49 protein-coding genes (2 of these 49 running past the window's edge) are annotated in these 56,285 nt (G+C 68.4%); 22 read left to right on the top strand and 27 right to left on the bottom strand.

The genetic code is table 11. From position 1 onward, the window contains the following. Positions 1-598 carry the 3' portion of a hypothetical protein gene (locus IEV64_RS16655; protein WP_167321015.1) on the top strand. 338 nt of this gene lie to the left of the window's left edge, so only the last 598 of its 936 coding nucleotides appear in the window; the start codon falls outside the window, past its left edge; the stop codon is at positions 596-598. A 102-nt stretch (positions 599-700) separates the two neighbouring features. Here IEV64_RS16655 and IEV64_RS16650 read toward each other — a convergent pair whose 3' ends face one another. The 6 genes from IEV64_RS16650 to IEV64_RS16625 all read right to left on the bottom strand — a co-directional run bounded on the left by IEV64_RS16650 (position 701) and on the right by IEV64_RS16625 (position 10,006). Beyond that, on the bottom strand, positions 701-2,308 hold the full coding sequence (locus tag IEV64_RS16650; protein WP_188424561.1) for a hydantoinase B/oxoprolinase family protein: 1,608 nt from the start codon (positions 2,306-2,308) through the stop codon (positions 701-703). Continuing rightward, complete coding sequence (locus tag IEV64_RS16645) at positions 2,305-4,320, bottom strand: hydantoinase/oxoprolinase family protein (RefSeq protein ID WP_188424559.1); 2,016 nt, start codon at positions 4,318-4,320, stop codon at positions 2,305-2,307. The genes IEV64_RS16650 and IEV64_RS16645 overlap by 4 nt, the downstream gene beginning before the upstream one ends. Next, entirely contained in the window at positions 4,320-5,537 is a 1,218-nt protein-coding gene (locus IEV64_RS16640; RefSeq protein WP_049920681.1) for an Nramp family divalent metal transporter, read from the bottom strand. The genes IEV64_RS16645 and IEV64_RS16640 overlap by 1 nt, the downstream gene beginning before the upstream one ends. A gap of 131 nt (positions 5,538-5,668) precedes the next feature. Further along, positions 5,669-6,214, bottom strand: coding sequence for a ribbon-helix-helix protein, CopG family (locus IEV64_RS16635; protein ID WP_007276299.1), 546 nt, complete (start codon positions 6,212-6,214; stop codon positions 5,669-5,671). A 130-nt stretch (positions 6,215-6,344) separates the two neighbouring features. Next, positions 6,345-8,558 carry a PAS domain S-box protein gene (locus tag IEV64_RS16630; RefSeq protein WP_188424557.1) on the bottom strand — a complete coding sequence of 738 codons (2,214 nt, stop codon included), beginning with the start codon at positions 8,556-8,558 and terminating at the stop codon, positions 6,345-6,347. A gap of 167 nt (positions 8,559-8,725) precedes the next feature. After that, positions 8,726-10,006, bottom strand: coding sequence for an ABC transporter substrate-binding protein (locus IEV64_RS16625; RefSeq protein WP_007276297.1), 1,281 nt, complete (start codon positions 10,004-10,006; stop codon positions 8,726-8,728). Between the two features lie 109 nt (positions 10,007-10,115). Here IEV64_RS16625 and IEV64_RS16620 point away from each other — a divergent pair, with 109 nt between their 5' ends. Continuing rightward, entirely contained in the window at positions 10,116-10,715 is a 600-nt protein-coding gene (locus IEV64_RS16620; protein WP_188424555.1) for a TetR/AcrR family transcriptional regulator, read from the top strand. Positions 10,716-10,778: 63 nt separating this feature from the next. Beyond that, positions 10,779-11,762, top strand: a complete 984-nt coding sequence (locus IEV64_RS16615; protein ID WP_007276295.1) for a DUF1028 domain-containing protein — start codon at positions 10,779-10,781, stop codon at positions 11,760-11,762. A 121-nt stretch (positions 11,763-11,883) separates the two neighbouring features. Here the strand turns inward: IEV64_RS16615 and IEV64_RS16610 are convergent, their stop codons facing one another. The 4 genes from IEV64_RS16610 to IEV64_RS16595 form a co-directional block, all read right to left on the bottom strand. Next, the gene (locus IEV64_RS16610) at positions 11,884-12,372 is read right to left on the bottom strand and encodes a TQO small subunit DoxD (RefSeq protein ID WP_188424616.1); all 489 of its coding nucleotides are present in this window, start codon (positions 12,370-12,372) and stop codon (positions 11,884-11,886) included. 145 nt (positions 12,373-12,517) lie between these two features. Then, positions 12,518-13,105 carry a nitrous oxide reductase accessory protein NosL gene (locus tag IEV64_RS16605; RefSeq protein ID WP_007276293.1) on the bottom strand — a complete coding sequence of 196 codons (588 nt, stop codon included), beginning with the start codon at positions 13,103-13,105 and terminating at the stop codon, positions 12,518-12,520. A 163-nt stretch (positions 13,106-13,268) separates the two neighbouring features. Then, positions 13,269-15,920, bottom strand: a complete 2,652-nt coding sequence (locus IEV64_RS16600; protein WP_188424552.1) for a PAS domain-containing protein — start codon at positions 15,918-15,920, stop codon at positions 13,269-13,271. A gap of 136 nt (positions 15,921-16,056) precedes the next feature. Further along, positions 16,057-17,673 (bottom strand): long-chain-fatty-acid--CoA ligase, encoded by a 1,617-nt coding sequence (locus tag IEV64_RS16595; protein WP_188424550.1) that lies wholly within the window; start codon positions 17,671-17,673, stop codon positions 16,057-16,059. 192 nt (positions 17,674-17,865) lie between these two features. Here IEV64_RS16595 and IEV64_RS16590 point away from each other — a divergent pair, with 192 nt between their 5' ends. The 3 genes from IEV64_RS16590 to IEV64_RS16580 all read left to right on the top strand — a co-directional run bounded on the left by IEV64_RS16590 (position 17,866) and on the right by IEV64_RS16580 (position 20,619). Further along, positions 17,866-19,458: a cobyric acid synthase gene (locus IEV64_RS16590; protein WP_188424547.1), complete on the top strand. Its 1,593-nt coding sequence runs from the start codon at positions 17,866-17,868 to the stop codon at positions 19,456-19,458. 105 nt (positions 19,459-19,563) lie between these two features. Next, entirely contained in the window at positions 19,564-20,220 is a 657-nt protein-coding gene (locus IEV64_RS16585; RefSeq protein ID WP_007276289.1) for a lactate utilization protein, read from the top strand. Between the two features lie 255 nt (positions 20,221-20,475). Then, on the top strand, positions 20,476-20,619 hold the full coding sequence (locus IEV64_RS16580; protein ID WP_188424546.1) for an HVO_A0556 family zinc finger protein: 144 nt from the start codon (positions 20,476-20,478) through the stop codon (positions 20,617-20,619). Between the two features lie 25 nt (positions 20,620-20,644). Here IEV64_RS16580 and IEV64_RS16575 read toward each other — a convergent pair whose 3' ends face one another. Continuing rightward, positions 20,645-21,901 (bottom strand): ABC transporter substrate-binding protein, encoded by a 1,257-nt coding sequence (locus tag IEV64_RS16575; protein WP_188424543.1) that lies wholly within the window; start codon positions 21,899-21,901, stop codon positions 20,645-20,647. 95 nt (positions 21,902-21,996) lie between these two features. On the opposite strand from IEV64_RS16575, the gene IEV64_RS16570 reads away from it, so the two are divergent. Continuing rightward, positions 21,997-23,232, top strand: a complete 1,236-nt coding sequence (locus tag IEV64_RS16570) for an ABC transporter substrate-binding protein (protein WP_188424542.1) — start codon at positions 21,997-21,999, stop codon at positions 23,230-23,232. A gap of 51 nt (positions 23,233-23,283) precedes the next feature. On the opposite strand, the gene hutH is transcribed toward IEV64_RS16570, so the two are convergent. Genes hutH through hutU form a run of 3 tightly spaced genes read right to left on the bottom strand, consistent with a single transcriptional unit; the run spans position 23,284 to position 27,855 of the window. Beyond that, positions 23,284-24,870, bottom strand: a complete 1,587-nt coding sequence (hutH, locus tag IEV64_RS16565; RefSeq protein ID WP_188424539.1) for a histidine ammonia-lyase — start codon at positions 24,868-24,870, stop codon at positions 23,284-23,286. Next, positions 24,863-26,104: an imidazolonepropionase gene (hutI, locus tag IEV64_RS16560; protein WP_188424537.1), complete on the bottom strand. Its 1,242-nt coding sequence runs from the start codon at positions 26,102-26,104 to the stop codon at positions 24,863-24,865. Before hutI ends, hutH begins: the two co-directional genes overlap by 8 nt. Continuing rightward, on the bottom strand, positions 26,101-27,855 hold the full coding sequence (gene hutU / locus IEV64_RS16555) for a urocanate hydratase (protein ID WP_188424535.1): 1,755 nt from the start codon (positions 27,853-27,855) through the stop codon (positions 26,101-26,103). The genes hutI and hutU overlap by 4 nt, the downstream gene beginning before the upstream one ends. 88 nt (positions 27,856-27,943) lie before the next feature. Here hutU and IEV64_RS16550 point away from each other — a divergent pair, with 88 nt between their 5' ends. Next, on the top strand, positions 27,944-28,594 hold the full coding sequence (locus IEV64_RS16550) for a helix-turn-helix domain-containing protein (protein WP_007276282.1): 651 nt from the start codon (positions 27,944-27,946) through the stop codon (positions 28,592-28,594). 7 nt (positions 28,595-28,601) lie between these two features. Here the strand turns inward: IEV64_RS16550 and IEV64_RS16545 are convergent, their stop codons facing one another. After that, positions 28,602-29,003: a VOC family protein gene (locus IEV64_RS16545; protein WP_188424614.1), complete on the bottom strand. Its 402-nt coding sequence runs from the start codon at positions 29,001-29,003 to the stop codon at positions 28,602-28,604. Between the two features lie 369 nt (positions 29,004-29,372). Between IEV64_RS16545 and IEV64_RS16540 the strand changes: the two genes are divergently transcribed. Further along, positions 29,373-30,506 carry an MFS transporter gene (locus IEV64_RS16540; RefSeq protein ID WP_049920680.1) on the top strand — a complete coding sequence of 378 codons (1,134 nt, stop codon included), beginning with the start codon at positions 29,373-29,375 and terminating at the stop codon, positions 30,504-30,506. Between the two features lie 97 nt (positions 30,507-30,603). Here the strand turns inward: IEV64_RS16540 and IEV64_RS16535 are convergent, their stop codons facing one another. The 8 genes from IEV64_RS16535 to IEV64_RS16500 form a co-directional block, all read right to left on the bottom strand. Next, positions 30,604-31,137, bottom strand: coding sequence for a 3-isopropylmalate dehydratase small subunit (locus IEV64_RS16535; RefSeq protein ID WP_007276279.1), 534 nt, complete (start codon positions 31,135-31,137; stop codon positions 30,604-30,606). Then, positions 31,134-32,447, bottom strand: coding sequence for a 3-isopropylmalate dehydratase large subunit (locus IEV64_RS16530; protein ID WP_007276278.1), 1,314 nt, complete (start codon positions 32,445-32,447; stop codon positions 31,134-31,136). The genes IEV64_RS16535 and IEV64_RS16530 overlap by 4 nt, the downstream gene beginning before the upstream one ends. Before the next feature lies 1 nt (position 32,448). Then, the gene (locus IEV64_RS16525; RefSeq protein WP_188424533.1) at positions 32,449-33,408 is read right to left on the bottom strand and encodes a hydroxymethylglutaryl-CoA lyase; all 960 of its coding nucleotides are present in this window, start codon (positions 33,406-33,408) and stop codon (positions 32,449-32,451) included. After that, a complete protein-coding gene (locus tag IEV64_RS16520; RefSeq protein ID WP_004967838.1) occupies positions 33,405-34,610 on the bottom strand; it encodes a CaiB/BaiF CoA transferase family protein in 1,206 nt (401 codons plus the stop codon). Before IEV64_RS16520 ends, IEV64_RS16525 begins: the two co-directional genes overlap by 4 nt. 142 nt (positions 34,611-34,752) lie before the next feature. Then, positions 34,753-36,159 (bottom strand): dihydroorotase, encoded by a 1,407-nt coding sequence (locus IEV64_RS16515; RefSeq protein WP_188424531.1) that lies wholly within the window; start codon positions 36,157-36,159, stop codon positions 34,753-34,755. Then, positions 36,156-36,815: an isochorismatase family protein gene (locus IEV64_RS16510; RefSeq protein ID WP_004967836.1), complete on the bottom strand. Its 660-nt coding sequence runs from the start codon at positions 36,813-36,815 to the stop codon at positions 36,156-36,158. The genes IEV64_RS16515 and IEV64_RS16510 overlap by 4 nt, the downstream gene beginning before the upstream one ends. A 66-nt stretch (positions 36,816-36,881) precedes the next feature. Continuing rightward, the gene (locus IEV64_RS16505; protein WP_188424529.1) at positions 36,882-37,859 is read right to left on the bottom strand and encodes an LLM class flavin-dependent oxidoreductase; all 978 of its coding nucleotides are present in this window, start codon (positions 37,857-37,859) and stop codon (positions 36,882-36,884) included. Beyond that, entirely contained in the window at positions 37,856-38,263 is a 408-nt protein-coding gene (locus IEV64_RS16500) for a nuclear transport factor 2 family protein (RefSeq protein WP_188424527.1), read from the bottom strand. The genes IEV64_RS16505 and IEV64_RS16500 overlap by 4 nt, the downstream gene beginning before the upstream one ends. 233 nt (positions 38,264-38,496) lie before the next feature. Here IEV64_RS16500 and IEV64_RS16495 point away from each other — a divergent pair, with 233 nt between their 5' ends. From IEV64_RS16495 to IEV64_RS16455, 9 genes are all read left to right on the top strand, one after another. Next, a complete protein-coding gene (locus tag IEV64_RS16495; RefSeq protein ID WP_188424525.1) occupies positions 38,497-39,930 on the top strand; it encodes an FAD-dependent oxidoreductase in 1,434 nt (477 codons plus the stop codon). A 162-nt stretch (positions 39,931-40,092) separates the two neighbouring features. Next, positions 40,093-41,415, top strand: coding sequence for an ABC transporter substrate-binding protein (locus IEV64_RS16490; protein ID WP_049920679.1), 1,323 nt, complete (start codon positions 40,093-40,095; stop codon positions 41,413-41,415). A 94-nt stretch (positions 41,416-41,509) separates the two neighbouring features. Beyond that, a complete protein-coding gene (locus IEV64_RS16485; RefSeq protein ID WP_007276271.1) occupies positions 41,510-42,475 on the top strand; it encodes a branched-chain amino acid ABC transporter permease in 966 nt (321 codons plus the stop codon). After that, positions 42,472-43,548 (top strand): branched-chain amino acid ABC transporter permease, encoded by a 1,077-nt coding sequence (locus tag IEV64_RS16480; protein WP_188424523.1) that lies wholly within the window; start codon positions 42,472-42,474, stop codon positions 43,546-43,548. The genes IEV64_RS16485 and IEV64_RS16480 overlap by 4 nt, the downstream gene beginning before the upstream one ends. Next, complete coding sequence (locus IEV64_RS16475) at positions 43,548-44,339, top strand: ABC transporter ATP-binding protein (RefSeq protein ID WP_188424521.1); 792 nt, start codon at positions 43,548-43,550, stop codon at positions 44,337-44,339. The genes IEV64_RS16480 and IEV64_RS16475 overlap by 1 nt, the downstream gene beginning before the upstream one ends. Continuing rightward, entirely contained in the window at positions 44,332-45,036 is a 705-nt protein-coding gene (locus IEV64_RS16470; protein WP_004967828.1) for an ABC transporter ATP-binding protein, read from the top strand. The genes IEV64_RS16475 and IEV64_RS16470 overlap by 8 nt, the downstream gene beginning before the upstream one ends. A gap of 1 nt (position 45,037) precedes the next feature. Continuing rightward, positions 45,038-46,366 (top strand): MmgE/PrpD family protein, encoded by a 1,329-nt coding sequence (locus IEV64_RS16465; RefSeq protein ID WP_188424520.1) that lies wholly within the window; start codon positions 45,038-45,040, stop codon positions 46,364-46,366. 33 nt (positions 46,367-46,399) lie between these two features. Then, entirely contained in the window at positions 46,400-47,773 is a 1,374-nt protein-coding gene (locus IEV64_RS16460; protein ID WP_188424518.1) for an MmgE/PrpD family protein, read from the top strand. Positions 47,774-47,842: 69 nt separating this feature from the next. Continuing rightward, positions 47,843-48,613 carry an IclR family transcriptional regulator gene (locus tag IEV64_RS16455; RefSeq protein WP_004967825.1) on the top strand — a complete coding sequence of 257 codons (771 nt, stop codon included), beginning with the start codon at positions 47,843-47,845 and terminating at the stop codon, positions 48,611-48,613. 695 nt (positions 48,614-49,308) lie between these two features. Here IEV64_RS16455 and IEV64_RS16450 read toward each other — a convergent pair. After that, positions 49,309-50,397: a guanosine monophosphate reductase gene (locus IEV64_RS16450; RefSeq protein WP_188424516.1), complete on the bottom strand. Its 1,089-nt coding sequence runs from the start codon at positions 50,395-50,397 to the stop codon at positions 49,309-49,311. A gap of 418 nt (positions 50,398-50,815) precedes the next feature. Here IEV64_RS16450 and glmU point away from each other — a divergent pair, with 418 nt between their 5' ends. The 3 genes from glmU to IEV64_RS16435 all read left to right on the top strand — a co-directional run bounded on the left by glmU (position 50,816) and on the right by IEV64_RS16435 (position 54,360). Next, positions 50,816-52,096 carry a bifunctional sugar-1-phosphate nucleotidylyltransferase/acetyltransferase gene (gene glmU / locus IEV64_RS16445; protein WP_007276263.1) on the top strand — a complete coding sequence of 427 codons (1,281 nt, stop codon included), beginning with the start codon at positions 50,816-50,818 and terminating at the stop codon, positions 52,094-52,096. Positions 52,097-52,192: 96 nt separating this feature from the next. After that, positions 52,193-53,704, top strand: a complete 1,512-nt coding sequence (locus tag IEV64_RS16440) for a response regulator (RefSeq protein WP_188424514.1) — start codon at positions 52,193-52,195, stop codon at positions 53,702-53,704. A gap of 212 nt (positions 53,705-53,916) precedes the next feature. Then, entirely contained in the window at positions 53,917-54,360 is a 444-nt protein-coding gene (locus IEV64_RS16435) for an Rrf2 family transcriptional regulator (RefSeq protein WP_007276261.1), read from the top strand. A 25-nt stretch (positions 54,361-54,385) separates the two neighbouring features. Here the strand turns inward: IEV64_RS16435 and IEV64_RS16430 are convergent, their stop codons facing one another. From IEV64_RS16430 to IEV64_RS16420, 3 genes are all read right to left on the bottom strand, one after another. Further along, positions 54,386-54,757: a winged helix-turn-helix transcriptional regulator gene (locus IEV64_RS16430; RefSeq protein WP_049917703.1), complete on the bottom strand. Its 372-nt coding sequence runs from the start codon at positions 54,755-54,757 to the stop codon at positions 54,386-54,388. A 128-nt stretch (positions 54,758-54,885) separates the two neighbouring features. Next, entirely contained in the window at positions 54,886-55,242 is a 357-nt protein-coding gene (locus IEV64_RS16425; RefSeq protein ID WP_004967819.1) for a hypothetical protein, read from the bottom strand. Between the two features lie 90 nt (positions 55,243-55,332). Further along, a complete protein-coding gene (locus IEV64_RS16420) occupies positions 55,333-56,112 on the bottom strand; it encodes a DICT sensory domain-containing protein (RefSeq protein WP_188424512.1) in 780 nt (259 codons plus the stop codon). Between the two features lie 162 nt (positions 56,113-56,274). On the opposite strand from IEV64_RS16420, the gene IEV64_RS16415 reads away from it, so the two are divergent. After that, positions 56,275-56,285, top strand: the 5' portion of a protein-coding gene (locus IEV64_RS16415) for a hypothetical protein (RefSeq protein ID WP_004967817.1). It continues 223 nt past the right edge of the window; 11 of the gene's 234 nt are visible here — the first part of the coding sequence; the start codon lies at positions 56,275-56,277; its stop codon lies off the right edge, out of view.

Genomic DNA, 56,285 nt, shown 5'->3' with positions numbered 1-56,285 from the left:
CGCGGAGTCGACGCGAACGCTCTCGGAACTCACCGGGAGCGGGGCGTACGTGACCGTGGAGGCGACGGTCGAGTCGGTCGATTGGGTGGACAAGAACGACCCCGGCACGCCGGACATCATCGGCCACCTCACCGACGAGAGCGCGCCGAACGGCGTCGTGTTCGTCGTCCCCGACGGCGTGAGCCACCCGTACCTCGGCGAAGGCGCGCGGTTCGAGTTCGCCGGCGCGAAGGACCACCACTACCGCGCGAAAGACCAGGTGCAGTTGCTGATAACGGACGCGACGCAGTTCACACAGCGCTCTCCACCGGACGACGACCGCGACGCCCGCGGGTCGGGACGCCGGGGCGGTCGGGGGCGGGAGCGGAGTCAGTCGCCGAGCGACCGCGAGCGCCTCGGGGCGCTTCGAGACATCGCCGAGAGCGCCATCGGCGACGAGACGTTCGTGGAGTCCCAGTCGAGCGACGACTCGCTCGTCGGCGCGGCGAAGCGCCGGGCGCGAAAGCAACAGCGCGACCCGGCGATAGACCCGCGGATGCAGGCGTTCGACGACGAGGAAAAAGACGAAGAGGCGTCGTCGGACCGGGACGACGACTGAGCGACGGGTCCGACCAATCGCGTGACGCACGGACGACGACCGTCCGAGCGGTTTACAAATTGTACAAATTGTGGACTGTGTAAGCCGAGATGGCGGTCGACGCTACTCCGTCTTTTCGTCCTCGCGGTCACGACGGGCCGCGTCGTCGTCTCGGTCGTTGGGGTCGCCGTAGCCGCCGCCGCCCGGCGTCCGAACCGTGACGGTCGTGCCGGCGGGCACGTCGCGGGTCGTCTTCGACGGGACCGCCTCGCCGTCCACGAGGTTCTGTCCCGTCGCCCCGTCCTCGCCGCCGGCGATGCCGCGGGGGGCGACCCGCCGGCGCTCGGTGAGAAGCGAGACAGTCGCGTCGGTCTCGACCGTGACCGACCGGACGATGCCGAGGCCGCCGCGGAACTCGCCGCGGCCGCCGCTTCCCTCGCGGAGGCCGTACGCCTCGACGAAAAGCGGGTACTCGGCTTCCAGCGCCTCGACCGGCGTGTTGAGCGTGTTGGTCATCCCGACCTGCACGCCGTCCATGCCGTCGCCGCCGGCGCGGCCGCCGAACCCGCCGCCGATGGTCTCGTAGTAGGTGAAGCCGTCCGAGCCGCCGGCGCGACTGCCGATGGTGAGGTTGTTCATCGTCCCCTGTCCCTGCGCGGGGACGCGCTCGGGGGCGGCATCAGCGAGCGCCGAAAAGACCACGTCGGTCACGCGCTGGCTCGTCTCGACGTTGCCGCCGACGACCGCCGCGGGGGCGTCGGGGTTGAGGAGCGACCCCTCGGGGACCTCGACCGAGATGGGGTCGTAACAGCCTTGATTTGGCGGTATTTCGGGGTCAGTGACGCATCGAACGACGAAGTACACCGCGCTCTTGGCGACCGCGAGCGGGGCGTTGACGTTGCCGGCGACCTGGTCGGCCGTGCCGTCGAAGTCGAACGCGACGGTGTCGCCGTCGACCGTCGCGGTCACCTCGATGGGGATGTCCTCGTCGGTCACGCCGTCGCCTTCGAGCACGTCGCGGGCGCGGTACTCGCCGTCGGGCAGGTCGCGCAGTTCCGCGGTGACGCGGTTCCGGGAGTAGTCCATCACGGCGTCGAACGCCGCGAGGACGCGGGACCGGCCGTGTTCCCCGACGAGGTCGGCCAGTCGCTCCTCGGCGCGCTCGTTGGCCGCGAGTTGCGCGCGGACGTCGGCGCGGCGCTCGCCGGGGTTGCGGACGTTGGCGAGGAGGAGCGACAGCACGTCGTCGTTGGTCTCGCCGCCGGCGACGAGCCTGACCGGCGGGAGTCGGAGCCCCTCCTGATAGATTTCGCGCGCGCCGGCGGGCATACTGCCGGGCGTCATCCCGCCCACGTCGGCGTGGTGCGCCCGCGAGACGGCGTAGCCGAGCACCTCGCCGTCGACCGCGAGCGGCGACACCATCGTCACGTCGGGGAGGTGCGTGCCGCCCTCGAAGGGGTCGTTGAGGACGAACACGTCGCCCGGTTCCGGGTCGTAGTCGAGGACCGTGTCCACGGCCTCGGGCATCGCGCCGAGGTGGACCGGGATGTGTTCGGCCTGCGCGACGAGGCGACCGTCGGCGTCGAACAGCGCCGTCGAGCAGTCGCGGCGCTCCTTGATGTTCGGCGAGTACGACGAGGTGATGAGCACCTGCCCCATCTCCTCGGCGACGCTCTCGAACTGGTTGCGCATGATTTCGAGCGTCACGGGGTCGACCTCGCGGTCGCTCATTCGCCGTCACCCCCGCTGGTCAGGACGAGCGTCCCGTCGGCCCCGACCGTCCCGCCCCACGCCGGGGGCACGACGACGGTGCTCTCGTGCTGTTCGAGGATCGCCGGCCCCTCGACGGTCGCTCCCGCGCCGAGACCGTCGCGGTCGTAGACGGGCGTCTCGCGGAACGCGCCGTCGAAGAACGCCTCGCGGGTGTCTTTGCGGGCGTCGCCGTCGCCGCGGTAGGTCACGTCGAGGGAGTCGCGTTCGACCACGGCGGTCGCCCGGACGTTGACGAGTTCGACCGGGTCGTCGAGGCGGTAGCCGTAGGCGCTCTCGTGGGCCTCGTGGAACCGCGCTTCGACCGCCGCGGCGTCGAACGTCTCGCCGACGGGCACGGTCAGTTCGAAGCTCTGGCCGACGTACCGGAGGTCGGCGGCGCGCCGGACCACGGCGTCGTCGGGGTCGGTCACGTCGTCGAGCGTGTCGGCTTCGAGGTCGGCATAGGCGGATTCGACCGCCGCGGCGTCGAGGCCGGACAGGGGTTGGCGGAGCGTCCGCACCGAGTCGTGTTTCTGGTCGGCCGCGAGCAGGCCGTACGCCGAGAGGACGCCGCAGGCCCGCGGAACGACCACGGTCTCGATGTCGAGGCTCTCGGCGAGCGCGGCGGCGTGCATCGGGCCGGCACCGCCGAAGGCGACGAGGCCGAACCGCCGCGGGTCGTGGCCGCGCTCGACGGTCACGGCGCGAATCGCCCGCGTCATGTTGGCGTTGGCGACGCGGTAGACCCCGCGGGCGGCCGCGAGCGCGTCGTCCAGTCCGGCCTCGTCGGCGAGGCCGGCGAGCGCGTCGCGGGCGGCCTCCACGTCGAGTGAGAGTTCGCCGCCGAGGGCGGAACTGCCGCCGATGTAGCCGAGGACGACGTTCGCGTCCGTCACGGTCGGGTCGGTGCCGCCGCGGCCGTAGCAGGCCGGACCGGGGTTCGCGCCCGACGACCGCGGCCCGACCCGGAGCGCGTTGCCCGAGTCGACCCACGCGATGGAGCCGCCGCCCGCGCCGACGGTGTTCACGTCCACCATCGGCGTCTTGATGGGCCGGCCGTTGATTTCGGCGTCGGTGGTCCGCTCGACCTCGCCGTCGCGGACGAGGCTCACGTCGCTGGAGGTGCCGCCCATGTCGAAGGTGACGAGGCCGGCGAGGTCGTCGCCGGAGTCGGTGGCGGTCTCCGCCGCGCCGACGACGCCCGCCGCCGGCCCGGACATCGTGGTCGTCACGGCGTGTTCGCGCACGGTCGAAGCCGGAGCGATGCCGCCGTTGGCCTGCATGATTTTCGGGACCGGGACGCCGAGGTCGGCCGCGCGGGATTCGAGGCGGCCGAGGTAGCTGTCGATGGCCGGCGTCACGTAGGCGTCGACAGCGGTGGTCGAGGTGCGCTCGAACTCGCGGAACTCGGCGAGCACCTCGTGGGAGGCGGAGACGGGCGCGTCGAGTTCCTCGCGGAGCACGCCGGCGACGACGCGCTCGTTTTCGGGGTGCTGGTAGGCGTGCAACAGCGAGACGGCGACGCTCTCCGCGCCGGCGTCGCGGATGTCGTCGGCGAGCGCGCGGACCTCCGACTCGTCGACTTCGGTCTGGATGCCCTCGACGGTCGCCCGCTCGGTCACCTCGAATCGGCGGCGGCGCGGGACGAGCGGGGCGGGCTTGTCGGCGGTCACGTCGTAGAGGTCGGGGCGGGCCTGTCGGCCGATTTCGAGCACGTCGCGGAACCCCTCGGTGGTGACGAGCGCGGTCGTCGCGCCGTCGTCTTCGAGGAGGGCGTTGACCGAGACGGTCATCGCGTGGGTGAACGCGTCGACCTCGGCCGGGTCGATACCGGCGTCGTCGCAGGCCTTCTCGATTCCGCGGACGACGCCGACGCTCTGGTCGTCCGTGCTCGGGACCTTCGCGGTGACGAGGCGGCCCTCGGGAGTCAGAAGCGCCACGTCGGTGAAGGTGCCGCCGACGTCGACGCCGATTCGCGTTTCTGTGTCCATCAGAACACCCCCATATCGGCGGCGACCGTATAGAGCGTTCGGAGGCCGAGCCAGACGACGACGAGCGTCACCAGCCCGCCGACGACGTTCTGGAGCGTGGAGTTGGCGTACGACCCGAGGATGTCGCGGTCGTTCATCACGTAGATGAGGAAGACGGCGACGATGGGAAGCAGGACGCCGTTTGCGACCTGCGCGAAGACGATGGCCTGCACGGGGCTGTAGCCGACCGCGGAGAAGACGATGCCGACGAGCAGAATCGAGCCCCAGACGGCGCGGAACTTCGTGGACTGGAGGTCGGTGTCCCAGCCGAGCGCCCCCGCCGTCGCGTACGCGCCGGCCAGCGGGGCGGTCGTCGCGCTGGTGAAGCCCGCGGCGAACAGCCCGATGCCGAAGAACACCTTCGCCTGCGTGCCGACGAGGGGTTCGAGCTGTTCGGCCATCGTGCTCACGTTCTGGATGTTCGTCCCGACGGGGAACGCCGCCGCGGCGGTGACGAGAATCGAGATGGTGATGAAGCCGCCGAGGACGATAGACAGGACCGTGTCGGCCCGCGACTCGTGCAACTCCTCGGGGCCGGCCCACCGCTCTTGGACGCTCCCGGCGTGGAGAAAGAGGTTGTAGCCGACGACGGTCGTCCCGATGAGGCCGGTGATGAGGAACGCAGACCCCTGCGGGACGCTCGGGACGAACCCGCGGGCGAGCGCGCCGAGGTCGGGGCCGATGAGGACGGCGTCGATGAGGAAGGAGACGGCCATGATGGAGACGAGACCGACGAGCGCTTTCTCGATGAGTTTGTACTTGCCGGACCACAGGAGGACGCCGGCGACGAGGCCCATCGCGGGCCCCCAGAGGTTGGCGCTGATGCCGGTCAGGCCCTCCAGTCCGGCCGCGCCGCCGAGGATGTTCCCGGTCTCGTAGGCGGCCGTCCCGATGCCGATGGCGCTCACGACGAGGGCGATGCTCAGCCCCGACAGCGCGGGGTTGTCGAACTGCTCGCGGAGCGCCTCGCCGAGGCCCTCGCGGGAGACGAGGCCGAGTCGGGCGCTCATCTCCTGAAGCACGATAGTGGCGACTATCGAGAAGGCGATGGTCCAGACGAGCGCGTAGCCGAATCGCGCGCCCGTCACGCTCGCGGTCGTGACCGTGCCGGGACCGATGAACGCGGCGGCGACCATCGCACCCGGACCGATAGATTTCAGACGTTGGATGATGTTCATGGTTCTTCCTGTGAGGTGAATTGACGTATCAAACTCTGAGTGATAAATCCCGGTTGAGAACGCCGTTTACGGCGGGAAGAGCGCGTGTGAAGGAGTATGAACGAGTGTGAAGTCCGCGCCGGGCGTGGCCCTCACCGGACCTCGGTGAGAAGCACCTTCGAGACGCCCTCTTCGACCTCGATGTCGAACGGCGACTGCTCGGTGCTGAGCGCGATGAACCGCGACATGAACCACTTGACAGACTCGGTGGGGAAGACGACGTGGAAGGTGTCGCCCTCGGAGGCGCGGACCGTGAGAAAGCCGCAGAACGACAGCCAGTCGAGGAGTTCGCCCAGCGACTCGAACCGGTCGCGGTACTCGTGGGCGTGGAACGCCGCGACCCGGTCGACGGCGTCGAGGAACGCGGGGTCCGGGTCGCCGTCGTCGTCCTCCACGTAGTCGAGAAACGTGTGCAGGAAGTCCACGTCGAGGAGGACGTGCTCGCCGCTCGACAGCATCTGGTGGTAGGCTTCGAGGTTCGGCCCGGCGTCGGTCGTCGCCGCCTCGAAGTTGGCCGCGTAGAAGACGAGCGCCTCGCGGACGAGCTCGCTTTGGGCCTTGTCGGTCCGGCCGGCGAGCCCGTCGAGCGCCGACTGGGCGTCCTCGTCGAGCGACACCGTGATGCGATTCGTGACCATGAGACCCTAACTCTCGGTGGAGTTCTTAAGCGATGTGCAGACGACCGCCGCGAGCCGAACGAGAGTGACGAATCGAGCGGGACCGTCAAAAAGTGTGAAAATTTTAGAAATTGTACGGGTGACGCGGGCGTTAGTCGTCGCTCCGCTGTCGCCGGGCGGGCGGTCCCGCGGCCGTCGCCGACTCGGTGAAGACGAACCGCGCGCCGCCGGCCGAACCGCGCTCCGCGGTCGGCGTCCAGTCGTGGGCGGCCGCGATTCGCTTGACGATGGCGAGGCCGAGGCCGCCGCCGCGACGCTCGCTCACGCCGGCTTCGAAGCACTCCGCGGGCGAGCGGTCGGCCGGGAAGCCGTCGCCGTCGTCCTCGACGAAAAAGCCGTTTCGCGTCCGGCCGACGGTCACCGTCACCTCGGGTCCGCCGTGGGCGACTGCGTTCTCGAACAGGTTCTCGAGGAGCTGTCGGAGCCGACTCTCGTCGGCCGCTATCGTCCGCGACGCGCCGCCGGCCGTCCGGTCGAACCGGAGTTCGGCGTCGTCGGTCGGGACGGTCTCCCACGCCCGCTCGGCCGCGCGCCGGAAGTCCAACGGCTCCGTCTCGACGACCGTCTCGCCCTGCGTGGCGAGCGTCGTCAGGTCCGAGAGCAACTCCTCGACGCGGTCGAGGCTCCGACCGAGCTTTCGGAGGTCCTCGGCGTCCGCGTCGCCGGGCGACTCGGCGACGATGTCGAAGTAGCCGCGAGCGGTCGTCAGCGGCGTCCGGAGGTCGTGCGAGACGACCCGCGTGAACTCGCTGAGGCGCTCGTTCTGCCGTTCGAGCAGGCGCTGGCGGGCGTTGCGCTCTGTCACCTCGCGCTGGAAGCCGATGTAGTTCGCGACGCGCCCGTCGTCGCCGTGGACCGGCGTTATCTCGCAGTGGTTCCAAAACGGCGTCCCGTCGCGGCGGTAGTTGAGGAGTTCGATACTGCACGGCTCCTCGTCGGCGATGGCCTCGCGGAACCGCTCGCACTCTTCCTCGTCGGTGTCCGGCCCCTGCAGGACGCGGTGGTTCTCGCCGAGAATCTCGTCGGCGTCGTAGCCGGTGAGCTCCTCGAAGGCGGCGTTCGCGTAGACGATGGGGCAGTCGTCCTCGCTCGGACCGGTGATGGTGATGCCGACCGAGGCCTCGTCGATGGCGCGGCGCATCAGCGACAGTTCGGCCTCCTGGGCCAGTCGCTCGGAGATGTCCCGGAGGATTCCCGTCGTGCCGACGACCTCACAGCCGTCGTCGTGGAGGAGCGTGAGGTGACACTCCATGGGCACGCGGTCGCGGCCGTCGCCGTCCGCCGCGAGGAGTTGCGTCTCGAAGGTGAGCCGGTCGGTCTCCGCGCCGTCGCCGAGCGACGCCCGCAACGACTCGTAGGTCTCGTAGTCCGCGTCGGGCAGGTACGACGAGAGATGCGACCCGAGGACGCGGTCGCGGTCGTGGCCGACGAGCTCGACGAAGGCGTCGTTGACGTACTCGAAGCGGTCGTCGGCGTCGAGGGAGTAGACCGGGTCGCCCGCGGCGCGGATGATGTGCTCGTCGCGGGCGAGTTCGTCCCGTCGGGCCCGCTCGCCGGAGATGTTCCGGAGGATACCGACCGAGCCGCGGAACGCCTCGCCCTCGTAGGGGAGATAGCCCATGTGGTCGCGGCACGGCACCGCCTCGCCGTCGGCGGTCCGGAGTTCGATTTCGAACTGGGTCGTGTCGGGACCGCTCGACGAGAGAACCCCCCCGAGTTCGCTGGCCGCCTTCTGCACGTCCGCGTCGTCTTTCACGAGCTCCGGGCCGCTCCCGAGAATCTCGTCGACCGCGTAGCCCGAGAGGTCCGCGAAGGCGTCGTTGACGTAGGTGAAGCGGCCGCGCTCGTCGACGACGTACACCGGGTAGCCGAGCGCTTCGAGAACGGTCTCGTAGCGCTCCGCCCGGCGGGTCGCCCGGTGCTCGGAGACGCTGTTTTCGATGCGGTTGACGAGGAGTTCGTACTGCTCGGAGGAGGGCTGTTTCTGGAGGTAGTCGGTGACGCCCGCGGAGATGGCGTCGCTCGCGACTTCCTCGCTCCCCTTGCCCGTAAAGAGGATGAAGGGAAGCGAGCCGTGTTCCTCGCGGACCGTTTCGAGGAGTTCGACGCCGGTCATCGCCGGCATGTCGTAGTCGCTGACGACGCAGTCGATATCGGAATCACGAACGATATCGAGCGCGGCCGTCGGGTCCGAGCAGGTCGTCACCTCGAACGAAGAGAGTTTTCGAAGGTACGTCTCGCCGAGGTCCAAGAGCGCCGCATCGTCGTCGACGTAGACGATATGGGGGGATTCCGAGGTCGTCATCGATAGTTACCAAATAATAACATTCGCGGCGATACATAAGTTCGACCTCTATAGTTAGGGACCGGGAATCGACGCCGCTAGTTTCGAATCTAATAACGGGAACGGCGGCGCGGCGGGGGCGACCGAGTTGGGCGACCGAGTTGGACCGGCCCTCGCTCGGCCGCCCGTCAGAACTCGCCGGCGACGATGTCGGCGACGCGCTCGCGGTCGAACAGCCGTTCGTCGTCGGGAATCTCGGGGTACGACTCGCCGTCGCCGTAGCCGGGCCACGCGCCGAACCGCTCGGGGAAGAGCTGTTTGGCGGTCATCTCCAGTTGGAACAGGTTCATAATCGGCCCCTGCATCCCGTTTCCGGACGGGTGGTACCGGCCGTCGCGGAACGCGGGCACCTCGTCAGCGAGGGGGTCCGAGAGCACCTCCTCGCGGTTCGAGCGGAACGAGTCGCCGAGCGCGGTCCCCCAGTACCGGAGGACGACGTCGGGCGCGGTCTCGACCATCGCCTCGTAGTCGTACGAACCGTCCGACCCGGTCTGGGCGTCGGTCGCCGCGAAGGCGTTCCGCATCCCGAACGGGCGGAGGTGCGCCCAGAGGTAGCCGTCCCCCGTGAAGTCGTACGGCCAGAACGTCCCGCCGGTGTAGGCGACGACCGCGAGCGACGGCCGCTCGGACGCCGGCGGGAGGTCGGCCCGTATCCGGGCGACGAGGTCGTCCCGGAGCGACTTGAACGCCCGGTAGCGCTCTCCTTCCCGGAACACCGCCGCGATGTGACCGAGGTACTCCCAGAGCGTGTAGTGCTCGTAGCGGTCGCGGCAAGGCTCCGGCGGGTCGGCGTTCGTCCGGCTGTAGTAGTTGCCGAACCACGGCCCCACGTCGGCCGCGATTGACGCAACCTCGTCTTCGGTCCAGTCGAACGAGGGACTCCGGAGGAGACACGGGTCGAGGAAGTGAACGTCGCTGTCCAGTTCGTAGAACAGTTCTCTGTCGAGGGCGTTCGGGTTCGACGCCGGCGTGACGCGGCCGAGGTCCTCCCACTCGAACTCCACGCCGTCGAGCGCGTCGTAGTAGTAGTCGACCGTGTTGCCGAACAGCTCCTTGTCGTAGCCGATGCCGGTGATGGCGTCGCCGTGACCGAAGGCGACCGCCGCGTCGGCCGAGACCGGATAGTAGGTCAGGGCGCTCGTCGGCACGGCGTCGAACTCGACTTCGCCGACCGGAGCCATCGACACCGAGTACGAGCTATCGTCCGCCTCGGCTTCGGTCGTAGACTCCGGTACGTCGGTCGGCGTCGTCCCCGTCGCGTCTCCCGACTCGTCCGCAGTCGCTGTCGCCGTCGAATCCGTCGACTCGCTCGCGCACCCGGCGACCAGTCCGCCCGCGACGACCGCGCTCCCGTACGTGAGGTACTGCCGCCGCGTCAGTTCGGAACGGTGACTGTCGTCTTCTGCCATATTTTTAGGCTGGCCTAAAGTTATAAAGTTGCTTCGGACGCCGGGGTCGTCGGGAGTCGCCCGCGACGAGCCGAAAGCGACACGTCCGTCGAACGAGAACCGGCGGAACATGGCACGGGAGGGACCGGCTGAGGAGTTGGAGCCGGCGAAGCGGCGCATCATGGAGGCGACCTACAGGGCGCTCCGGAAACACGGCTACGGCAACCTGACGACGCAGGACATCGCCGACGAGTTCGAGAACAGCAAGGCGCTCCTGTACTACCATTACGAGGGGAAAGACGAGTTACTGATCGACTTCCTCGACTACGTCCTCGCGGAGTTCCTCGACGGCCTCCCGCGGGGGGACCGCACGCCCAGAGAGGAACTCGAAACGCTGGTCGACGCTCTCCTCCCCGAGACGCTCTCCGAGGAGGCCTACCGGCTCCAACTGTCCATGTTCGAACTTCGGATGAACGCCCGGCACGACGAGGCCTACCGGGAGGAGTACCGACACATCGACGACGAACTCACGGCGCACCTTCGGGACATCCTCGAACGCGGAATCGAGGCCGGCGAGTTCGAGGCAATCGACCCCGACGCCGAGGCCGAGTTGTTCCTCTCGATTCTGACCGGGGCGCGCGCCCGCCGGGTGACGGTGTTCGAGCCCGACGAGCCAATCGGGTCGCTCCGGGCGGCCATCGACGCCCACATCGACCGCATCTCGGCGTGACGGGCGGGCGCTCTCTCCCGAACACCTGAATCCTTATTCGCCCGGCGTCCGTCGGTTCCGCCCATGACACCGCGACCGTCGACCTTCTCCATCGTCGCCCGCGAGCCCGAACAGGACGCCGTCGGCGTGGCCGTCCAATCGAAGTTCGTGAGCGTCGGCTCCGTCGTCCCGTTCGTCAGCGCGGACGCCGGCGCAATCGCCACCCAGAGCTTCGCGAACGTCGCCTACGGCCCCGACGGATTGGACCTCCTGCGCGAGGGGCGCTCGGCCGAGGAAGTCGTTTCCGAACTGACCGACGCCGACGACGAGGCCCCGAGCAGACAGGTCGGCGTCGTGGGGGCCGACGGGAGCGTCGCGGCCTTCACCGGAGACGACTGTTTCGACGTGGCCGGCGACATCCAAGGAGAGCACTACACCGTTCAGGGGAACATCCTCGAAAACGAGGCGACGCTGGACGCGATGGCCGAGGCGTTCGAGACGACCGACGGCGGCCTCCCCGAGCGCCTCCTTGCGGCGCTCCACGCCGGCAACGACGCCGGCGGCGACAAGCGCGGCGAGCAGTCCGCGGCGATGTACATCGCCAAGCCCGAGGGCGGCTACGACGGCGGCAACGACCGCTGGATCGACGTGCGCGTCGACGACCACGACCACCCGATAGACGAACTCGAACGCGTGTTCAAGCTGTACGACATCACGCTCTTGGAGCGCGAAGCGCCCGAAGATACTCGGTCGCTGTCGGGCGAGACGGCCGAGGCGGTCCTCGAAACGCTGTCGGACCTCGGCTTCTACGACGGAACGCCGAGCGGCGAGTTCGACGACGAGGCCGCGGCGGCGCTCGAATCGTTCCGGGGCATGAACAACTTCGAGAACCACTCGCTTTCGGTCCTCGAAGACGCCATCGCCCGCGGCTGGGACGACGTCGACGGTGCGGAAGCGGCGAAACAGGGCAGTTCTGCGGATGGGGACGACGAGACGAGCGAGCTCGACGGAGAAGCGCGGCTCATCGAGGCGATTTGGCGGGGGCTCAGCAGGCTCGATAGGAAGTAGCCGGGAAAATCAGTCTCGTCGTTCGTAGTGTTCGTTCGTTCGCCGAAGCGCGCCGGGTGCGGTGGCGTTGGTGGGTCACCGCGGCGCACCGACACGGCCGCGAGGGGGAAGGATATCCCACTCAGCCGAGGAGGTACTTGAGCGCGGGGCGCTGGCGGACGAACTCCATCTTCTCGATGATGGCGTCGAGGCCGAGGATGCGGCCCGCCGCGAGCGTCCCGACGATGGCGAACATCATCAGCCCGAACAGGTCGCCGTTGACCACGCCGTGGGCCCAGTCGGCGTTCCCCAGGTAGAAGAACACCATCAGGACGCCGCCGAAGAAGGCGGCGAGCCGGACGAGTGCACCCACGAGGAGTCCGAGACCGATGAGGGCCTCACCCCACGGAATCATGAAGTTCGTGAAGTCGAGGAGCCACGGGGTCGCGGCGGCCCACGCGAAGAAGCCCTGTAGGGGCGAGGCGGCGGGGGCGTTCGCGAGGTAGCCCGCGGCGCTGAACGCCTCGCCGACGATTTTCGTCACGCCGGCGTGGAAGAACCAGTAGCCGGTGATGAGGCGAGTCAGCACGAGCACGTAGCCCGTGACGCCCTGCGAGTAGTCGAAGTCCATTCTGTTCCCCAGCATCTCGATTTGTGAGTTAGCGGCCATTGTCTTTCACCTAACAGATGAACGGACGACCGCCGAGAGCATATAAAGGGAGCGTGATTTCCGAATCTAAGGAATCGAGAACGACCGAAAAAGAGAGTCTGAGCCCTCAGCGCCGGGCGATGAGGTCGCGAGATATCTCGTCGCGCTCGTAGACAGTTCCGTCGTGCGCGTCGGCGAAGGCCTCGGCGTCGCCGTCGTCGGAAAACGGGACGAAATCGCGGCCCATCGACCCGTTGACGTCGGTGCCGACGACGTAGACGAGGTCGTCCATCGGCGCGAACGCGTCGGCGTCGAGGTGCGCGGAGATGAACGTCTTCCCGCCGTCGTCGAACAGGTCGTACTCGACAGTGCTGTAGTCCGTGAGGTAGCCGCCGGCCAGCCGCCACCCGTCGTCCTCGCGGTCGAGCGCGTAGGAGAACGTCTCCCAGGCGCTACAGAACCGCGCCGGGTTGTCGTGGCCCTCGGGGCTGTGGTCGGCGTAGAACAGTTGCCCGGCGGGGCCGGGGTGCTGGTCGATGACCATCCCGCAGGCGTCGCACTGCTCGCCGCCGGTCAGTGCGAGTGCCTCGGGAGCGTCGCCGCCGCCGTCGGTTCCGACGCCGCCCAGACATCCCGCCGTGGCGGCGACGCCCGCGGCACCGACCGCGGACAACACGGTTCGACGAGCGACGGTCCGGTCGCAGTCGTGGCACATACGCCAAGCTAGTCGGGGGGCGCTCAAATGGTGATTGGTGCGGAACGCGAACCGAGCGCCGCACCGTGCGGCCGAGTCGTCAGCTGTCTGTCGAATCGAGGGCGGGCGTGGCTCGGCACGGCCGGTATCGAGGCCGCGCCCTCGGCGACAGGGATCGCGTGCGTCATTCGTCGGTCCCCGCCGACCCGGTCGCCGCCAACCCCTCCGACTGCGTCACGAACTCGAACCGCGCGCCCCCCTCGGCCGACCCGGCGAGCGAGACGGACCAGCCGTGGGCGTCGGCGATGTCGTCGACGATTGCGAGACCGAATCCGGTGCCCCGCGCCGTCGTGGTGTAGCCGTGGTCGAACACCCGCTCTCGGATGTTCTCGGGGATGCCGACGCCGTTGTCCGCGACGTAGAATCCGGTGCGGTCGTCGAGCGTACCGACGCGAACAGTGAGCGGTTCGTCGGGCGGTGTGTCGCGCTCCGCGGGGTCGTCGGGGGTGTCCCGGCGGCTCGTCGAGCCGTGTTCCACAGCATTCCGAAACAGGTTCTCGAAGAGCCTGAGCAGGCGGCCGTCGTCGCCGTCGACGGTGAACAGTTCCTCGCGGACGAGCGTCGCGTCGCCGGTGTCGACGAACCGCCACGCGTGGTCGACGACGCGGGCGAGGTCGACGGGCGTGGCGTCGACGACGGGCGTCCGCTGGCGGGCGAGGTCGAGGACCTCCTCGACCAGTTCGGACATCCGGTCGACCGCGTTGGCGGCGCGTTCGAGGTGCGCCCGCTCGCCCGACTCCATCCCGAGGTCGAGATAGCCGGTGGCTATCGCGAGCGGGTTACGGAGATCGTGGGCGACGATGGAGACGAAGTCGTCGAGCCGCTCGTTGGCCGCCGCGAGGTCGGCCTCGCGGTTGCGAAGCTCCTGTTCGCGGACGGTCCCCGAGAGCGCGGAGGTGACCGTCGACCCGAGGAGTTCGAGCAGGTCCTCGTCGACGTCGAGGAACGCGTCGGGGGTCGAGGCGACGAGGAGACCGTGGCTCCCGAGCGGGACGCGCAGGACCGACGCCGCGTCGGAGTCGGGGGACAGAAGCCGGTCGTCGACCGCCGCCGCGTCGACTCGGGTGACGGCCTCGGACTCGAAGCCGCTCGGAGACGCCTCGATTCGTGCCCCCGAGTCGAACTTGCCCGCGTTCGAAGCGGCCGGCGACAGGCCACCGCGGTCGTCGGCGAGCCAGACGGCGGCGTCGGCGTCGGGCACGAGTTCGGGGACGACCTCGACCGCGAGCGCCGCGACCTCCTCGACGCTCTCGGTCAGGATGAAGTCCTGCGTGACCGCTTGCAGGGACCGGAGGCCGGCTTCGAGCCGCGCGCGGTTCGTGACGTCGATGGCGACGCCGAGGAGTTCCGACACCTCGCCGTCGTCGAAGACGGGGCGGTACCACGCGTCGTACACTGCGCCGCGGTACTCGATTCTGGCGTCGACCACCTCGCCCGACAGGCCGCGGGCGATGGCGTCGGTGGCCGCGGGCGTGTCGTCGTACAGGTCGAAGGCGGAGCGACCGACGGCCTCGCCGGGTTCGCGGTCGAGCGACTCCAGCCCGGCCCCTTCGGACATGGTGAACACGCCCTCGGCGTCGAACGCCGAGAGGATGACCGGCAGGTTCTGCAACACCGTTTCGAGGCGTTGATTGGTCGATTCGAGGGCGTGGAGGTAGCGCTTTCGCGTCGTCACGTCGCGGAAGTAGACCGACAGCCCCGACGGCGAGGGGTACGCGCGGACCTCGAACCAGCCGTCGTACGGTTCGGAGTACGTCTCGAACGTCACCGACTCCTGGGTCCGCATCGCCTCGTGGTACTTCTCGTACAGTTCGGCGCCGTCGGGCGACGGGACCAGGTCCCAGATGCGCTCGCCGAGGTCGGGCTCTCTGACCTCGCTGAAGACGTCTCGCGCGCGGTCGTTGAGGTAGACGAAGCGCCAGTCGGCGTCGAGCGCGAAGAAGGCGTCCGTCATGCGTTCGAGCAGTTCGCCGCGCTGGGTGGTGGCCGTCTCGCGGTCGGTCACGTCCCGCGGGATGCCGACGACGCCGGTCACCCGCTCGCCGTCGCCGACGGGCGAAAGCGAGAGTTCGAACAGCCGCGAGACGCCGTCGGCGTCGACGAACCGAACGTCGAGGCGCTCGGTGACGCCCTTCGAGAGGACCCGCGAGACGGCGTCGCGGTAGCGCTCGTACTCGTCGGCGGGGAACAGCCCGGCGTCGACGAGCGACTCGAACCGCTCGCCTCGGAGCGTCTCGGATGCGCACCCCGTTATCGCCTCGATTCGGGGGTTCACGTACTCCACACGTCGGTTCTCGTCGAGGACGAACGCACCGTCTTCCATCGCCTCGACGATGACGCGGTAGCTTCTGGTTTCGGGGGAGCGGTCGTCGGCGTCCCGCTCGAAGAGCGTCCGGACCGACTCGACGAGGGCCGCGTGGGAGTCGTCGGCCTCGTCGCGGACCAGGTAGTCGTCGACGCCGAGCGAGACGGCGCGGGCGGCGAGCGCCTCGTCGCCGGCGGCGGCGTAGACGACCACCGGAGGCCCGGCGCGAGCGTCGGCGGCGGTGACGAGCGCGTCGAGGTCGAGCCCGTCGGGGAGGTCCGCGGCGGCGACGAGACAGGAGACGGCGCGGTCGGCGAGCGCCGAGCGCGCGGCCGCGGCGCTCTCGGCGCGCTCGACCGGGCGCTCGAAGGCGTCCCGAAGCGCCGAGACGGCCGAATCGGAGACAGCGCCGTCGGCCGCGACGCAGAGAATCGCGCCGACGGAGGTGCTCCCAGAACTCGGGGGAAACATGTTAGATACGAGATATTCAGAGAGTCAATAATCTTGCGGGCGAGCGGGCGGACCGCCAGAGGAAACGGCGATAGGGAGAGGCGGCGAGGAGAGGAGACGGTCATCGGTCGCCGGGTCGCCGAATCGCTGGCGACGACTACCCCTGTCCGACCATCCGCTCTTCGTCGTCCCACTCGCGCTTGCGGAGTTCGTACTTCTGAATCTTGCCCGTCGCGGTCTTGGGAATCTCCTCGACGAACTCGAACTCGCGGATGGCCTTGTATCCCGCGAGGCGGTCGCGGGTGTACTCGGTCAGGTCCTCGGCGGTGACGCCGGGGTTCTCCACGTCGCCGTTGGCGGGGACGACGAACGCCTTCGGCGTCTCGCCCCACTTCTCGGACGGCGCGGGGATGACCGCCACGTCGCCGACGGCGTCGTGGTCGAACAGCGCGTCCTCCAGTTCGACCGAGGAGATGTTCTCGCCGCCGGAGATGATGATGTCCTTCTTGCGGTCCTGAATCGCTATCATGCCGTCCTCGTTGACGACCGCGAGGTCGCCGGTGTGGTACCAGCCTTCGAGGCGGTCGTTGAACGCATCGTGGGTCTCGTCGGGCTTGTTCCAGTACTTCTCCATCACCTGATTGCCGCGGACGACCACCTCGCCGATGGTGGCGTCGTCGCGCGGGACCTGCTCGCCGTCGTCGTCGACGACGCGCAGGTCGGTCCCGAGCGGGGCGACGCCCTGCCGCTGTTTGAGCGAGAAGCGCAGGCCGCCCTCGTCGGGGATGAGCCGGTTCGCGTCCGAGGTGGCGATGAGCGGGCCGGTCTCGGTCGCGCCGTACAGCTGGGTGAACTCCCAGCCGAACTCCGATTCGGTGTGGCGAATCGTCGCGCTCGGGGCGGCGCTCCCTGCGGCGGTCACGCGAACCGGGTTGTCGCCGGCGTACGCCGGGTCGTGTTCCTCGGCGTACTCCCAGAGGATGGACAGCACGGTCGGCGCACAGCAGAAGAAGGACACGTCTTCCCCGGTGATGGCGTCGAACACCCGCTCGGCGTCGACCCCGCGGGTGCAGACGTGCTTCGCGCCGCGGCCGGTGACGGCGTAGATGTGGCCCCAGCCGTTGACGTGGAACATCGGGAGCGTCCACAGATAGACGTCGTCGTCGGCGATGTGGTGGTGAATCGTCACCAGTTGGGCGTGGAGCGACTCGGTTCGGTGGGTGCGGCAGACGCCCTTCGGGTCGCCGGTCGTCCCCGACGTGTAGTTGATGGTGATGAGTTCGTCCTCGGACATCTCGGGGCGCTCGTAGTCGTCGGCGTCGGCCTCGTCGAGGAACGTCTCGAAGTCGAGCCAATCGCCGTCGACGGCCGCGGGGTCGTTCGTCACGAACACCTCGGCGGGCACGTCGTCGCGGACGGCCTCGATTTTCCCCGCGTACTGGTAGTCGGCGTAGACCACGCTCGCGCCGGAGTCCGAAAGCAGGTACTCGTAGTCCTCGGTGGTGAGCCGGTAGTTCAGCGGGACGTGGAGCGCGCCGCACTGCATCGCGCCGAAGGCCGCTTCGAGGTGGTAGTGCGTGTTGGGGTCGAGCACCGCGACCCGGTCGCCCTTCTCGACGCCGCGCGATTGCAACGCCGCCGAAAACCTGTCCACCCGCTCGCCGAACTCCGCGTAGGTGAAACGCTCGCCGTCGACGCCGACGACAGCCTCGTAATCGCCGTAGTACGTCCGGGCCCGGTCGAGGAAGTCCGTCACGAGTAACTGTTTTTTCATTCATGATAGACCGAGCGGGCGAGCGAACTAAACGCACCACTTCCGGCAACATTTCACACGTCCGACGTAACCGCCTCAGTATGACGGGGAAGGTCGCGGAAGGGTTCGAACGCGCCGCCGGACGCGACGGGGGCGCATCCGCCCGACGCCGAAACGAACACCTTTGAACCGAGCGGCCCTGACTCCCGGCAGATGACGACGCCGACCCTCCTCGTCGCGGGGACCGCGAGCCACGTGGGCAAGAGCACCGTCGCGGCCGGGCTCTGTCGCCTGTTCGCCGACCGCGGCCTCTCGGTCGCGCCGTTCAAGGCCCAGAACATGAGCAACAACGCCCGCGCGGTGGCGACCGCCGACGGCGACGATTTCGGCGAAATCGGCGTCTCGCAGTACGTACAGGCTCGCGCCGCGCGGGTCGCGCCGACGACCGACCACAACCCGGTCCTGCTCAAGCCCCACGGCGACGGCACCTCGCAACTGGTCGTCCACGGCCGGGCGGTCGGGCTCAACGCCGCCGGCGACTACTACGCGACCCACTGGGAGGACGCCCGCAAGGCGGCGGTCGAATCACACCGTCGGCTGGCGAGCGAGGCGGACGTGGTCGTCGCCGAGGGGGCCGGCTCCATCGCCGAGATAAACCTCCACGACCGCGACTTGGCGAACGTCGAGACCGCCCGCTTCGCCGACGCCGACGTCCTCATCGCGGCCGACATCGAGCGCGGCGGCGTCTTCGCCAGCCTGCTGGGAACGCTCGAACTCCTGCCCGAAGACGTGCGCGAGCGGGTCGTCGGCGCGGTCATCACGAAGTTCCGCGGCGACCCGAGCCTCCTCGAACCGGGGCTCGACGAAATCGAAGAGCGGACCGGCGTGCCCGTCCTCGGCGTCCTCCCGTACGACGACCCCGGCCTCCCGGAGGAAGACAGCCTCGCGCTCCCGGCGGAAGGCGAGCGCGCCACCGTCGGCGACGACGACGGCGTCGCGGCCGAGAACGCGGTCACCATCGGCGTGCCGCGACTCCCGCGCATCTCGAACGCGACGGACTTCGGCCCGCTTTCCGAGACGCCGGGCGTCCGGGTCGCGTACCTCCCGCTCGACGCGACGCTCGACGGAATCGACGGGGTAGTCCTCCCCGGAAGCAAGAACACGGTCGACGACCTGCTCGCGCTCCGCGACGCCGGCTTCGGCGACGAACTCGCCGCCTTCGACGGTCCGGTCGTCGGCATCTGCGGCGGCTACCAACTGCTCGGCGAGACCATCGAGAACGCCGACATCGAGGGTTCGGGAGACGACGAGACGGTCGACGGACTCGGTCTCCTGCCGATAGTCACGCGGTTCTCCCGCGACAAGCGAGTCGAACCCGTCGCCGTCGAGTTCGACGGCGCGGGACCGCTAGCCGGCGCGACGGGGACCGTCGACGGCTACGAGATACACATGGGCGACAGCCGCATCGTCGGCGACGCGACGACGGTTTCGGGCGACGGCGCGGCGCTCGGGAGCGTCGCAGGGACGTACATCCACGACCTGTTCGCCAACGACGCGCCGCGGAACGCGTTCGTGAACGCCGTGTACGAGTCGGCCGGGCGCGACCGACCGGCGGCGGGAGCGACAGGAGCCGAAACAAGCGGGACGGCGGGAGCGGCAGAAACCGACGCGGACGCCGGCGCGGCGGGCGACCCCTACGACCGCGCCGCCGCACTCGTCGCCGACAACCTCGACGTGGCGGCGCTCTGCGACGCGCTCGGGGTGGCGTATCGGGGGGTCGAGGCGACCCGACGGACCGGCCGGTGACACGCGCGTAACCACCTGACACCGCCGTCAGCGAGCGTTTAACACCCGATAGGCGCTACAGTTGGTCGTCGGAGCACCCACCGAACTCCACCACCACACTCACACATGTCTCAACAGAAATCCGACTACGTAGACGACGCCGACATCGACGCCGAACTCGACCAGCTTCCAGACGACGAGGCCGTCGAAGCGACCGTCGAGAACCTCGAAGCGAGCGGGTTCGACGTCGTCGTCGTCGACACGGCCGACGAGGCGCTCGAAACCCTGCAGTCGCACATCCCCGCGGGCGTCTCCGTGATGAACGGCCACTCGACGACCCTCGAAGAAATCGGGTTCGACGACTACCTGAGCGAGGGCGACCACGAGTGGGAGAGCCTGCCGGACCAGATTTGGAGCATCGACGACGACGCGGAGCGACAGGCCGCCCGCCGCGACTCCCAGACCGCCGACTACTTCCTCGGCGGCATCAACGCCATCGCCCAGACCGGCGACCTCGTCGCCGCGGACCTCTCCGGGAGCCGCATCGGCGCGTACCCCTTCGCCGCCAGCAACGTCGTCATCGTCAGCGGTATCAACAAAATCGTCCCGACGCTCGACGACGCGCTGGACCGGCTCGAAGCAGTCGCGTACCCGCTCGAAAACGAGCGCGCGAAGGAGGCCTACGGCGTCGAATCCATGATTGCGAAACAGCTCATCTTCCGGCAGGAAGTCGAGGAGGGCCGCACCACCGTCGTCCTCATCCGCGAGCAACTGGGCTACTAAGTCCGACTCGTCGTTCCCCTCGACGCGTCCCCACGCTCGGCCGGGGAAGCTTCCTGCGCCCGGACAATCCATCACCACCGCTTCCCCGGGGACCCACCACCATTCCCCAATCCCCCGTTTTGCGTGTCTCGTGCCGCGAGTCACGACTGTCGCCGACGAGTCGACGCCGCGAACCCGGTCGCCCGCCGGAGTGTCACGGCGGGCGATATATCGAACCGTAGAAATGTTCTTACCACTGGAGCCAAATCGTCAGATATGCCCGAATCTGCGTACCTGCTCGATTCGTTCGACGAAGAGGACTGCACCTACTGCGACGGCGACCTCGTGGCGGGGAGCTACAAAGACAACGACGCCATCGTCTGTGACGACTGCGGGACGCCCGCGGTCCAACTCTGGTAAGGGGGCCGCCGAAGCGCCGGTCGCCTCAGTCGCCGGTGACGATGTCGGCGACGCGGTCGCGGTCGAACAGCTGTTCGTCCTCGGGAATCTCGGGATACGCACCACCGGTGTACGCCGGCCACGCGCCGAACCGGTCGGGGTAGAGCTGTTTCGCCGTCATCTCCAGCTGGAACAGGTTCATAATCGGCCCCTGCACCGGCGTCCCCGAGGGATAGACGCGGTCGTTCCGGACCGCGCTGAGTTCGCTCCCGACGGGGTGGTCTTCGAGGCGCTGGCGAATCGACGCCACGTCGTAGTACGAGTCGATACCGTAGCTGTGGAGCAGTACGTCGGGGTCGATTTCGAGCATCGTCTCGAAGTCGTAGGACGTCTCGAACGTCACGTCGCCGGCCGCGAAGGCGTCGGTGACCCCGAGCGGGCGGATGTGCGAGGTCGCGAAGCCGGGTGCGTCGATTTTCGTCGGGTAGAACGTCTCGTCCATGTAGACGACGGCGCCGACGGTCGGCCGCTCCGGCTCGGGCGGGAGCTCCGCCTGAACGATGCTGAGGAGGTCGGCGTGGACCGCTTCGAGCGCCGCGAATCGGTCTTCCTCCCGGAACACCTGCCCGACGTTCTCGACGATTTCCCAGAGCGTGTAGTACTCGTAGTCGTCGGCGTACGGCTCGGGCGGCCGGGCGTGCGTGCGGCTGTAGGCGTTGCCGAACCACGGCCCGACCTGCTCGCGAATCTCCTCGACGTCCGACTGGTCCCAGCCGTCGAAGCTGGCCACGAGCGCCGGGTCGACGAGGTGCAGGTCGGAGTCCAGTTCGTAGACGAGTTCCTTGTCGATGTTGACGCTCCCCGACCCCGAGTTGAGTTGCGCGAGGTCGCTCCGGTCGAACGAGACGCCGTCGAGGCGCTCGTAGTAGGCGTCGAGCGTCCGGCCGCCGGCGTCGCTGTCGAAGCCGAGGGAGTTCACCGCGTCGCCGTGGCCGAAGGCGACCGCCGCGTCGGCGTAGACGAGGTTGTACACCATCACGTCCTCGGGGACCGATTCGAACGCCACGTCGCCGGCCGGCGACATCGACACCGTGTATCCGGCGGCGTCGCCGTCGGCCGCAGTCTCCGCGTCGGAGGCCGCTTCGGTCGTGGTCGTCGCGGTGGCGTCCGCCGCCTCCGTCGAGGAATCCGCGTCGCTCCGTCCGGCACAGCCGGCCAGCAGGCCGCCCGCGAACAGCGCGCCGCCGCGCTTGAGATACGCGCGCCGCGTGGGGGTCACCCGGTCGATGAGGTCTTCGCCCATAGTTTTAGGCACCCCTAAACAAATAAATGCGTTTCGAAAGTTTCGGGGAGCCTAAATCGGTACGCATATATGGATTAGGCCGGCCTAAACATACGATGGCAGACAGCGACGAACCGACGCGCAGGAAGTTCTTGACCTACGGTGGCTCGGTCGCGGTCGGCGGACTGCTCGCCGGCTGTACGGGTTCGTCCGAGTCGGACGCGACGGCGACGGACGCGGCCGCGGCGGACGCCACCGCGACCGCCGAATCGACGGCGACGAGCGAGTCGACCGCGGAGTCGACGACCGACGGCAGTTCGTACACGGTGTCGATGGCACCGATGGGCGAGGTGACGTTCGAGGGCGTTCCCGAACGCATCTTCACGCGGCTGACCCACCACGCGGGGATGGCGTTCGCGCTCGGCCACGGCGACGCCGTCAACGCGATGCACGCTCCCGACTACTACGACGCGCTGTGGAATCAGTTCACGCCGCGACTCCCCGGGGTCGAACTCGACTGGAGCGGCCTGTACTCGTCGTGGGAGCCGTCGAAAGAGCGGCTCTACGAACTCGACAGCGACGTGCACCTCGCCGACCCCGCCAGCGTCTCCGCGCTCGGCAGTTGGAGTCAGGCCGACCTCGACGAAATCGAGGAGAACGTCGGCCCGTGGTTCGGCAACACGTTCAGCGCGCGACACCAGGAGCCGCCGACCGAATGGGCCGACGCCTACGAGTACTACGGCCTCTGGGAGATATTCGCCAAGGTCGCACAGGTGCTCCGAGAGGAGGCGAAGTACGAGGCGCTCGCGGCGGTCCGCGAGGAGTTGCTCACGACGCTCGCGGCAGACCTCCCCGCGGAAGAGGACCGGCCGACCGCGGTGCTCCTCGGCCCGAGCGACCTTGAGTCAATCTACGCCTACAACCTGAGCACGCCGGGCTTCCTGACCGCCCACACCCGCCCGCTGAAGCCGGTGAGCGCGTTCGGCGACGACGTGGAGTCCGGCTCGACCGTCGACTTCGAGACGCTCCTCGAAGCCGACCCCGACGTGATTCTCACGCTCGGCGGGATGCACCCGAACACGAGCATGCCCGACATCCGCGCGGGCCTCCGCGACGACCCCGTCGGAGCCGAGATTTCGGCCGTGAAAAACGAGCGCGTCTACGCGCAGGGGGGCCGCTATCAGGGTCCGATACTCAATCTGTTCCAGTTGGAGATGACCGCGAAACAGCTCTACCCGGACCAGTTCGGCGCGTGGCCCCAGTACAGCGAAGGACCGTCCCCCGAGGTTCCCGAAGAAGAACAGCTGTTCGACCGACAGCGCGTCGCCGACATCATCAACGGCGACCTCTGAGTCGGAGGCGGCCGACAGTGGCCGCGGTCGCCGCAGTACCGACGCGACCGCTCAGTCGGAGAGCCCGGCGTCCGCGATAGCCGCGCGAATCGCGCCGAACCGGACGAGGTCGGCCGCGGTCTCCAGTTCGCCGTCGAGGCGGCGGTCCTCGTCCAGCGGCGGAACCACGGACCGAACCGCGTCGCGGACGGCACCCGTTCCGGTGCCGAGTTCGAGGCCGTCGCCGAGGAACTCCGCGGCCTGCGAGCCACAGAGGAGTTCGACGCCGACGATGGTCGCGACGTTCTCGGCGACCGTGCGGGCGTTGAGGGCGCTCTGGCCGCTCATACTCACGTGGTCTTCCTGCCCGCCGCTGACGGGCGTCGAGTCGATGGAGGGGCGACCGAGCGACCGGCACTCGTTGAGGAGCGCCGCGGCGGTGTACTGCGCAATCATGTACCCCGACCGGAGGCCGCTGTGTTCGGTCAGGAACGGCGGGAGATACGCCTCCTGTACGTCCGGGTTGAGCATCCGGTCGGTCCGGCGCTCGGAGATGGCCGCGAGTTCGGTCAGCGCGCCGGCGGCGTAGTCGAGGCGGAGCGCCAGCGGTTCGCCGTGGAAGTTGCCCGCGGAGACGACGGCGGCCGCGTCGGTGCCGGGCGCGCGCTCGTCAACCGCGCCCGCCGGGAAGACGAGCGGGTTGTCGGTGACGCTGTTGAGTTCGACCTCGACCGCCTCGCGGAGGTGCGAGACGGCGTCTCTGACCGCGCCGTGGACCTGCGGGAGACAGCGAATCGAGTAGGCGTCCTGCACGCGCTCGCAGTCCTTGTGCGATTCGAGGACGGTCGAGTCGGCGGTGAGGCGGCGAATCTCGGCCGCGCTCTCCCGCTGGCCGGGGTGGGGACGAATCTCGTGGATGGCGGGGTCGCAGTTCGCCGTGGTGCCCATCGTGACCTCGGTCGTGAGCGCGCCGGCGGCGTCGGCGGCCTCGACGGTTCGCTCGGCGTCGACGACGAACAGCGCGGCGAGGCCGACGGTGAGTTGCGTCCCGTTGATGAGCGCGAGGCCCTCCTTGGAGGCGAGCGTCACCGGCTCCAAGCCGGCGGCGCGCAGGGCCTCGTCGCCCGGCAGTCGCTCGCCGTCGACGCGGGCCTCGCCCTCGCCGATGAGGACGAGCGCCATGTGCGCGAGAGGCGCGAGGTCGCCGCTCGCGCCGAGGCTCCCGCGGGAGCGGACGATCGGCTGAACCCCCTCGTCGAGCATCGAGACGAGCAGGTCGACCACCGAGGGTCGAATGCCCGAAAAGCCCTTAGCGAGCGTGTTGGCCCGGCTGACCATCATCGACCGGACCTCCTCGCGGGTGAGTTCGCGGCCCGCGCCGGCGGCGTGACTGCGGACGAGGTTGGTCTGGAGGCGCTCGATGTCCTCGCGGTCGATGTGCGTCTCCACGAGGTGACCGAAGCCGGTGTTGACGCCGTACACCGGCTCGCCGGAGTCGAGGACGGACTCGACGCGCTCGCGCGACTCGCGCATCCGCTCGCGCGACTCGGCGGCGAGTTCGACCGGGGCGTCGTGGCGGGCGACGGAGGCCACGTCTTCCGGCGTCAGCGACGTGCCGTCAAGCGTGACCGACTCGGGAAGCGACGCGGGGTCACTCACAGGCGACCACCCCCGATTTCAGCACGGTCGAAACGGGATTCGTGTCGAACCGGTACGAGAGGTGCGACGCGGTCGGCACGTCGAGCACGACGGCGTCGGCCGGGCTTCCGGCGCGGAGCGTGCCCGTGCCGTCGTCGAGGTCGAGCGCGCCCGCGGCGGCGCTCGTGACGCCCCGAATCGCCTCGTGGGGCGTCATTCGCATGCCGACGCTGGCGAGGGTGGCGACGAAGCTCATGCTTCGAGCGAAGCAGTTCGGGTTGAAATCAGTGGCGAGCGCGACCTCGTGGCCCGCGTCGAGGAAGGCGCGGGCGTCGGCGTAGTCGGCTCCGAGACCGAACGCCGTGCCGGGGAGCATGACCGGCGTGACGCCGGCTTCGACGAGTACGTCTCGGCCCTCGTCGTCGGTGTGGAGCAGGTGGTCCGCGCTGGCCGCGCCGACCGCGGCCGCCACGTCGGTGCCGCCGATGGCGGCGAACTCGTCGGCGTGAATCTTCGGCGTGAGACCGTGGTCGCGGCCCGCCTCCAGAATCCGGCGGGACTGCTCGGCGGTGAACACGCCGCGCTCGCAGAACACGTCGCAGAACTCGGCGACGCCCTGCTCGGCGACCGCGGGGAGTTGGTCGGAGACGACCGACTCGGTGTACGCCTCGGCGTCCATCCCGCGCGGGACGGCGTGCGCGCCCATGAACGTCGGAATCACGTCTACCGGGTGGTCCGACCCGGCCGCGTCGATGGCCGAGAGCATCCGCAGTTCGGTCTCGGTGTCGAGGCCGTAGCCGGTCTTCACCTCGACCGTCGTCGTCCCGTGGGCGAGCATCGCATCGAGATGTCCGGTGAGGTTCGCCGCCAACTCCTCGTCGGAAGCTTCGCGGACCGCGTCGACGGTGCGGAGGATGCCGCCGCCGTCGGCGAGAATCTCCTCGTAGGTCGCGCCCCGTAACTTCGCCGCGAACTCGTCGGAGCGGTCGCCCGCGAACAGCGCGTGGGTGTGCGGGTCGACGAAGCCCGGCAGGACCGTCTTGCCGGTCGCGTCGATGACCGTTTCGGCGTCTGCAACCGGGTATTCGTCGAGGACTTCGTCCGTCGGCCCGGCGGCGACGACCTCGCCGTCGAGCGCGGCGAACGCGGCGTCTTCGAGGACGACGACGGCGGTTCCCTCGTCGGGGCCGACGACCAGTTCGGCCGCGCCGTGGACGAGGGTCAGGCCCGACGGTTCCTGTGACGCGTGACTCATTCGCCATCACCGACCGCGTCGTGGTCCCGCATCGGGATTCGGACGTTCGACCGGGTCGCCTCGTCCAGCGCGTCCTCGTAGCCGGCGTCGGCGTGGCGGATGACGCCCATGCCGGGGTCGGTGGTGAAGACGGCGCGGGCCTTCTCCGCCGCGAGGTCCGAGCCGTCGAGGACGACGTGGTTGTTCGCGTGCAGGGAGTTGCCGATGCCGACGCCGCCGCCGTCGTGGACGCTCACGATGTCCGCGCCCGCGGCGGTGTTGAGGAGCGCGTTCAGGATGGGCCAGTCGGCGACCGCGTCGGTGCCGTCGCGCATCGCCTCGGTCTCGCGGTACGGGCTGGCGACCGACCCGGCGTCGAGGTGGTCGCGGGTGACGACGACCGGCGCGGAGACCTCGCCCGAGGCGACGAAGTCGTTGATTTTCAGGGCGAAGCGGGCGCGCTCGGTGAGCCCCTCGTCGTCGGTGGCGTAGCCGAGCCAGCAGACGCGCGAAGGGAGCCCCTGGAACGACACCTGCTCCTGTGCGAGGTCTATCCAGCGCATGAGCGACTCGTTTTCGGGGAACAGCGCTCGAATCGCCTCGTCGGTGCGGTGGATGTCGGCGGGGTCGCCGGAGAGCGCGGCCCACCGGAACGGCCCGCGCCCGCGGCAGAACATCGGGCGGATGTACGCCGGAACGAAGCCCGGGAAGTCGAAGGCGTGTTCCATCCCGCGGTGGTTCTGGACCTGCCCGCGGATGTTGTTGCCGTACTCGAAGGCGATTGCCCCCGCGTCCTGTAAGTCGAGGATGGCCTGCACGTGGCGCTCCATCGTTTCGAGGCTGGCGTCGACGTAGGCCTCGGGGTCGTCTTCGCGGAGCCGGTCGGCTTCCTCGACGGTGTAGCCGCTCGGGTAGTAGCCTTCGAGTTCGTCGTGGGCGCTGGTCTGGTCGGTGACGACGTCCGGAATCTCGTCGCGCGCGAGCAGTTCTTCGAGCATGTCCGCGGCGTTCATCTGGACGCCGACGCTGTAGGGCTCACCCGCGTCGATGGCCGCCTTGGCGTTTTCGAGCGCCTCGTCCAGCGAGTCGGCGGACTCCATCAGGTAGTCCGTCTCGACCCGGCGCTCGATGCGGTCGGCCTGCACCTCGGCGGCGATGCAAACCCCGTGGTTCATCGTCACCGCGAGGGGCTGTGCGCCGCTCATCCCGCCGAGGCCGCCGGTGACGACGAGTTTGCCCCGCAGGTCGGCGTCGTAGTGCCGGCGGGCGAGTTCGGCCAGCGTCTCGTAGGTGCCCTGAATGATGCCCTGCGTGCCGATGTACGCCCACGACCCGGCGGTCATCTGGCCGTACATGATTTTTCCCTCGGCCTCCAGTTCGTGGAAGTGCTCCCAGTCGTCCCAGTGACCGACGAGGTTCGAGTTGGCGATGAGGACCCGCGGAGCGCGCTCGTGGGTCGGAAAGCGCCCGACCGGCTTGCCCGACTGGACGAGGAGCGTCTCGTCGTCGGCGAGGTCGCGGAGTTCGGCGAGGATGGCGTCGTAGGCGTCCCACGAGCGGGCGGCGCGACCGGTCCCGCCGTAGACGACGAGGTCCTCGGGGCGCTCTCCCACCTCGGGGTCGAGGTTGTTGTTGAGCATCCGGAGCGCCGCCTCCTGTCGCCACCCCTTACACTCGATGTCCGTCCCGGTGGGCGCGCCCTGGTACGCGAGCCACTCGTCGCTCGGGTCGCCGAGTCGGTCCCGCTGTGCCGACGATTGCTGGTCGTTCATACCGATACCTTCGGGCGGAAGCCGAGTAGCGATTTCCCCACCTCACGGTGGGACATTTATATACGGATGACGGAACAATCGCGTACTCGTGTACGAGGCGAGCCTTCGGATACGCGACGACAGCGCCTACGCGGCGGCGACCGCCGACAGCGCCGCGACCGTCGAGTTGTGGTGCAACGACCACTGCGACATGCTCAACGTGAGCGGCGGCGTCGGGTCCGACGTCCTCGAACGCGTCCGCGACACCGTCGGTGTGGCGGCGTCGGTCGAGCGCGGCGACGAACTCGTCGTCGTCACCGCCGACTGCCTCCGACACCACGAAATCGACCACATCGAGGGCTACGTGCAGAAACACGGTCTCCTCCTCGTGCCGCCGCTTCGCTACCGCGACGGGGCCAAAGTGTGTCGCCTGCTCGCCGTCTCGGCCGACGACCTGACCGCGTGCTTCCGCGACCTCGTGGACAGCGGGTTCGACGTGAGCGTCGAGTCCAAGCGGTCGGTGTCGTTCGCCAGCGGGAGCGGTCCGCTGTTGGCCCCCGCCGACGCGATGCCGGAGCTCACCGGTCGCCAGCGCGAGGCGTTCGAACTGGCGTTCCGCGGCGGTTACTACGAGTTCCCCCGCGGCATCGAGACCGGGACCATCGCCGACGAGATGGGCGTCTCCCGGCGGACCGCCGAGGAACACCTCCGTCGGGCGGAGCGGAAAGTGATGACGGCCGTCGCTCAGTACGTGCTCTAGATGTGGCTCAGTCGTCGTCGGCCGCGGCCTTCAGTTCGAGCGTGTAGCCGAACGGGTCGGTGACGTACACCGCGGGTGCGACGCCCGTCGCCCCGAGGGGTTCGAGCTGGCGGTCGATGTCGACGCCCGCGGCGTCGAGGTGGCCGCGGAGTTCGTCGATGTCGTGGGCGAACTCGACGGCGACGTGGTCGAAGGCGGTCTCCGTCGGCGGTTCGAAGTTCTCGGCCGGCCGGAGGTGGATGACGCTCACCGGAGTGAGTCGCACGGAGAAAAAGGGCTTTTCGCCCGACTCGTAGCGGTCGCGGTTCTCGATGTCGAAGCCGAGCGCGTCGCGGTAGAACTCGACCGCGGCGTCGAGGCCGTCGGCGGGGATGCGGAGGTTCACGTGGTCGATTGCCGTCGCGTCCATGCCCGCACTGTCGCGGCCGCGGGTGGTAAAAATTTGTGCGCCGGCCATCGAAGACAGGGACACCCGGACCAGAGTGAATAAACTCTATGAAGTTTAGAATTGTGAAAATTTTGGAATTTGTAAAAATTGTAAAAATTGTAGATGTTAAACGGCATACGAAGGTTCTATGACGGAGCGCCGACTCTTTTGAAGACTGAGTAATAAACTAATTATTGTTTATTTTGTCTACCCTTGCCTTCGGGACCGCGGCCCCAACACCCGGAACCAACGTTTCGAAATCGTAACCCATTGGTAGCAGGTCGATGTACGGAGGGTGTGAACCAACAGCCGACATCCGACGAGCGTTTGCTTGCGGGCTACCCGGGTCGGATGTTAGTCACGGTGTCGCTGGCGTGGGCTGTCCTCCAGACGGGCCGATTTCTCTTGTCGCCTTTGTTGCCGACTATCATCGAGGAACTCCAGATAACGGAGGCGACCGCCGGCATCGCGCTGGCGCTGTTTCAGGGCGTCTACGCCGTCACCCAGTACCCCGGCGGCGAGTACTCCGACCGGTGGACGCGGGCGACGCTCATCGTCCCCGGACTGGGCATCCTCGTCCTCGGCTTCGCCACGTTCGGCCTCGCCGGCGGCCTCGCGGGCTTCGTCGCCGCGGCGGTCATCACGGGACTCGGGAAGGGGCTGTTCGCCATCCCCTCGCGGGCGCTCCTCTCTGACCTGTTCGTCGAACGCCGCGGCCGGGCGCTCGGCCTCTACGCCGCCGGCACCGACCTCGGCGGCCTCGTCTCCTCGGGGCTCGCCATCCTCGCGTTGACCTACGCGACGTGGCGGACGCCGTTTCTCCCGGTCGCCGTCGTCCTCGCGGGGCTCACCGTCCTCTACGCGTTCTGGTCGAGAGAAGGCTACGCCGTGGGGTCGCCCGAACTCCACGTCTCGGGGACGCTCCGTCGCCTCTTCGCCAGCGCGGAACAGCGCCGGACGCTCCTCGCGTTCGGACTGTTCTACTTCATGGTCGGCGGCGTCATCAACTTCTTTCCGACCTACCTCATCGAGGCGAAGGGGTTCGACCAGCAGTTGGCGAGCGCGACGTTCGCCATCGTCTTCGCCGTCGGCATCACCATCAAGCCCGTCGCCGGCGGCCTGAGCGACCGGTTCCGCCGCGAGTCAATCGCCGTCGTCGGGATGCTCGTGGCCGCCGGCGCGCTCGCCGTCCTCTCGGCCGTGGAGGCGCGCCCGCTCATCTACGTCTCCGTCGTCGCGCTCGCGGCCGGCTACAAGACGGAGTTCCCGCTCGCGGACGCCATCATCATGGACAACGCGCCCGACGCCGACCGCGGGGCCGACCTCGGGGGCGCGCGGGCGCTGTTCCTCGGCGCGAACGCGTTGGGACCGGCGTACGTCGGCATCGTCGCCACCTACGCGAGCTACGTCGCCGCGTTCGCGGGGCTCGCGGTCTGTCTCGTCGTCGCGGCCGGACTCCTCTACTGGGACGCGCGAAAGCGGTGAGGAAAGTAAAACAGCCGTCTCGGAACGGCGTTCGCGGGTGCCTCTGTGCGGTCGTCGGCCGAAGCGTCAAGCCGTATGCCGTGAGCCGAGTGCCCGCTCAGCCGTCGAGTTTCGCCTTCGTGTAGGCTTTCAGCCCTCCCTGTTCGACGAGCGACTGGAGGAACTCGGGGAGCGCTTCCGCCTCGTACGTCTCGTCTCGCGTGTGGTTCGTCACGACGCCCGCGTCGAGGTCGACGTGAATCTCGTCGCCGTCCTCGATGGCGTCCGCGCCGGGGCAGATGAGCACCGGCAGGCCGAGGTTGATGGCGTTGCGGAAGAAGATGCGCGCGAACGACTGCGCGACGACCGCCGAGACGCCCGCACCGACGAGCGACAGCGGCGAGTGCTCCCGCGACGACCCGCTCCCGAAGTTCTCGCCGGCGACGACGAAGTCGCCGGTCTCGACCGACTCCGAGAACTCGGGTCTGAGGTCCTCGAAGGCGTGGCTGGCGAGTTCGTCGGGGTCCGACGAGACGATGAAACGCGACGGTGTTATCTGGTCGGTGTCGACGTTGTCGCCGAAGACCCACGCGCGGCCGGGGTCGGCCGGGTCGGGGCGGCCGTCGCCGGTGCCGTCGGCGGCTCCCGTCATGGGAGCACCTCCGCGAACACCGTGTCGTCGTAGCGGTTCGTCTCGACCTCGCGGGGGTCGGTGATTTCGCCGTACAGCGCGCTCGCGCCGACGGTCGCCGGACTCGACAGGTAGACCGACGACTCCATCGATCCCTCGCGGCCGGGGAAGTTCCGGTTCGCCGTGGCGAGACAGACGTCGCCGTCGCCGAGGACGCCCTGGTGGTAGCCCGCACAGGGCCCACAGCCGGCGCTCTGGATGACCGCGCCGGCGTCGGTGAGCGTCTGGAAGACGCCCGTCCCGAGCATGTGCTGATAGACGGACTTCGAGGCGGGGACGACGACCATCCGGACGTTCGGGGCGATGGTCTCGCCGTCGAGGATGTCGGCGACGACTTTGATGTCCTCGTACCGGCCGTTCGTGCAGGTGCCGACGAACAGTTGGTCGATTTCGGTGCCCGCGACCTCGGTCACGTCGACCGCGTTCTCGGGGTTCGACGGCTTCGAGACCTGCGGGGCGAGGGCGGCCGCGTCGTACGTGTGAATCGCCTCGTAGTCGGCGTCGTCGTCGGAGACGAACGCGTCGCCGAGGTCGATTTCGTTCCCGGTCTGGCGTTCGAGGTACGACTCGGTCCGCTCGTCGGGCGCGACGAGGCCGGCCTTGCCGCCCATCTCGATGGCCATGTTCGAGAGGACGAGGCGCTCGTGGATCGGGAGCGACTCGACGGCGCTCCCGGCGTACTCGGCGGCCATGTAGGTACAGCCGTCGAAGCCCACGTCGCCGATGAATCGCAGGATGAGGTCCTTCGCGTAGACGCCGTCTTGGAGATCGCCGTCGACCTCGAAGCGGAGCGTCTTCGGGACGCGGAACCAGAGTTCGCCCGTCGCGAGTGCGGTCCCGAGGTCGGTCGAGCCGACGCCGGTCCCGAACGCGCCGATGCCGCCGTAGGTCGTCGAGTGGGAGTCCGCGCCGATGACGAGGTCGCCGGGGCCGACGAACCCCTCCTCGACGAGCACGGCGTGGCAGATGCCGTCGCCCACGTCGAACTGATGTGCGCCGTGTTCCGCCGCGAACTCGCGGACCGCGTTGTGGTTGTTCGCGGCCTGCACCCCGTCGGCGGGGGCGTGGTGGTCGATGGTGAAGACGGTCCGGTCGGGCGCGAACAGCTCGCCGTCGTCGCCCGTCACCTCGTCGAACGTCTGGAACGCGAGCGGCCCGGTGATGTCGTGGGCCATCGCCACGTCCACGTCGGCTTCGACGTAGTCGCCGGCGCGGGCGTCGGTGCCCGATTTCTCCGAGAGCAGTTTCTCCGCGAGGGTCTTGCCGGACATCTCAGTCCTCCTCCCCGTCGGCCGCGACGGTGTCGAGGACGCCCTCGACGGTGCCGCCCGCGAGGACGTGGCTCGTCAGGCCGAGGCCCAAGCGGTCGGACACGTCGTGGGCGGCCGCCTCGATGCGGCCGAAGTCGACGCCGTGGCCGACTCCCATGCGTTCGAGCATCTGGACGAGGTCCTCGGTCGGCGTGTTGCCGACGCCGGACATGTCGCCCGGGAGGACGACGCCGCCACCGAGCCCGCAGACCGAGGCGTCGAAGCGGTCGACGCCGACCACCATCGCGGCCAGCGTGTTGGCGAGGCTCATCCCGTTCGTGTCGTGGAGGTGCAGGCCCATGTCGAGGCCGGGGTGGGCCTCGAACGCGGCGGTGAACCGCTCCGTGATTTCGACCGGGTTGGCGAGGCCCATCGTCGTCGCCAGCGTCACCTCGTCGACGCCGGAGTCGACGACGCTGTCGACGACCGCGAGGGTCTCCGCCGGGTCGATTGCGCCCTCGTAGGGGCAGTAGAAGCTCGTCCCCATCCCGGCTTCGACCTCGATGCCGTGGTCGTGGGCGAGGTCGACGATGTCGTCCATCTCCGCGAGCACCTCCTCGCGGGTGCGGTTCTGGTTTTTGCTCGTGTAGGTCTCGCTCACCGTGACGAGCGCGTTCACTTTGTCCACCTCGGCTTCGACGGCGCGCTCCATGCCCCGGAGGTTGGGGACGAGCGCCCGGTAGGTCACGCCGTCGCGGCGGGTGATTCGCTTCGCCACCTCGTCGGCGTCCCGCAGGGTCGGGACGGCCTTCGGGTGGGTGAAAGAGGAGAGTTCGATTTCGTCGACGCCGGTGTCCGAGAGGGCGTCGATTATCTCGACTTTCTCGTCGGTCGGGACGAACTCGTCGAGGCGCTGGAACCCGTCGCGGGGGAGCATCTCGACGACGTGGACGCGCTCGGGAAGCGAGTCGAGGAGGCTCATATCACGTCCTCCGCTTCGAGGTCCGAAAGCACCGACTCGTCGTAGCCGAGTCGGTCGCGGTAGACCGCGTCGTTGTGTTCACCGAGCGACGGCCCGAGGTGGTCGACCCGCCCCGGCGTCTCCGAGAACTTCGGGAAGGCGTTCTGGACGACCGCCTCGCCGAGGTCGGGGTCGTCGACCGTCAGGAACGCCTCGCGCGCCGCGTAGTGCTCGTCGTTGAGGATGTCCTCGACGTTGTAGACGGGCGCGAGCGTCGCGTCGGCCGCCTCGAACGCGTCGAGAACCTCCTCGCGGCTGTGGTCGTCCATCCAGTCTTGGATGATGGCGTCGAGTTCGTCGACGTGTTCCAGTCGGTCCTCGTTGGTCTCGAACCGCGGGTCGTCTTTCAGGTCGGGGCGGTCGATGGCGTCGAACGTGCGCTCGGCGAGCGGTTGGGCGCTCGCGGAGATGGCGACCCAGCGGTCGTCGCCCGTCCGGTAGACGTTCCGCGGGGCCGACGAGGTCGAGCGGTTGCCCGACCGCGACTCGATTTCGCCGAGTTGGTCGTAGCGGAGCGGTTGCGGGCCGAGCAGGCCGAAGATGGGTTCGATGAGGCTCGTGTCGATGTACTGGCCGCCGCCGCCGTGGACGTCGCGGTGGTAGAGCGCGAACATCACCGCGAACGTCGAAAACAGCGCCGCGATGTTGTCGGCGAGGCCGGTCGGCGGGAGCAACGGAGGCGAGTCGGGGAAGCCGTTGAGGTAGGCGAAGCCGGACATCGCCTCCGCGAGCGTCCCGAAGCCGGGGCGCTCGGCGTACGGGCCGGTCTGACCGAAGCCGGACATCCGAAGCATCACGAGGTCGTCGTTGACCTCGGAGAGGCGCTCCCAGCCGACATTCCAGCGTTCGAGCGTGCCGGGCCGGAAGTTCTCGATGAGGAGGTCGGCCTCGCCCACGAGGTCCTCGAACACCGCCGCGCCCTCGTCGGTGGAGATGTTCAGGGTGATAGACTGCTTGTTCCGCGAGAGGTACTTGTGCCAGAGGCCGACGCCGTCTTTCTGTGGACCGAAGCGGCGGATGTGGTCGCCGAACGCCGGGTGTTCGATTTTGATGACCGTCGCCCCGAAGTCGGCCAGGAAGCGGCCGACGGTCGGGCCGGATATCATCGACCCGGCTTCGAGGACGACGAGGCCGTCGAGTGGTCCGTTCGTGTCGTTCGTCATGTCGTGTGTGTCTTCTCGTTCTGTGTCGCGTGTGGTGGTCGTGTGGTGGTGCGTGTGCGCGTCCGCGTGCCCGTCGGGACGTGTGCCCGGTTCCGCGTGGCCGGTCAGTCCGCGTTCGTGGCTCGGGTCGGTCGCCGCTGGCTCACACCGGGCGGTCGATGTGGGTTCCGTGCCCTTTCGTGCCGACGATTTCGCCGTCGTCGTAGGCGAGTTCGCCCTTCACGACGGTCTGAGTCGGCCAGCCGGTGACCTCTCGGCCCTCGTAGGGGGAGTAGCCGCTGACGCTGTGTAACAGTTCCGGCGTGACCGTCTTCGTCTCGTCGAGGTCGACGACGGCGAGGTCGGCGTCGCTTCCGACCCGGACTGTCCCCTTCTTGGGGTAGAGATTGAACGCCTTCGCCGCGTTGGTGCTCGTCACCTCGACGGCGCGCTCCAGCGAGATGCGGCCCTCGTTGACGCCCTCCGAGAGGATGAGCGGGAGCATCACGGGCGTCGAGGGGAAGCCGAGCAGGCTGTCGCGGATGCCCTCGCCGAACTTGTTCTCCGCGAGGTTGGCGCAGTGGTCGGTCCCGATAGTCGAGATGGTGCCGTCGGCGAGGCGCTCCCAGAGCGTCTCTTGGTCGGCTTTCGACCGGACCGGCGGGTTGACTTTCATGCGCTCGTCGCACTCCTCGGTGGTGAGCGCGAGATAGTGGATACACGTCTCGCCCCACGCCCGGTAGCCCGCGTCGTGGAGTGCGGCGAGTTCGTCGGCCGTCCCCCCGGCGGAGATGTGGACCGCGTAGAAGCGGTCGTCGTAGCCGTGGACCTTGGCGAGCGCGGCCCCGGCGACCATGCTCTGGGTCTCGGCGTAGCCGGGGAACTCCTCGACCATCACCTCGTAGCCCTCGTCGGCGTCGGCGTCGGTGTCGTCGGACTCCGAGGTGACGTAGACGTTGCCGCCGGCGAGCGCGTTCGTGATTTCGACGTTCTCGGAGTGGTAGCCGAGCGTCGTCGGCACGTCCTGTTCGGCGAGTTTCCGGACGAACGCATCGCCGAAGTCGTCGTGCATGTCGCAGTCGACGCCGAACTTCTCGCGGGCGGCGTCCTTGTAGTTCATGTACCACTTGAACGTCGTGATGCCGAACTCCTCGATGATGGTCGGAATCTCCGCTACGTGCTCCATCGAGAGCAGGCCGAGCGAGAAGAAGTAATCGTGGTAGTAGTTCGGCTCAGCCTCGTCGAAGTAGCCCGGCATAATCTCCTCGTAGGCCCCGGCCCGGCGGAAGTAGTTCCCGATGGTGGTCACGCCGCCGACGAGGTCCGACTTGGACTCGGACTCGGCGTCCGCCTCCAGTCCGCGGTAGATACCGTGGTGGGTGTGCGGGTCGATCGCGCCCGGGAGCACGTGCTTGCCCGTCGCGTCGATTTCCGTCTCGCCCGAGAGCGTCCCGGGCGCGGCGACGGCGGAGATGGTCTCGCCGTCGGCCGCGACGTCGGCCTCGAAGGTGCCGTGTTCGGGCGTGACGACGGTGCCGTTCGAGATGACGAGGTCGTGGTCGTGGGTCATAGCGTCTCGACCCACTCTTCGACCGCCTCGGTCTCCAGCACCTCGGCGTACTTCATCCACAGGTCGAGGAGGCCGATTTTGTGCGACGCCTCGATGCGGTCGAAGATGCACTCCTGCGGCAGGACGACGCTGAGGCCGTTCTGCTTTGCGTCCACCGCGGTGGCTCGGACGCACCCGCTCGTGGAGTTGCCGACGATGATGACCGAGTCGTGGCCCCCGCGGACGAGCCGCGAGAGCAGGTCGGTCCCGTAGAACGCCGACGCGTAGGACTTGTCGACGACGGTGTCGCCCTCCTCGGGCGCGACCGGGTCGACGATGTCGAGGTCGGGGTGGTCGGGGTCGTCGTAGCTCGACGGGACGACCCGCGTGTACGTCACCGGAAGCCCCTGCTCCCGCGCGAAGTCGAGGAACGGGTCGATATGTTCGATGGCGTCCCACGCGATGTCGCCCATCGCGGTGCGGTACTCCTCGATGGCGTCGAGGATGGGGACGTTCTCGCCGACGATGAGCCGCTGCATGTCGATGACGAGAACCATCGGGTTCTCGCCCATGCCGCGGGACTCCCACGACGAGGCGCCTTCCTTGTCGTAACCAGCCTTCGTGATGACCTGTTTATCCTGTTCGGATAGCAGGTCCTCCCAGATACGGTCTGTCATGACTCGCTTCGCTTGAGATGCGGTGGCATCCGGCATAAAAGTACGGCACGGTTCGCCGGCGTCATGTTACGGGGCGAACACCTCCAGCGTCCGCGCCACCCACTCGCGGTCGACGCCGGCGGGCGCGCGGACGACCGGGAGGTCGACGCCCATCTCGCGGAGTTCGCCGAGTCGCCCCCGCACGTCGTCGGGCGTGCCGACCAGCGCCACGAGGTCGAGGAACTCCGCCGAGAGTTCGCGCGCCCCGGCCTCGGTCGTCGGCGCGGCCCGGACGGCCTCGACCTCGTCGGCGAAGCCGGCCTGCTCGGCCGCGCGGTCGTAGTAGCCCGGCACGTCGCGCAGGTAGTAGGCGACGTGTTCGGCCGCCGCCCGCCGCGCCTCGTCGGCGTCGTCGTGGACGGAAGTGAGGACGTACATCGCCACGTCCACGTCGCTCGCGTCGCGGCCGGCGCGGGCCGCCCCGGTGTCGAGCCACTCCAGCGCCTCCTCGAACTGCGGGCGCGGGTAGAGGTTCGGAAGCCAGCCGTCGGCGACCTGCCCGGTGAGTCGGACGTTCGCCGGCCCGAGCGCGCCGTTGTAGATGGGAATCTCCTCGCGGACGGGGTCGAAGGCGTCCCAGAAGCTCGTGCGCTCAGGTGAGAAGAACTCCCCGTCGAACGAGTCGGCCTCGCCGCGGAGGTAGCGCCGCACGAGTTCGACGTACTCGTGGAGTCGCGACAGCGGGCGGTCGAAGGGGACGCCGTGGAACGCCTCGACCACGCCGGGGTGGGCGACGCCGAGGCCGAGAATCGCGCGGCCGCCGGAGTGGTCGTCGAGGGTCGCCGCGGCCGCCGCGAGCGCCGCGGGCGTCCGCGAAAAGACGTTGACGATCCCCGTCGCGAGGCCGATTTCGTCGGTGTGGACGGCCCAGCGTTCGAGCTTGCCGAAGGCGGTCTTGCCCTGTCCCTCGGCGGCCCACGCCGACTCGTAGCCGAGTTCCTCGGCGCGGACGACGAGCGACGGGTCGTCGCGGAGCGCGAACAGGACCGCGGTTCGCTCGCTCATTCCTCCGCCGGAACCGCGGGCGCGTCGTCGGCCGGGACCGGGACGACGCCGTCGGCGGCGAGGTCGTTCCAGATGTCGAGGCGCTCGATGAGCCCCCGGCGGACGACGTAGATATCGACGTAGCGAACGTCCGAGAAGTCCGCGCCGTCGTTGTCGACGCCGTAGAGCGACCCGACGCTCACGACGGTGTCGCCCGCCTCAATCCAGCGGTCGAACTCCTTGGCCGCCCACTCGTAGCGCGGTTCGAGATGGGCGAGGAAGTCGTAGGCCGCGGTCGGTCCCTCGAAGGTCGCCCCCGGCAGGGAGATGACGGCGTCCTCGGCGAACAGGTCGCCGACGGTGTTCCTGCGGTCGTCTTCCATGCGGTCGAAGAACTCCTCGACGATGTCTCGTGGCGAGTCCATGCGGTATGGGTGTTCTCGACACACATAGTTTTTCACTCCGACGTTTCGGACTGTCTGCCGTTCCTGAACGTTCGAGTCGGCGCGACGGCGGACGCGGCCGCAGGAGCGACGGTGGAATTGTTCTCACGTGCGCCCACGAAAGCGACGGACACGGCGACGACGCGAGAGGGCCGCGGCGACGCCGACGCCGCCGGAGGCGGTAGTTTTACGATAGAGTCTCCCTAGCAGAGTGCATGGACGAACTAGCCCGGCGGACGCCGAGCGACGGCGTCGCCGAAGTCGTCTCGGTCGACGACATCGAGTGGGACATCGACACGGACGTGCTCGTCGCGGGCGGCGGCGGCACCGGCCTCGTCGCCGCGCTCGCGGCCAGCGAGGACCCCGACGTTCGCGTGACGGTGCTGGAGAAAGCGCCAGAGTGCGGCGGCAACACGTCGCTTTCGACCGGGATGGTCCCCGCGGCTGGGACGCGCCTCCAGCGCGAGGCCGGCATCGAGGAGACGCCCGCGGACATGGCCCGCGACATCTTGGAGAAAAACGACTACGAGGCCGACGAGGAGCGCGTCCGGTACCTCTGCGAGGAGAGCGCGAACCTCATCCACTGGCTCGTCGACGACTGGGACGTCACGCTCCACATCGTGGACGACTTCAAGTACCCCAAACACTCCGAGTACCGGATGCACGCTCCCGAGGGCCGAAACGGCGAGAACCTCGTCGACGAACTGGTCGAGCGCGTCGAGTCGACGCCGAACATCGAACTCCTGACGAACGCGCCCGTGAAGCGACTCGTCGCCGGCGACGGCGCGGTCCGGGGGGTCGTCGCCGGCCTCGGCCACGACGAGGCCATCGAGGCCGAGAAGGTCATCCTCGCCACCGACGGCTTCGCCGGCAACCGCGAGATGGTCACCGACTACTGCGAGGCGGACGTCGAGCGGGCGCTGTACTTCGGCGCTGACGGCAACACCGGCGACGGCGTCCGCTTCGGCGCGGAACTCGGCGGGGAACTCGCCTGCATGGACGCCTATCAGGGCCACGCGACGGTGGCGAGTCAGACGGGCGTACTCTCGACCTACGCGGTCACGATGAACGGGGGCATCCTCGTGAATCGGGACGGCGAGCGGTTCGGCGACGAGTCCGCCGGCTACAGCGAGTTCGCCATCTCGGTGCTGAAACAGCCCGGCGAACAGGCGATTCAGCTGTTCGACGAGCGCATCTTCGAGAAGCTCCGCGGGCAGTTCGAGGACTTCGACGAGGCCATCGAGCGGGGGACCTACCACACCGCCGACTCGGTCGCGGCCCTCGCGGAGCGACTCGGTGCAGACGGCGAGGCCGCCGCCGAGACGGTCGCCGACTACAACGAGGCCGCCGCGGCGGGCGAGCCGGACGAGGTCGGTCGCGTCGACGGCGCGAATCCGCTGGAAGCGCCCTTCTACGGGGCCAAAGTCACCGGCGCGCTCTTCCACACGCAGGGCGGCCTCGTCGTCGACGAACACGGGCGCGTCCTCCGAACCGACGGGAGCACCGTGGAAAACCTCTACGCCGGCGGCGGCACCGCCTGCGGCATCAGCGGCCACGGCGCGGGCGGCTACCTCTCCGGCAACGGGCTGACGACCGCCCTCGGTTACGGCCGCCTCGCCGGCATCCACGCCCGCGAGTCGCTCGACTGACGCCGCGGCGAGGTCACGGCCCCGGAGCAGGGCACCGAAACTACTCGTTTTCGACGCAGTTCGCCGACCAGAACCGATTCGTCGCAGGAATATCCGCAGAACGTGACAACACGAGTACGGGAGGATTTATTACAGTAGGCACTAACCTCGATACCGATTGCCATGGGTAAGACTCTCAAGTCTTCGACGAGCAACAGGCGGCGCTTCCTCAAAGCAACGGGCGCGAGCGTCGCGGCATTGACACTGGCCGGCTGTGCGAGCGACGACGCCGGGAACGGCGGCGGTGATTCGGGCGGTGACTCCGGCGGCGACTCGGGCGGGTCCGGCGGCGACACGGGCACCACGACGGGGACGCCCGAGCAGTCCGTCGACGAGGTCATCATCGGGTCGAACCACCCGCTTTCGGGGAGTCTCGCCGCGACGGGCGTCGGGATGAGCAACGCCATCAAACTCGCCGCGATGCGGAAAAACGAGGAGGGCGGCATCGAATCGCTCGACGGCGCGGAAGTGACCGTCATCGAGGGCGACAACCAGGGCGCACAGGAGCTCGGCGGACAGGTCAGCGAGGAACTGCTCAGCGAGGGCGCGGACGTCCTCACCGGCTGTTACTCCTCGCCGGTGACGACGGCGGCGACGCAGGTCGCGGAGCGACAGGGCGTCCCCTTCGTCATCTCCATCGCGGCGGCGGACAACATCCTGCAGGGCCGCGACTTCAACTACGTCTACCGGCCCCAGCCCCCGGCGCGCCGGCTGGCGAGCGACTACGCGGACCTCGTTCCCTCGGTCATCCGCGACGGCGGCGGCACCATCGACACGGCGGGGCTGTTCTACATCAACAACAGCTACGGGCAGGCGATTCGCGACAGCCTCCGCGAGTTCCTCCCCGAGCAGAACGTCGAAATCGTCGAGGAGACGGCCATCGAGTTCGGCGCGTCGAACGCCAACACGCAGGTGTCGCGGCTCCGGAGCGCCGACCCCGACACCATCATCGCCACGACGTACGTCGCCGGCGGCGTCCTGCTCGCACAGGCGTTGCAGGACCAGGACTACCGGCCGCCGTACCTGACCGCCTCGGCGTCCGCGACGTTCACCGACGACGACGCAGTCAGCGACATCGGCGAGTTCGCGAACGGCGTGCTGGACAACAACTACGCGCTGAACCCGACGGTCGACAAGACCGCCGAGGTGCGCTCGCAGTTCCTCGACAACTACGACCAGGAGTTCTCGGCGTCGGTCGGGATGTCCTACACCGCGGCGGAGGTCATCATTCAGGCGGTCGAGGAGGCCGGAAGCGTCGACCCCGACGACATCAACGAGGCGCTCAAGGGCCTCAGCTACGAGGACCACATCTCCGCGATGGGCGCAATCGAGTTCGACGACCAAGGCGAGAACGTCAACGCGCTCGGACCGGTGAACCAGGTCCAGGACCTCTCGGTCAAAGTCGTCTACCCCGAGGAGTACGCGGAGGCCGAACCGCAGGTCTAACCGCTACCCGCGCGCGCCGTCACGTCAACGAACCGTCTCGAACGATAGCCACCTTTTATGGGGGTTGACAACAATTCCCGAGCGTAGAAACCGCATGGGACACCTAGTCACATCGGTCGCGCCCCTGCCGCTACAGGGCGGTGGCCTCGGCCGATTCATCGACCCGTTCGCACAGTTCCTGACCGACATCACCAATCTGGAGCCCGTCCTCCTACAGTTGCTCGCGTTCGGCCTCCTGCTCGGGGGGGTCTACGCGCTGACGGCGCTCGGGCTGACGATGATATTCGGCGTGATGGACGTCATCAACTTCGCCCACGGCATCTTCCTCGTCGTCGGGATGTACTCGGTGTGGTTGGTCTCCGAGACGGCCGGCATCAGCCCGTTCCTCGGGATACCCATCGCCGCCGCGGTGCTGTTCGCCCTCGGGGTGGTGGTCCATATTCTCACGGTCGAGCCCATCATCGAGGCACCCCAGCAGAACCAGCTCATCGCCACGCTGGGCGTTCTCTTCATCATCCAGTCGGCCGTCGAAATCCTGTTCACGCCCGACCCCCAGCAGGTCGAACTCTCGCTCGGGTCGGTGCAGGTCGGCGACGTCTTCATCCCGCTCGGGCAGTTCTACGCGCTCGTCATCGCGCTCGGGACGATGCTCGCCGTGCGGGCGTTCCTGAACCGGACCGACCTCGGCCGGAAGATTCGCGGCACCGCCGACAACCGCGACGGCGCGCGCTACGTCGGCATCAACGTCCGCCGCATCAACTACCTCACCTTCGGTATCGGCGCGGCGCTGGCCGGCGTCGCCGGCGGCTCCATCGCGCTGTTCCAGCGGTTCGACCCCTTCACCGGCGAGACGTACCTCATCAACGCCTTCGTCATCGTCATCCTCGGCGGCCTCGGCTCGTTCCCCGGCGCGTTCGTCGGCGGCCTCATCGTCGGGCTGATTCAGGTGTTCGGCGGCTACTACCTCCCCGGGACCACCGCGCAGGTGCTCATCTTCCTGCTTTTCATCGGGACGCTCCTCGTCAAGCCCGAGGGGCTGTTCGGAGGTGCTGAGGCGTGAGCGCAATCGAGACGGTCCGCGACCGCTACCGGACGTTCGACGACGGGCGGTACGCCCCGTTGGTGAAGGGCGTCGCCCTGTTCGGCCTGCTCGCGGCGCTCCCGACGCTCATCGAAATCGACGTCGCCGGGATGGAACTCGCGGCGACGCTGAGCCTTCGGATGCTCATCCTCACGGTCATCTACGCCTACACGGCGCAGGCGTGGAACATCATGTCCGGCTACACCGGGCAGTTCTCGTTCGGGCACGCGGCGTTCTTCGGCGTCGGCGCGTACGCCACGCAGGCGCTCGTCGTCGACTTCGCGGTGAACCCGTGGATTGGCATGCTCGTCGGCGGCGTGCTCGCGGCGGGGTACGGCCTCGTCATCGGCGCGCTCTCGTTCCGCTTCAACTTACAGGGCCACTACTTCGCGCTGGCGACGCTGGCGTTCGCGGAACTGCTCCGCTTCGTCGTCACCAACATGTCCGAACTCCACGGGGCCAACGGCTACTTCAAGCCGTTCCCGCGCGACTACGGCGCTGAGTACGGCCTCGCCGCCTTCCAGTTCCAGAGCGACCTGCCGTACTACTACCTCATCGTCGGCTTCCTGCTGGTCGTGACGCTCGTCTCGTGGGTCATCAAGAACTCGTGGGTCGGACTGTACTTCTTCGCCATCCGCGAGGACGAACGGGCCGCCGCCAGCGTCGGCGTGCCGAGCTTCCGGTACAAGCTCATCGGCGTCGCCGTCAGCGCCTTCTTCACCGCCCTCGGCGGTGCCTACTGGTCGATGTACTTCAACACCATCCGCCCCGACACCGTGTTCGCGCTGTTCAAGAACGTCGAACTGCTCCTCCCCGCGGTCGTCGGCGGCCCGGGGACGCTTCTGGGCCCCATCGTCGGCTCGTTCATCGTCACGCCGGTCAGCGAAATCGCGCGGACGACGTTCTCCGATATCAACGGCCTCGACCGCATCATCTACGGCGCGTTCCTCGTGGCCATCGTCATCTACTCGCCGCGCGGCGTGGTGAGCTGGCCGAGTCAGGCCCGCGCCCTCTGGAACCGCGTCCGCGGCGACGAGGAGGTGAGCGAGTGATGTCGGCAGACGAGACGACCGCGCAGAGCGTCGACGACCCGGACGCGGACATCGACCGCGACGGCGAGCGGATTCTGTCGGTCGAGGGCGTCGGCAAGCGCTTCTCCGGCCTGCAGGCGCTCGACGACGTGGACATGACCGTCAACCGCGGCGAGATTATCGGCCTCATCGGGCCGAACGGCGCGGGCAAGACCACGCTGTTCAACTGCATCAGCGGCGCGTTCCCGCCGACGAGCGGGACCGTCCGACTCGACGGCGAGGTCATCTCCGGCCTCCCGGCGCACAAAATCGCGCGGGCGGGGCTGGCGCGGACGTTCCAGATCACGCGCCCGCTGGAGGAGCTGACCGTCGTCGAGAACGCGATGGTCGGCGCGCACATCCACACGCGCCGCCGGGGCGAGGCGCGCGAAATCGCCATGGAGACCCTCGAATTCGTCGGGCTCGCGGACAAGGCCGAAGAGGAGGCGGGCGAACTCACCGTGGGCGCACAGAAGCGCCTCGAACTCGCCCGCGCCGTCTCGACGCGCCCGGAAATCCTGCTTCTCGACGAGATTATGGCGGGGCTCACCCCGTCGGAGTCGAACCAGATGCTCGACCTGTTCCGCCAACTGCGCGAGCGCGGGACGAGCCTGCTCATCATCGAACACGACATGAAAGCCATCATGAACATCTCGGACTACGTGAAAGTGCTGGACCAGGGGAAGGGCATCGCCTTCGGCGCGCCGGAGACGGTGGTCGAAGACGACCGCGTCATCGAGGCCTACATCGGGGGGTTCGACGTCGATGCTTGAACTTCGCGGCGTCCGCGCCGGCTACGACGACATCGAGGTGCTCCACGGCGTCGACATGCGCGTCGACGAGGGCGAAATCGTCGCGCTCATCGGCTCGAACGGCGCGGGCAAGACCACGACGATGCGCACCATCTGCGGCATCCTCTCGCCGAGTCACGGCGAGATAACCTACCGCGACGAGGCGATTCACTCGAAGGCGTCCCACGAAATCGTCGAGCGCGGCATCGTGCAGGTCCCGGAGAACCGCGACCTGTTCACCAACATGACCGTCATCGACAACCTGCTTCTCGGCGCGCAGACCGAGGAGGCGAAGGCGAACCGCGAGGAGAACCTCGGCGAGATGCTGGAGCTGTTCCCCCGGCTCGCGGAGCGCAAGAACCAGCGCGCCGGCACCATGTCCGGTGGGGAACAGCAGATGCTGACGCTCGCCCGCGCACTCATGGGCGAACCCGACCTGCTCATCCTCGACGAGCCGTCCATCGGGCTCGCGCCGCACCTCGTCCAAGAGGTGTTCGACGTCATCGAGGACATCCACGCGCAGGGCATGACGGTGCTCATGGTCGAACAGAACGTCCAACAGACGCTCAAGCTGGCCGACCGGGGCTACGTCATGGAGAACGGCCGCATCAGCATGACCGCCGACGGCGACCAACTCCTCGAAGACGAGGGCGTCGTCGAGGCGTACCTCGGGGTGTGAGATGACCGACGAAGCGCTCGCGTCGTTCGTCGCCGACCTCGACCGGGCCGACCTCCCCGCGTCGGTCGTCGAGCGCGCGTCCCTCGTCGTCGCCGACACCATCGGCGCGGTGCTGGGCGGCGCGTCGGACCCCGCGGTCGCCGCGCTGGCGCGCCGGTGGGCCGACGAGAACGGCGGCGAATCGACCGTCATGGGGACGGCTGGCGAGCGGACCACCGCGTACCGCGCCGCGTTCGTCAACGCGGCCGCCGGGAGCGTCCTCGAACTCGACGAGGGCCACCGCTTCGCGGCCGGCCACCCCGCGATACACGTCCTGCCCGCGCTCCTCGCGGACGGCGAGTCCGCCTACCGGAGCGGCGACGAGTTCCTGACGGCGTTCGTCGCCGGCTACGAGGCGGCGGTCCGCGCCGCCCAGACGGTGGTCCCGCTCGCGGACGGCCTCCACCCCCACGGCGTGTGGGGCGGCGTCGGGACCGCCGCGGCCGTCGCCCGACTCCGCGGCCTCGACGCCGAGACGACGCTCGACGCGATGCGCATGGCGGCGAACTACGCCCAGCACACCCGGTTCGAGGCGGCGACCGAGGGCGCGACCGTCAGAAACGGCTACGTGGGGATGAGTAACCTCTCGGGCCTCCTCGCGGTCGACCAGGCCGAGTCGGGGTTCACCGGCCTCGACGACGGCGTGGCGCGACACCTCGAACCCGTGGCCGCGGACGGCCCCAACCGGAGCGCCCTCGCCGACGAACTCGGCGAGCGCTGGGAACTCGAGCGCGGCTACTTCAAGGTCCACGCGGCCTGCCGCTACACCCACGCCGCCCTCGACGCCGTGGCGCTCCTCGTCGACGAGACGGGCGTCGACGCGGCCGACATCGAGTCGGTTAGCGTCGAGACGTACCCCGCGGCCGCGGCGCTGTCGGAACCCGCGCCCGCCAACGCCCTGCAGGCGAAGTTCTCGATTCCCTTCGCCGTCGCCTCGGCGCTGACGACCGGCGAGACCGGCAAGGAGGCGTTCACCGACGAGGCGCTGACGAAGACCGCCCTCGGGTTCGCCCGCCGCGTGGACGTGGTCGCCACCGAGGAGTTCGCGGCCCGCGCCCCCGACGAGCGCGGCGCGCGCGTCACCGTCGAGACGGGCGACGGCGAGCGGTACGCCCGCGAGGTGCGCGCCGCCCGCGGCGGCGAGCGCGACCCGTTCACCGAATCGGAACTCCGAGCGAAGTTCGACCGACTCGTCGCGCCCGTCATCGGCGACGGCGGCGTCGACGGCCTCTGGACCGCGGCGACCGAACCCGCCGCCCCCCGCGTGCTCTGCGCCCTCACTCGGGCCTGAGCACCCCCGACACTCACCGAGACCACTGAGACCATGATTTCACACGAGCCAGTCAGAGACTGGGAACGACAGGTGTACGGCTTTCTGACCGACGAGATACCCGACGACGTGCGCGCCGACGGGGCGCGAATCGTCGCGGACGTGCTCGCGGCGACCGTCGCGGGGGCGGCCGCGCCACAGCACGCGGGCGTCTTCCGCGACGCGAAACTGGCCGACGGCCCGGCGTCCGTCCTCGGGACCGACCGCCGGGTCGACCCGTCGCAGGCGGCGCTGTTGAACGCGACGGCGGCGATAACACAGGAGATAGAGGAGGGCCACAACCGCGGCGGCCACGTCGGCGCGAGCGTCGTCGCGGGCGCGGTCGGCGTCGCCGAGGCCAACGACGTGGACGGCGAGACGTTCGTAGACGCCTGCGTCCGCTCCTACGAGCTGTGCGCGCGCTTCGAGTACGCCATCTTCGCGATGAAGGCCCGGATGAACGAGGCGATTCCGTGGCTCGTCCGCGACCCGCACTCGACGTGGACGACGCTCGGGCCAGCGCTGACAGCCGCCGTCTGCGCGGGACAGTCGCCCGACGGGGTGCGCGAGACGGTCCGGACCGCGCTGAACCTCGCGGTCGTCTCCATGCACGACCCCTTCGCGGAGGGCGCGCCGTCGCGGAACGTCACCGCCGGGTTCTCCGCGCAGGCCGGCGTGAGCGCCGCGACGCTGACCGCCGCCGGCCTCCGCGGGTCGCCCGCGGCGATGGAGGCCGTCTACGACCCGTTCGAAACGCTCCTCGGCGACGGCGAGTTCGACGCCCTGTTCGATTCGCTCGGCGACGACTGGTGGATTTCCGAGGCCTACCAGAAGCCGTATCCGTCGTGTCGCTACACCCACGCCCCGCTCGACGCCCTACGAGACGCCGGCGCGGACGACCTCGCGCCCGGCGACGTGGACCGAATCGACGTGTACACCTACCGCAACGGCGTCGACATGAGCCACGCGCGACCCGAGACGCTCACCGCGGCGAAGTTCTCGACGCCGTACGTCCTCGCCCGCTGGGTCGCAGACGGGAGCGTCGAACTCGACGACTTCCTCGACGACGCGCTCGGCGACGAGGCCGTGCAGGGGCTCTCGGAGCGCGTCCACCTCCACGCGGACGAGGCGTTCGAGCGGGCGTTCCCCGACGATTGGGGGGCGCGCGTCGAGGTGACCGCCCGCGACGGGAGCCGCTACGTCGGCGAGCGCGAGTACCCCCGCGGCGACTACCGCGACCCGCTGTCGGCGGCCGACCTCGACTCGCGCAACCGCGACCTGCTCGCGTTCGGTCTCGGCGAGGACGCCGCGGACGCGGCGCTCGACGCGCTCTCGGCGGTCGGTTCGAGGCCGGTCCGCGAGACCGTCGCCGCGCTGACTCGGTACTGAGGCGAACACTCGTTCGGCTCACCCGAACAAAACGCCAACAATTATTACCTCACTGTCTGATTGCTAACTATGAACACGAACGGGAACGATGCGACGGGAACAATCGGCGCTACGAAAACGTCGTTCGGCATCGTCGAACACATCAGGGACCACGACGCGAGCGGGGTGTCGGAGATAGCGAACGACCTCGGCATCTCGAAGAGCACGGCCCACAACCACCTCAAGACGCTCGCGGAACTCGGCTACGTCGTCAGGCAGGGCGACGAGTACGCGCTGGGCCTGAAGTTCCTCGACCTCGGCGACCACGCCCGGACGCGACACGCGCTGTACCACGCCTCCATCGGCGAGATGGACGACCTCGTCGAGGCGGTCGGCGAGCGCGGACAAGTGATGGTCGAAGAGAACGGCCGCGGCGTCTACATCTATCAGGTGAAGTCCGAACAGGGCCTCCAGACCGACTCGCACATCGGCACGACCGTCGACCTCCACACCACGTCGGTCGGCAAGTCCTACCTCGCGTTCTGCGACGAGGAGCGCCGAAGGGAGATTCTCGACGGCGAACTGACGCGGCTGACGACGAAGACGATAGACGACCGCGACGCCCTCGAAGCCGAGTTGGCGACGATTCGCGAGCGCGGCTACGCCTTCAACGACGAAGAGCGCATCACCGGGATGCGAGCGGTCGGCGCGCCGATTCTCTCCGACGACGAGACCATCCTCGGCGCGATTAGCGTCTCCGGTCCGACCACCCGAATGAAAGGCGAGTGGTACCACACGGAGGTCCCCGAGATGGTGACGCAGGCCGCCCGCGTCATCGGCATCCGCGCGACCTACTCGTAGTCTCCAGTGATGCAAAACAACGGTTCGGCATAGCTGTATTTCGCGGATGTTTGACGCCGGGCGGCCCGTTCCCGGAGTCGTTCGGACGCGAGCCGGCAGACACCAAAGAGATTACAGAATTATGTTTGTCACGGATGAGGCGAGTCGACTTCCGCGACTCGTGACACGGATACGGTTGTCAGGCGAGCCGGTCGAGTTCGGCGGTGTCCGTCGGCAAACGTATCAGTATATATAGTTCTAATCTGGCTTGATAAGTCATCGTCGGAGAGGGTCACGAGCGCGACGGACTCGATTCGGTGGCCGAGTTCTTCCGTCCGAGATGCGAGCGCGGCGCGGCGATTCAAAGCGGACGAACGGTGCGTTTTTCGCGCGATTGACGCGCTATTCGAGCGAAATTTCGGTGTTAGGGGTGACGAGAGAAATCGATCAGTCGGCTCGCTGTGGACCCGATTGCCGAGTGTTCGAACTCGAATCGAAGCCATGTGCTCGAACTAAATAACTACCAATATTCGAAAATAACAGTCGAATACTATCGAATCTGAGATGTTATTCGAGCGCGATGACGCCGGTGTGTCAGCGCGAACGCCGTCGCTCGGCGAGGGCGCGGTCGCCGGCGTGGCGGTCCGCGTCGTCTCGCGTCGCGTCGTGAGTCACCGCGCGGTGTCGCGTCGGGAGTCGGTTCCCCGACCTCGGAGTCAGTCGGCCATCGGAGCCTGCAACTCGCGTTCGGCCTCCTCGTCGACCTCGACGGGGCCCTCGGCGAAGACGACGCCGTGTGCGCCTTCTCGCTCCTTCGCGCTCGCCGCGACGCGGACGAACGAGGCCTTCTCGCGGGCGTCGGCGAGCGTGTGACCGCCGCAGTAGCTCACCCCGGAGCGAACCCCGCCGAGGAACTCCTCGACGAGCGGTTCGACCGGCCCCTTGTAGGGCGTGAGCGCCTCGACGCCCTCGCCGGCGTCCACGTCGCTCTGTTTGTCCTCGCGGTCGTCTGCGGCCTCCGTGGAGGCCATCCCGCGGGAGCGCTTGTACGTCTCGCCGTCGACCTCGACGACCCGGCCCGGTGCCTCGTCGGTCCCGGCGAAGAAGCTCCCCATCATGACGGTGTCCGCGCCGGCCATGAGCGCCTTCGCGGCGTCGCCGGAGGTCCGAATCCCCCCGTCGGCCATGACGTGGATGTCGAGGTCGTGCGCCCGCTCGGCGCACTCCGAGACGGCCGTGAGCTGTGGGTAGCCCGCGCCCGCGACCTCGCGGGTCGTGCAGTGCGACCCCGGCCCGACGCCGACTTTCACACAGCCCGCGCCGGCCTCCCAGAGGTCTTCGACGGCCGCCGGCGTGACGACGTTGCCCGCGACGATTTCGGGGTCGAACTCGTCGCGAATCCGTTCGACGGCGTCGAGACACCGCTCCATGTGGCCGTGAGCGATGTCCATCACGATAGCGTCCGCGCCGGCGTCGAGGAGCGCCTCGGTCCGGTCGAGGTAGTCCTCGTTGATGCCGACCGCGCCCGAGACGGTCCCGCCCGCCTCGGCGACGCGGCGGACCTGTTCGGCCTGCTCGTCCACGTCGAGGAAGCGGTGGACGACGCCGAGGCCGCCGAGGCCCGAGAGCGTCGCCGCGAGGTCCGCTTCGGTGACGGTGTCCATGGCCGCGCTGACGAGCGGCGTGTCGAGGCGCAAGTCGGGCGTCACGTTGGTCGAGAGGTCCACGTCGCTCCGGCTGTCGACCGGCGAGCGCTGTGGAACCAGCAATACGTCTCCGTAAGAGAGTCCTGTGCGAATCTCCATCGTAACCCTCCACAGCCGAAGGGTGGGATGGTAATAACGCCCACGAACGCGGTTCGCGTCGCCGCGGAACGAAACTATTACACGCTGGCGTTCGTCCGTTCACTAACACACGGCGCCGCGTCTCGTGCGAATCTCCAACCCATCGTAACCCCAACGTATTCGCCGTTCGCGGGCCGTGTGGTTCGAACCGCCCCGGAGCGACCGCGCCGCGCGACGGCGGAGTCTCGGAGTCGAATCCGGCGCGGAGTTCGCAAGCGTTTTGTCAGACTGATATTGACAGATAGTTGCCGTGCCGGCCGTCCCACCTCGAGTCGGTATCGGTAGGTGGATCAGAGGCAACCCACAGCACGACGATTGGTCCCCGCCTCGATATCGTCCGGACCGAAGAAATTTCTTCCGCGCAGTCCCTTAGGGAGGTATGCAGACTGTCATTCTCGCCGCCGGCCGCGGCACCCGGATGCGTCCGCTCACGGACCGCCGACCGAAGCCGATGCTCCCCGTGGCCGACCGGCCGCTCGTCGCACACACCGCCGACGCGGCCATCGAGGCGGGCGCGACGGACATCACTCTCGTCGTCGGCTACGAGGCCGGAGACGTGCGCGACTACTTCGGCGACGAGCGCGGGGGCGTCCCCGTCGAGTTCGCCGTCCAGTCGGAACAGCGCGGGACGGCCGACGCCGTCCGCGCCGCGGCCCCCCATCTCGACCCCGACGAGCCGTTCGTCGTCCTCAACGGCGACGCGCTGTACGACGTGCCGACGCTGTCGACGCTGTACGAGGGGACGCCCGCGGTCGGGTCGTTCCGCGTCGACGACCCGAGTTCCTACGGCGTCCTCGACACCGACGACGAGGGCTTCGTCACCGGCGTCGTCGAGAAGCCCGCGGACCCGCCGTCTGACCTCGTCAACGCCGGCGCGTACGTCTTCCCGGCCGAGGCCCACGACTGGCTCGACGTGGACGAGAGTGACCGCGGCGAACTCGAACTGACCGACGTGCTCGCGGCGACCTGCGAGGCCTACGACGTGCGCGGCGTCGCCTTCGAGCGCTGGCTCGACGTGGGGCGGCCGTGGGAACTCCTCGAAGCCAACGAGTGGAAGCTCGGCGAACTCGAACCGCGAATCGACGGCGACGTGTCCGAGCGGGCCGAACTCGACGGGCCGGTCGTCGTCGAGGCGGGCGCGACGGTCCGCTCCGGCGTGGTCATCGAGGGGCCGGTGCTCGTCCGGAGCGGGGCTACCGTCGGCCCGAACGCCTACGTCCGCGGGCACACGCTCGTCGGCGAGCACGCCAAGGTCGGCCACGCCGTCGAGGTGAAAAACAGCGTCCTGATGGAGGGCGCGACGGTCGGCCACCTCTCGTACGTCGGCGATAGCCTCCTCGGCCGCGACGTGAACTTCGGCGCGGGGACAAAAGTGGCGAACCTCCGACACGACGGCGAGCCCGTCCGGCAGATGCTCAAAGGCGAACTCGTCTCGTCGGGTCGCCGGAAGTACGGCGTCGTCCTCGGTGACGGGGTGAAGACCGGCATCAACGCCTCGCTGAACGCGGGCGTCAGAATCCCGACCGGCGGGACGGTCAAACCCGGCGAGTCCGTCCTCTACGACCGCGTGGACGAGACCGACGCGGGCGACGAAGCGAGCGACCACGGGGCGACCGGCCACGCGGCGACCGACGACGAGGCGACCGCCGGCGAGGACTGACGCGAGGGCCGCCTCGACCCGCGACACGCATCACGTTGACGACAGTTAACCTACCAAACAGTTATCAGACACAACGGCGAATCGGCACGACAGTACATGGACGTGAGCGAGGGGGAGTCGGCGTCGAGGCGCGTGCTCTACGTCGACGACGACGAGGGGCTGTTGGCGCTGACAAAGCGGTTTCTCGAATCGACGGACGACGAAATCGAGGTCGTGACGACCGACTCGCCGCGGCGGGCGCTGGCACTGCTCGCGTCGGAGTCGTTCGACGCGGTCGTCTCCGACTACCAGATGCCGGAGATGTCCGGACTCGAACTGCTGTCGGTGCTCCGAGAGGAGCGCGGCTCCGACGTGCCGTTCGTCATCTTCACCGGGCGGAGCCGCGAGGAAGTCGCCATCGAGGCGCTGAACCTCGGCGCCGACAGCTATCTCCAGAAGGGCGGCGACCCGACGACGCAGTACGGCGTCCTCCGACAGACGCTCGTCCGCATCACGGACCACCGGCGCGCGGAACGGCGACTCCGCGAGCGCGAGGCGTACCTCCGCGTCACCCTCAACTCCATCGCCGAGGGCGTCGTCGCCACCGACGCCGACGGGACGGTCGTCCAACTGAACCGAACCGCCGAGGAGATAACCGGCTACGACGCCGACGCCGCCGTCGGCGAGCCGCTTTCGGACGTGCTCGTCCTCGTCGACGGCGAGACCGGCGAACGCATCGACCCGATGCGCCGCGTCGCCGAGGCGGACGGGCCGGTCGAACTCGCCGCGGGAACGAAACTCGTCACCAGCGACGGCGGCGAGCGCTACATCGAAGACAGCATGTCGCCCATCAGGACCGACGACGGGGCGGTCGAAGGCGTCGTCGCCGTCTTCCGCGACGTGACCGAGGCCTACCGCGAGCGGGAGCGACGCGAGCGCCAACAGCGGGCGCTCGTCGGCCTCGCGACCGACGAGGCGGTCATCGGGGGGTCGTTCGAGGACGCACTGCCGCGAATCACGGAGACGATGGCGACGGTGCTGAACGTCGAGCGGGCGAGCGTCTGGCTGTTCGACGACGCCGAGACGCTCCGCTGTGTCGACCAGTACGACCGGTCGTCGGGCGAGCACAACGCCGGGACGACGCTGACCGCGTCGAACTACCCGTCGTACTTCGAGGCGCTGGCGGCGAACCGGTCGCTCGGCGTCGACGACGTTCGGACCGACCCGGCGACCGCCGAGCTTCGGGACGGCTACCTCGGGCCGAAGGGCATCGCGTCGATGCTCGACGCGACGGTCAGGTCGGGCGGCGAGGTCGTCGGCGTCGTCTGTCACGAACACGTCGGCGAGCCGCGACAGTGGCGGACCGACGAGCGCAGGTTCGCCGCGGAGGTCGCCGACAACGTGGTCATCGCGCTCATGCGGGCGACCGACGTCGAGGCGCTCCCGGCGCGCGCCGGCGGGAACGAGACGGGCGATGCGGAAGCAAGCGACGCGGAAGCGGACGATACGGGAGCGGGCGACGCGAAAACGGGCGACTCCGAAGGAAACGAGCGCGGAGACGGAACGCGACCGAGAGAGGAGCGACGAGGGAGCCGCGCGGAACCGCGGGCGGAGCAAAGCGAGGAGTGAATCGGTCGGGGCGCGTCGCCGCGGCCGACCTGCTCAATCTGGAGTCTACTTTTCGGCCGTTCCGAACCCCATCCGGTCGGTTCTCGCCATCTGATTCGGACACCGAACCCCCGTTCCGAGCCGGGAGTTGAAAAACGGCAGTTCCGCGGGAATCCGGCGAAATCGGCGCATCACCGTGAAATCTAAAATGCCCGTAGCACCAAAGAACGTGTATGTCGAACAGCAGCCGATTCGTCGTCGCGACGCACGTGTTGACTCACTTGGCGGTGCAGAGCGACGAGCGGCTGTCTTCCGACCGTCTCGCGTGGAGCGTCAACACGAACCCGGTGGTCATCCGTCAGCTCCTGTGTTCGCTCCGCGAGGCGGGCCTCGTCGATTCCAAGCGCGGCCCGACCGGCGGCTTCACGCTGTCCCGCGAGCCGGACGCCATCACGCTTCGCGACATCTACGAGGCGGTGGAGGACGCCGAGCCGTTCTGTTTCCACACGAACGAACCGAACGACGAGTGCACCGTCGGCGAACACATCCAGCCGGTGCTCGTCGAACTGCTCGAACCGGCGATTCAGGCGATGCTCGACGAACTCGACTCGGTCACCGTCGCGGACGTCCACGCGGAAATCGTCGAGACGGCGGACGGCGACCCGCTCGAAGCGTAGCGCGGCACCGCACCGTAGAGCGCGTTCAGACCGTCGACTGCACCGTCTCGGCCTCGGCCGCGTCCTCGTCGTGTTCAGCGTCGAGCCACTCGGTGGCCCACTCCTGTATCTCGTCGAACACCGGGCACAGCGAGACGCCCTTGTCGGTCAGCGAGTAGTACGTCGCGACCGGCGCGTCCTCTTCCATCCGGCGGTCGACGAAGCCGTGTTCCTGCAGGTCGTCGAGGACGCGAGAGAGCGTCCGCGAACTCGCGCCGGTCGAGCGCTTCAGCTCGTTGAACCGCTTTTCACCGTCTTGGAGGTCGTGGAGGACGATGAGACGCCACTGTGACCCGATCTGCTTCAGCGAGTCGATGATGGGACAGGGGGCGTCGTCGAGGTTCATATCCGTGGCCATACCCCCATATCGGCTCCGCCCCTCTTTAGCGGTTCGGTTAGTACACCTGCTTTCGAAACGTTACCTGATTCGGATCCGGGCCGACGGACCGACCGGCCGACCAGTCGCCGACCTGAGCGCCGGTCCGCTCAGGCGAGGAGACGCGAGAGGAGGAGGAACACGCGCTTGAGGTTCTTCGAGAGGCTCGTCTGGTTCTCCGAGAACAGCACCACCTCGTCGTCGAGTGCGTGAATCTGCAGGCACCGACCGCGGTCAGACAGGTCCTTCAGTTCGATGCCCCGGACCGAGTCGAGGGGGACGACGAGATAGCGGTACTCCTCGTCTTGGATGTCGGCGTTACAGTGGTCGCCGTAGACGTGGATGCTCCGCTCCGTGACCGCGAGTTCGTAGCCGATGTAGCTCATCCCGGCGATTTCGGCCCCGGCGCGGCCGCCCTTGACTTTGCCCTTCAGGTGCGAGGCGTCGAGGAGGATTCCGTCAACCATACCGCACGGTTCCGGGCGGGCGTTCCTAAGTATTCGCGCCCGGTTCTCCGAATTGATTCTGCGAGCGGCGCGCCGACGAGGAGAGCCGCGTCAGCGACAGCCTTTCGGTCGGACGGTCATCCGGCGGCGGCCGTCCGCGTCGTCGCCCGAGCCATCGGGTTCGATAATCGAGTACGACGAGACGAGGTGGTTGACGATGTAGTCGACCGTCGAGGGGTCGTACGTCCAGAAGCCGGTGAAGCCGAACCCCGGTTCGGGCTCCTCGGCGACGAGCGCGCACTTGTAGTCGCCGACGCCGTTGCCGTCGTAGGCGACGAACCAGGAGCGGCGAATCTCGTCGGTGCGCGCGAGGTGGAGTTGGAACTGGTCCGCCTGCGGGACCTCGCCGTTCGGATAGATGTACGCGTGGACCGAGAGGTCGTCGCGGCCGCCGAGGCGGCGGTACGCGGCGAGTTGCGGGCGGAGGTTCCCGCCGGACTGAAAGCCCGAGTGGAGTTCGCCCGCGCCGACGCGCCACGCGCGGTCTTCGATTTCGCGGGTGGCGTTGAGCATCTGCCGGCGGTCGTAGGAGGTAAACAGCGTCTCGTCGAGATGGTCGAGAATCGGCGCGTACGAGTCGCGTTCGAAGCCCGGTTCGACGTCCTCGGGACGTCTGAGGAGGTCGTCTATCGAGACGGCCGTGTGGAACGTGTCGCCGGTACCCAACACCGCGTAGTTCGAGGGACCCTCGTCGGAACTCGCAGACTCCACCGAGACGTTTCGGTCCGCGAAGTGCTCGGCGAGTCGCTCGGCGACGCCGGGCGTCGGATTGAACACCGTCAGCGTTCGCTCCGCGGCGGCGACGCCGGAAATGAGTTCGCTGAGAGACATTACCGGTTACACGGAACGCTCCAGCGGGTTATTATTCTTTGCAATAATGTGGTATGAGAGAGCCGGCAATCGGCTCGTAACCCCGAGACTCCGACGAGTAAGGAGGTCGTTACCGAAGGTGTTCAGATTCCTAACTATGCCCCGCGAGCGTGTACATTCAGTATGATTTCCGA

Source organism: Haloferax sulfurifontis (assembly GCF_014635105.1).
Taxonomy (GTDB): Archaea; Halobacteriota; Halobacteria; order Halobacteriales; family Haloferacaceae; genus Haloferax; species Haloferax denitrificans.
This window is presented reverse-complemented; position numbering and strand designations above follow the sequence as displayed.

Excerpts from the sequence above, each read along its gene's own strand:
- IEV64_RS16650 (WP_188424561.1), bottom strand. The coding sequence starts at position 2,308 with ATGAGCGACCGCGAGGTCGACCCCGTGACGCTCGAAATCATGCGCAAC.
- IEV64_RS16645 (WP_188424559.1), bottom strand. The coding sequence starts at position 4,320 with ATGGACACAGAAACGCGAATCGGCGTCGACGTCGGCGGCACCTTCACC.
- IEV64_RS16640 (WP_049920681.1), bottom strand. The coding sequence starts at position 5,537 with ATGAACATCATCCAACGTCTGAAATCTATCGGTCCGGGTGCGATGGTC.
- IEV64_RS16635 (WP_007276299.1), bottom strand. The coding sequence starts at position 6,214 with ATGGTCACGAATCGCATCACGGTGTCGCTCGACGAGGACGCCCAGTCG.
- IEV64_RS16630 (WP_188424557.1), bottom strand. The coding sequence starts at position 8,558 with ATGACGACCTCGGAATCCCCCCATATCGTCTACGTCGACGACGATGCG.
- IEV64_RS16625 (WP_007276297.1), bottom strand. The coding sequence starts at position 10,006 with ATGGCAGAAGACGACAGTCACCGTTCCGAACTGACGCGGCGGCAGTAC.
- IEV64_RS16620 (WP_188424555.1), top strand. The coding sequence starts at position 10,116 with ATGGCACGGGAGGGACCGGCTGAGGAGTTGGAGCCGGCGAAGCGGCGC.
- IEV64_RS16615 (WP_007276295.1), top strand. The coding sequence starts at position 10,779 with ATGACACCGCGACCGTCGACCTTCTCCATCGTCGCCCGCGAGCCCGAA.
- IEV64_RS16610 (WP_188424616.1), bottom strand. The coding sequence starts at position 12,372 with ATGGACTTCGACTACTCGCAGGGCGTCACGGGCTACGTGCTCGTGCTG.
- IEV64_RS16605 (WP_007276293.1), bottom strand. The coding sequence starts at position 13,105 with ATGTGCCACGACTGCGACCGGACCGTCGCTCGTCGAACCGTGTTGTCC.
- IEV64_RS16600 (WP_188424552.1), bottom strand. The coding sequence starts at position 15,920 with ATGTTTCCCCCGAGTTCTGGGAGCACCTCCGTCGGCGCGATTCTCTGC.
- IEV64_RS16595 (WP_188424550.1), bottom strand. The coding sequence starts at position 17,673 with ATGAAAAAACAGTTACTCGTGACGGACTTCCTCGACCGGGCCCGGACG.
- IEV64_RS16590 (WP_188424547.1), top strand. The coding sequence starts at position 17,866 with ATGACGACGCCGACCCTCCTCGTCGCGGGGACCGCGAGCCACGTGGGC.
- IEV64_RS16585 (WP_007276289.1), top strand. The coding sequence starts at position 19,564 with ATGTCTCAACAGAAATCCGACTACGTAGACGACGCCGACATCGACGCC.
- IEV64_RS16580 (WP_188424546.1), top strand. The coding sequence starts at position 20,476 with ATGCCCGAATCTGCGTACCTGCTCGATTCGTTCGACGAAGAGGACTGC.
- IEV64_RS16575 (WP_188424543.1), bottom strand. The coding sequence starts at position 21,901 with ATGGGCGAAGACCTCATCGACCGGGTGACCCCCACGCGGCGCGCGTAT.
- IEV64_RS16570 (WP_188424542.1), top strand. The coding sequence starts at position 21,997 with ATGGCAGACAGCGACGAACCGACGCGCAGGAAGTTCTTGACCTACGGT.
- hutI (WP_188424537.1), bottom strand. The coding sequence starts at position 26,104 with ATGAGTCACGCGTCACAGGAACCGTCGGGCCTGACCCTCGTCCACGGC.
- hutU (WP_188424535.1), bottom strand. The coding sequence starts at position 27,855 with ATGAACGACCAGCAATCGTCGGCACAGCGGGACCGACTCGGCGACCCG.
- IEV64_RS16545 (WP_188424614.1), bottom strand. The coding sequence starts at position 29,003 with ATGGACGCGACGGCAATCGACCACGTGAACCTCCGCATCCCCGCCGAC.
- IEV64_RS16540 (WP_049920680.1), top strand. The coding sequence starts at position 29,373 with ATGTTAGTCACGGTGTCGCTGGCGTGGGCTGTCCTCCAGACGGGCCGA.
- IEV64_RS16535 (WP_007276279.1), bottom strand. The coding sequence starts at position 31,137 with ATGACGGGAGCCGCCGACGGCACCGGCGACGGCCGCCCCGACCCGGCC.
- IEV64_RS16530 (WP_007276278.1), bottom strand. The coding sequence starts at position 32,447 with ATGTCCGGCAAGACCCTCGCGGAGAAACTGCTCTCGGAGAAATCGGGC.
- IEV64_RS16525 (WP_188424533.1), bottom strand. The coding sequence starts at position 33,408 with ATGAGCCTCCTCGACTCGCTTCCCGAGCGCGTCCACGTCGTCGAGATG.
- IEV64_RS16520 (WP_004967838.1), bottom strand. The coding sequence starts at position 34,610 with ATGACGAACGACACGAACGGACCACTCGACGGCCTCGTCGTCCTCGAA.
- IEV64_RS16515 (WP_188424531.1), bottom strand. The coding sequence starts at position 36,159 with ATGACCCACGACCACGACCTCGTCATCTCGAACGGCACCGTCGTCACG.
- IEV64_RS16510 (WP_004967836.1), bottom strand. The coding sequence starts at position 36,815 with ATGACAGACCGTATCTGGGAGGACCTGCTATCCGAACAGGATAAACAG.
- IEV64_RS16505 (WP_188424529.1), bottom strand. The coding sequence starts at position 37,859 with ATGAGCGAGCGAACCGCGGTCCTGTTCGCGCTCCGCGACGACCCGTCG.
- IEV64_RS16500 (WP_188424527.1), bottom strand. The coding sequence starts at position 38,263 with ATGGACTCGCCACGAGACATCGTCGAGGAGTTCTTCGACCGCATGGAA.
- IEV64_RS16495 (WP_188424525.1), top strand. The coding sequence starts at position 38,497 with ATGGACGAACTAGCCCGGCGGACGCCGAGCGACGGCGTCGCCGAAGTC.
- IEV64_RS16490 (WP_049920679.1), top strand. The coding sequence starts at position 40,093 with ATGGGTAAGACTCTCAAGTCTTCGACGAGCAACAGGCGGCGCTTCCTC.
- IEV64_RS16485 (WP_007276271.1), top strand. The coding sequence starts at position 41,510 with ATGGGACACCTAGTCACATCGGTCGCGCCCCTGCCGCTACAGGGCGGT.
- IEV64_RS16475 (WP_188424521.1), top strand. The coding sequence starts at position 43,548 with ATGTCGGCAGACGAGACGACCGCGCAGAGCGTCGACGACCCGGACGCG.
- IEV64_RS16470 (WP_004967828.1), top strand. The coding sequence starts at position 44,332 with ATGCTTGAACTTCGCGGCGTCCGCGCCGGCTACGACGACATCGAGGTG.
- IEV64_RS16465 (WP_188424520.1), top strand. The coding sequence starts at position 45,038 with ATGACCGACGAAGCGCTCGCGTCGTTCGTCGCCGACCTCGACCGGGCC.
- IEV64_RS16460 (WP_188424518.1), top strand. The coding sequence starts at position 46,400 with ATGATTTCACACGAGCCAGTCAGAGACTGGGAACGACAGGTGTACGGC.
- IEV64_RS16455 (WP_004967825.1), top strand. The coding sequence starts at position 47,843 with ATGAACACGAACGGGAACGATGCGACGGGAACAATCGGCGCTACGAAA.
- IEV64_RS16450 (WP_188424516.1), bottom strand. The coding sequence starts at position 50,397 with ATGGAGATTCGCACAGGACTCTCTTACGGAGACGTATTGCTGGTTCCA.
- glmU (WP_007276263.1), top strand. The coding sequence starts at position 50,816 with ATGCAGACTGTCATTCTCGCCGCCGGCCGCGGCACCCGGATGCGTCCG.
- IEV64_RS16440 (WP_188424514.1), top strand. The coding sequence starts at position 52,193 with ATGGACGTGAGCGAGGGGGAGTCGGCGTCGAGGCGCGTGCTCTACGTC.
- IEV64_RS16435 (WP_007276261.1), top strand. The coding sequence starts at position 53,917 with ATGTCGAACAGCAGCCGATTCGTCGTCGCGACGCACGTGTTGACTCAC.
- IEV64_RS16430 (WP_049917703.1), bottom strand. The coding sequence starts at position 54,757 with ATGGCCACGGATATGAACCTCGACGACGCCCCCTGTCCCATCATCGAC.
- IEV64_RS16425 (WP_004967819.1), bottom strand. The coding sequence starts at position 55,242 with ATGGTTGACGGAATCCTCCTCGACGCCTCGCACCTGAAGGGCAAAGTC.
- IEV64_RS16420 (WP_188424512.1), bottom strand. The coding sequence starts at position 56,112 with ATGTCTCTCAGCGAACTCATTTCCGGCGTCGCCGCCGCGGAGCGAACG.